General features: G+C 68.8%; 49 protein-coding genes, 3 tRNA genes and 2 pseudogenes (1 of these 54 cut by a window edge). 26 read left to right on the forward strand and 28 right to left on the reverse strand.

Features of this window, described 5'->3' with window-relative positions; genetic code table 11:
* Window positions 1-148: 148 nt before the first annotated feature.
* The 3 genes from FZ033_RS02880 to FZ033_RS02890 all read right to left on the reverse strand — a co-directional run bounded on the left by FZ033_RS02880 (window position 149) and on the right by FZ033_RS02890 (window position 1254).
* Window positions 149-760: a hypothetical protein gene (locus tag FZ033_RS02880; RefSeq protein ID WP_149574677.1), complete on the reverse strand. Its 612-nt coding sequence runs from the start codon at window positions 758-760 to the stop codon at window positions 149-151.
* A gap of 95 nt (window positions 761-855) precedes the next feature.
* Window positions 856-929, reverse strand: a tRNA-Gly gene (locus tag FZ033_RS02885).
* Window positions 930-1169: 240 nt separating this feature from the next.
* Window positions 1170-1254: transfer RNA gene (locus FZ033_RS02890), tRNA-Tyr, on the reverse strand.
* A gap of 294 nt (window positions 1255-1548) precedes the next feature.
* Here FZ033_RS02890 and rlmB point away from each other — a divergent pair.
* The 3 genes from rlmB to FZ033_RS02905 all read left to right on the forward strand — a co-directional run bounded on the left by rlmB (window position 1549) and on the right by FZ033_RS02905 (window position 4806).
* A complete protein-coding gene (gene rlmB, locus FZ033_RS02895; protein ID WP_188079277.1) occupies window positions 1549-2415 on the forward strand; it encodes a 23S rRNA (guanosine(2251)-2'-O)-methyltransferase RlmB in 867 nt (288 codons plus the stop codon).
* A 488-nt stretch (window positions 2416-2903) separates the two neighbouring features.
* The gene (locus FZ033_RS02900) at window positions 2904-4595 is read left to right on the forward strand and encodes an MFS transporter (protein WP_149574678.1); all 1692 of its coding nucleotides are present in this window, start codon (window positions 2904-2906) and stop codon (window positions 4593-4595) included.
* A 136-nt stretch (window positions 4596-4731) separates the two neighbouring features.
* A tRNA-Thr gene (locus tag FZ033_RS02905) sits at window positions 4732-4806 on the forward strand.
* A 348-nt stretch (window positions 4807-5154) separates the two neighbouring features.
* Here the strand turns inward: FZ033_RS02905 and FZ033_RS02910 are convergent.
* A complete protein-coding gene (locus tag FZ033_RS02910) occupies window positions 5155-5874 on the reverse strand; it encodes an IclR family transcriptional regulator (protein WP_149574679.1) in 720 nt (239 codons plus the stop codon).
* Between the two features lie 117 nt (window positions 5875-5991).
* Between FZ033_RS02910 and FZ033_RS02915 the strand changes: the two genes are divergently transcribed.
* The 7 genes from FZ033_RS02915 (at window position 5992) to FZ033_RS02945 (ending at window position 14496) form a co-directional block, all read left to right on the forward strand.
* Window positions 5992-7470, forward strand: a complete 1479-nt coding sequence (locus FZ033_RS02915) for an aldehyde dehydrogenase (RefSeq protein ID WP_149574680.1) — start codon at window positions 5992-5994, stop codon at window positions 7468-7470.
* 9 nt (window positions 7471-7479) lie between these two features.
* Entirely contained in the window at window positions 7480-8322 is an 843-nt protein-coding gene (locus FZ033_RS02920) for a citryl-CoA lyase (protein ID WP_149574681.1), read from the forward strand.
* Window positions 8319-9539 carry a CaiB/BaiF CoA transferase family protein gene (locus tag FZ033_RS02925; protein ID WP_149574682.1) on the forward strand — a complete coding sequence of 407 codons (1221 nt, stop codon included), beginning with the start codon at window positions 8319-8321 and terminating at the stop codon, window positions 9537-9539. Before FZ033_RS02920 ends, FZ033_RS02925 begins: the two co-directional genes overlap by 4 nt.
* 38 nt (window positions 9540-9577) lie before the next feature.
* Window positions 9578-11059: an FAD-dependent oxidoreductase gene (locus FZ033_RS02930; protein ID WP_149574683.1), complete on the forward strand. Its 1482-nt coding sequence runs from the start codon at window positions 9578-9580 to the stop codon at window positions 11057-11059.
* 25 nt (window positions 11060-11084) lie between these two features.
* The gene (locus tag FZ033_RS02935) at window positions 11085-12299 is read left to right on the forward strand and encodes an ABC transporter substrate-binding protein (RefSeq protein WP_149574684.1); all 1215 of its coding nucleotides are present in this window, start codon (window positions 11085-11087) and stop codon (window positions 12297-12299) included.
* 425 nt (window positions 12300-12724) lie between these two features.
* Window positions 12725-13144, forward strand: coding sequence for a CopG family transcriptional regulator (locus FZ033_RS02940; RefSeq protein ID WP_149574685.1), 420 nt, complete (start codon window positions 12725-12727; stop codon window positions 13142-13144).
* Between the two features lie 89 nt (window positions 13145-13233).
* The gene (locus FZ033_RS02945) at window positions 13234-14496 is read left to right on the forward strand and encodes an extracellular catalytic domain type 1 short-chain-length polyhydroxyalkanoate depolymerase (protein ID WP_149574686.1); all 1263 of its coding nucleotides are present in this window, start codon (window positions 13234-13236) and stop codon (window positions 14494-14496) included.
* Between the two features lie 80 nt (window positions 14497-14576).
* Here the strand turns inward: FZ033_RS02945 and FZ033_RS02950 are convergent, their stop codons facing one another.
* Entirely contained in the window at window positions 14577-15470 is an 894-nt protein-coding gene (locus tag FZ033_RS02950) for an aldose 1-epimerase family protein (protein WP_188079278.1), read from the reverse strand.
* Window positions 15471-15736: 266 nt separating this feature from the next.
* Between FZ033_RS02950 and FZ033_RS02955 the strand changes: the two genes are divergently transcribed.
* The gene (locus FZ033_RS02955) at window positions 15737-16075 is read left to right on the forward strand and encodes a Rieske 2Fe-2S domain-containing protein (protein WP_149574687.1); all 339 of its coding nucleotides are present in this window, start codon (window positions 15737-15739) and stop codon (window positions 16073-16075) included.
* A 48-nt stretch (window positions 16076-16123) separates the two neighbouring features.
* On the opposite strand, the gene FZ033_RS02960 is transcribed toward FZ033_RS02955, so the two are convergent.
* From FZ033_RS02960 to FZ033_RS02980, 5 genes are all read right to left on the reverse strand, one after another.
* Window positions 16124-16978, reverse strand: coding sequence for an ABC transporter ATP-binding protein (locus tag FZ033_RS02960; RefSeq protein ID WP_149574688.1), 855 nt, complete (start codon window positions 16976-16978; stop codon window positions 16124-16126).
* Complete coding sequence (locus FZ033_RS02965) at window positions 16975-17850, reverse strand: ABC transporter permease (RefSeq protein ID WP_149574689.1); 876 nt, start codon at window positions 17848-17850, stop codon at window positions 16975-16977. The genes FZ033_RS02960 and FZ033_RS02965 overlap by 4 nt, the downstream gene beginning before the upstream one ends.
* On the reverse strand, window positions 17840-18703 hold the full coding sequence (locus tag FZ033_RS02970) for an ABC transporter permease (protein ID WP_149574690.1): 864 nt from the start codon (window positions 18701-18703) through the stop codon (window positions 17840-17842). Before FZ033_RS02970 ends, FZ033_RS02965 begins: the two co-directional genes overlap by 11 nt.
* Window positions 18704-18779: 76 nt before the next feature.
* On the reverse strand, window positions 18780-19895 hold the full coding sequence (locus FZ033_RS02975; protein WP_149574691.1) for an ABC transporter substrate-binding protein: 1116 nt from the start codon (window positions 19893-19895) through the stop codon (window positions 18780-18782).
* A 70-nt stretch (window positions 19896-19965) separates the two neighbouring features.
* Window positions 19966-20922, reverse strand: coding sequence for a TauD/TfdA dioxygenase family protein (locus FZ033_RS02980; RefSeq protein WP_149574692.1), 957 nt, complete (start codon window positions 20920-20922; stop codon window positions 19966-19968).
* Window positions 20923-21150: 228 nt separating this feature from the next.
* Here FZ033_RS02980 and FZ033_RS02985 point away from each other — a divergent pair, with 228 nt between their 5' ends.
* Window positions 21151-22758: an FAD-dependent oxidoreductase gene (locus FZ033_RS02985; protein WP_149574693.1), complete on the forward strand. Its 1608-nt coding sequence runs from the start codon at window positions 21151-21153 to the stop codon at window positions 22756-22758.
* Window positions 22755-23081 carry a 4Fe-4S dicluster domain-containing protein gene (locus tag FZ033_RS02990; protein WP_149574694.1) on the forward strand — a complete coding sequence of 109 codons (327 nt, stop codon included), beginning with the start codon at window positions 22755-22757 and terminating at the stop codon, window positions 23079-23081. The genes FZ033_RS02985 and FZ033_RS02990 overlap by 4 nt, the downstream gene beginning before the upstream one ends.
* 323 nt (window positions 23082-23404) lie before the next feature.
* On the opposite strand, the gene FZ033_RS02995 is transcribed toward FZ033_RS02990, so the two are convergent.
* On the reverse strand, window positions 23405-26650 hold the full coding sequence (locus tag FZ033_RS02995) for a multicopper oxidase domain-containing protein (protein WP_149574695.1): 3246 nt from the start codon (window positions 26648-26650) through the stop codon (window positions 23405-23407).
* A 248-nt stretch (window positions 26651-26898) separates the two neighbouring features.
* Here FZ033_RS02995 and trxA point away from each other — a divergent pair, with 248 nt between their 5' ends.
* Together trxA and FZ033_RS03005 are read left to right on the forward strand one after the other, a co-directional pair.
* Window positions 26899-27411 (forward strand): thioredoxin, encoded by a 513-nt coding sequence (gene trxA, locus FZ033_RS03000; protein WP_269149849.1) that lies wholly within the window; start codon window positions 26899-26901, stop codon window positions 27409-27411.
* Between the two features lie 159 nt (window positions 27412-27570).
* On the forward strand, window positions 27571-28596 hold the full coding sequence (locus tag FZ033_RS03005) for a GGDEF domain-containing protein (RefSeq protein ID WP_149574696.1): 1026 nt from the start codon (window positions 27571-27573) through the stop codon (window positions 28594-28596).
* Between the two features lie 139 nt (window positions 28597-28735).
* Here FZ033_RS03005 and FZ033_RS03010 read toward each other — a convergent pair whose 3' ends face one another.
* The 6 genes and pseudogenes from FZ033_RS03010 to FZ033_RS03035 form a co-directional block, all read right to left on the reverse strand.
* Entirely contained in the window at window positions 28736-28987 is a 252-nt protein-coding gene (locus FZ033_RS03010) for a hypothetical protein (protein WP_149574697.1), read from the reverse strand.
* 14 nt (window positions 28988-29001) lie between these two features.
* Complete coding sequence (locus FZ033_RS03015) at window positions 29002-29379, reverse strand: hypothetical protein (RefSeq protein WP_149574698.1); 378 nt, start codon at window positions 29377-29379, stop codon at window positions 29002-29004.
* Between the two features lie 80 nt (window positions 29380-29459).
* Window positions 29460-29744 (reverse strand): annotated as a pseudogene (locus FZ033_RS03020) (efflux RND transporter permease subunit); the annotation flags it as partial.
* Window positions 29727-30239 (reverse strand): annotated as a pseudogene (locus FZ033_RS03025) (TolC family protein); the annotation flags it as partial. The pseudogenes FZ033_RS03020 and FZ033_RS03025, both read right to left, overlap by 18 nt.
* A gap of 62 nt (window positions 30240-30301) precedes the next feature.
* Complete coding sequence (locus FZ033_RS03030) at window positions 30302-30730, reverse strand: hypothetical protein (RefSeq protein ID WP_149574699.1); 429 nt, start codon at window positions 30728-30730, stop codon at window positions 30302-30304.
* A gap of 105 nt (window positions 30731-30835) precedes the next feature.
* A complete protein-coding gene (locus tag FZ033_RS03035; RefSeq protein WP_149575043.1) occupies window positions 30836-31309 on the reverse strand; it encodes a MerR family transcriptional regulator in 474 nt (157 codons plus the stop codon).
* A 79-nt stretch (window positions 31310-31388) separates the two neighbouring features.
* Here FZ033_RS03035 and FZ033_RS03040 point away from each other — a divergent pair, with 79 nt between their 5' ends.
* A complete protein-coding gene (locus tag FZ033_RS03040; protein WP_149574700.1) occupies window positions 31389-33635 on the forward strand; it encodes a heavy metal translocating P-type ATPase in 2247 nt (748 codons plus the stop codon).
* A gap of 15 nt (window positions 33636-33650) precedes the next feature.
* Here the strand turns inward: FZ033_RS03040 and FZ033_RS03045 are convergent, their stop codons facing one another.
* Entirely contained in the window at window positions 33651-34559 is a 909-nt protein-coding gene (locus tag FZ033_RS03045; RefSeq protein WP_149574701.1) for a LysR family transcriptional regulator, read from the reverse strand.
* Window positions 34560-34686: 127 nt separating this feature from the next.
* Here FZ033_RS03045 and FZ033_RS03050 point away from each other — a divergent pair, with 127 nt between their 5' ends.
* Both FZ033_RS03050 and FZ033_RS03055 read left to right on the forward strand, forming a co-directional pair.
* Window positions 34687-35682, forward strand: coding sequence for an aldo/keto reductase (locus tag FZ033_RS03050; RefSeq protein WP_149574702.1), 996 nt, complete (start codon window positions 34687-34689; stop codon window positions 35680-35682).
* Between the two features lie 370 nt (window positions 35683-36052).
* Window positions 36053-36793, forward strand: a complete 741-nt coding sequence (locus FZ033_RS03055) for an SDR family oxidoreductase (RefSeq protein ID WP_149574703.1) — start codon at window positions 36053-36055, stop codon at window positions 36791-36793.
* Between the two features lie 45 nt (window positions 36794-36838).
* Here the strand turns inward: FZ033_RS03055 and FZ033_RS03060 are convergent, their stop codons facing one another.
* Entirely contained in the window at window positions 36839-37306 is a 468-nt protein-coding gene (locus FZ033_RS03060) for a MarR family winged helix-turn-helix transcriptional regulator (RefSeq protein WP_149574704.1), read from the reverse strand.
* A gap of 55 nt (window positions 37307-37361) precedes the next feature.
* On the opposite strand from FZ033_RS03060, the gene hmgA reads away from it, so the two are divergent.
* The 5 genes from hmgA to glyS all read left to right on the forward strand — a co-directional run bounded on the left by hmgA (window position 37362) and on the right by glyS (window position 44182).
* On the forward strand, window positions 37362-38729 hold the full coding sequence (hmgA, locus tag FZ033_RS03065; RefSeq protein WP_149574705.1) for a homogentisate 1,2-dioxygenase: 1368 nt from the start codon (window positions 37362-37364) through the stop codon (window positions 38727-38729).
* 90 nt (window positions 38730-38819) lie between these two features.
* Window positions 38820-40136, forward strand: coding sequence for a fumarylacetoacetase (gene fahA, locus FZ033_RS03070; protein ID WP_149574706.1), 1317 nt, complete (start codon window positions 38820-38822; stop codon window positions 40134-40136).
* A 5-nt stretch (window positions 40137-40141) separates the two neighbouring features.
* Window positions 40142-40780: a maleylacetoacetate isomerase gene (gene maiA / locus FZ033_RS03075; RefSeq protein ID WP_149574707.1), complete on the forward strand. Its 639-nt coding sequence runs from the start codon at window positions 40142-40144 to the stop codon at window positions 40778-40780.
* Between the two features lie 233 nt (window positions 40781-41013).
* Window positions 41014-41940, forward strand: coding sequence for a glycine--tRNA ligase subunit alpha (locus tag FZ033_RS03080; protein ID WP_188079311.1), 927 nt, complete (start codon window positions 41014-41016; stop codon window positions 41938-41940).
* Between the two features lie 67 nt (window positions 41941-42007).
* The gene (glyS, locus tag FZ033_RS03085; RefSeq protein ID WP_149574709.1) at window positions 42008-44182 is read left to right on the forward strand and encodes a glycine--tRNA ligase subunit beta; all 2175 of its coding nucleotides are present in this window, start codon (window positions 42008-42010) and stop codon (window positions 44180-44182) included.
* Window positions 44183-44259: 77 nt separating this feature from the next.
* Here glyS and FZ033_RS03090 read toward each other — a convergent pair whose 3' ends face one another.
* The 6 genes from FZ033_RS03090 to FZ033_RS03115 all read right to left on the reverse strand — a co-directional run bounded on the left by FZ033_RS03090 (window position 44260) and on the right by FZ033_RS03115 (window position 49666).
* Window positions 44260-45351 (reverse strand): TRAP transporter substrate-binding protein, encoded by a 1092-nt coding sequence (locus FZ033_RS03090; protein WP_149574710.1) that lies wholly within the window; start codon window positions 45349-45351, stop codon window positions 44260-44262.
* A gap of 203 nt (window positions 45352-45554) precedes the next feature.
* A complete protein-coding gene (locus FZ033_RS03095; protein ID WP_188079279.1) occupies window positions 45555-46715 on the reverse strand; it encodes an Mrp/NBP35 family ATP-binding protein in 1161 nt (386 codons plus the stop codon).
* A gap of 338 nt (window positions 46716-47053) precedes the next feature.
* Window positions 47054-47731, reverse strand: coding sequence for a uracil-DNA glycosylase family protein (locus FZ033_RS03100; protein ID WP_149574712.1), 678 nt, complete (start codon window positions 47729-47731; stop codon window positions 47054-47056).
* Entirely contained in the window at window positions 47709-48452 is a 744-nt protein-coding gene (locus FZ033_RS03105) for an MBL fold metallo-hydrolase (RefSeq protein WP_188079280.1), read from the reverse strand. Before FZ033_RS03105 ends, FZ033_RS03100 begins: the two co-directional genes overlap by 23 nt.
* Window positions 48453-48456: 4 nt before the next feature.
* On the reverse strand, window positions 48457-49068 hold the full coding sequence (locus tag FZ033_RS03110; protein ID WP_188079312.1) for a glutathione S-transferase family protein: 612 nt from the start codon (window positions 49066-49068) through the stop codon (window positions 48457-48459).
* A 127-nt stretch (window positions 49069-49195) separates the two neighbouring features.
* Window positions 49196-49666 carry a thermonuclease family protein gene (locus tag FZ033_RS03115; protein ID WP_188079281.1) on the reverse strand — a complete coding sequence of 157 codons (471 nt, stop codon included), beginning with the start codon at window positions 49664-49666 and terminating at the stop codon, window positions 49196-49198.
* A gap of 176 nt (window positions 49667-49842) precedes the next feature.
* On the opposite strand from FZ033_RS03115, the gene FZ033_RS03120 reads away from it, so the two are divergent.
* Complete coding sequence (locus tag FZ033_RS03120; RefSeq protein WP_149574715.1) at window positions 49843-50883, forward strand: sensor histidine kinase; 1041 nt, start codon at window positions 49843-49845, stop codon at window positions 50881-50883.
* Window positions 50884-50886: 3 nt separating this feature from the next.
* Here FZ033_RS03120 and cobT read toward each other — a convergent pair whose 3' ends face one another.
* Together cobT and FZ033_RS03130 are read right to left on the reverse strand one after the other, a co-directional pair.
* On the reverse strand, window positions 50887-51909 hold the full coding sequence (cobT, locus tag FZ033_RS03125) for a nicotinate-nucleotide--dimethylbenzimidazole phosphoribosyltransferase (RefSeq protein WP_149574716.1): 1023 nt from the start codon (window positions 51907-51909) through the stop codon (window positions 50887-50889).
* Between the two features lie 253 nt (window positions 51910-52162).
* Window positions 52163-52960, reverse strand: a complete 798-nt coding sequence (locus FZ033_RS03130; protein WP_149574717.1) for a hypothetical protein — start codon at window positions 52958-52960, stop codon at window positions 52163-52165.
* 204 nt (window positions 52961-53164) lie between these two features.
* Here FZ033_RS03130 and FZ033_RS03135 point away from each other — a divergent pair, with 204 nt between their 5' ends.
* Both FZ033_RS03135 and FZ033_RS03140 read left to right on the forward strand, forming a co-directional pair.
* On the forward strand, window positions 53165-53761 hold the full coding sequence (locus FZ033_RS03135; RefSeq protein WP_012115295.1) for a superoxide dismutase: 597 nt from the start codon (window positions 53165-53167) through the stop codon (window positions 53759-53761).
* Between the two features lie 361 nt (window positions 53762-54122).
* The gene (locus tag FZ033_RS03140; protein WP_149574718.1) at window positions 54123-55751 is read left to right on the forward strand and encodes an ArnT family glycosyltransferase; all 1629 of its coding nucleotides are present in this window, start codon (window positions 54123-54125) and stop codon (window positions 55749-55751) included.
* A gap of 136 nt (window positions 55752-55887) precedes the next feature.
* Here the strand turns inward: FZ033_RS03140 and FZ033_RS03145 are convergent, their stop codons facing one another.
* Window positions 55888-56647 carry the 3' portion of an esterase-like activity of phytase family protein gene (locus tag FZ033_RS03145; protein WP_149574719.1) on the reverse strand. 647 nt of this gene lie beyond the right edge of the window, so 760 of the gene's 1407 nt are visible here — the last part of the coding sequence; the start codon falls outside the window, past its right edge — the gene reads right to left on this strand; its stop codon occupies window positions 55888-55890.

Below are 56647 nucleotides of genomic sequence, written 5' to 3' on the forward strand. Positions count from 1 at the left end.
GTCTTGCCATGATCCACGTGACCGATCGTGCCGATGTTGCAGTGCGGCTTCGAGCGGTTGAACTTCTCTTTGGCCATCGTTCTCTCTCAGTCGGTCAAGCGCCCCGCACGGGCCGCGAAAAAAGCCGCCGTGGGATAGGGGGTTTCTCCTACTTCTGCAAGAGCCACCCGCGATAGGCCTCGGCGAACTTGCGCACGAGGCCGGCCCCCGGATCGTTACCGGACGACGCCTCCACCGCCGAGGCGACCGGGCTCGAAAGCCCGCCCAGCAAGGGAATGGCCACGTTAAGGTCCGGGGAATCGAGCAGGGTCACGCCATGCTGGTCCACCAGCAGCACCCGCCCGGACAGGGTCGCCACCTGATCGGTGAAGATGCGCCGCGCCACCGAGGGCACGTCGAAGCGCCGGAGGTCCACCACCATCTTCACCGGCTTCTGCCCGGTGAAGATGGATGCCGTCGCCGACGGCATCTCCTGTTGGAACAGGCTCGACGCGCGCGCGAGCGCGAAGGTGGCCATGGCCGGCTCCTCGCGGATGGGGCGCGTCTTGATCCGGTTGATGGTGTCCTGGTCGAGGGCGTGGGCGGCCAGATAGGCCTCCTCCTCCGCCGGCCAGGAGCCGAACGCCTGCGCGCCCTTCACCTCGACGCCGGCGAGGCGGAACTGGCCCAGGTCGGCCAGCGAAATGGAGGGCGCGGGCAACGACGCGCACGCCGCGAGGATGACGAGCAGGATCGGCCAGATCAGGACTTGCAGGCGCACGGACTTCCCCCGGAGGTAGGCGGGCGGGAAGCTGCCTCAAAGGAAGCGCAAGCGGAAGTGGAAACTTGCCGCAGGGATATATGCCGGAGGTGGATTGGAGCGGGTGAAGGGAATCGAACCCTCGTATTCAGCTTGGAAGGCTGCTGCTCTACCATTGAGCTACACCCGCGCGCCGCGACGCTTAACACAGCCTTCCGGCGGGCGGAAGACGGGGCCGATTAGGCTGGGGACAAGTCCGGGAGGTGATGGCCGCCGGATCACGCCGAAGGGATTTGCTCCCCACAAGCCGGGCGCAGGCACGGGGCCACGGTGGCCGTGCACACGTTCAAGGCTGAGAGTTCTGAAGCCAGAGACGACCATAAGCCGGAGACCGGGCTTTCGCCCGTCCCGTCTCGGCCCGCACGACGGGTGGTGGAGGGGGTTGGATTTGAACCAACGTAGGCAGAGCCAACGGATTTACAGTCCGTCCCCTTTAACCACTCGGGCACCCCTCCATCGACGCCCGTCGCACCGGTTCTCCCCAGCTTGAGGCCGGGAGGGCTTCTTGCCAAGCTGGTGATTCAAGGAATTCCCAGCAGCGCGAAGCCGGCGACGAGCAAGCTCAAATCGCCGTCCGAGGATCGGGGTTATCTGAAAGCTGTGCGCTGAAGTCAACCGGAAATGATGCCCGTCGGCGCCGCCTGTGGATGGCGCGCCGCCGGTGCCCGGCAACGGGAGCCTTGCCGCGCGGCCCTCTTCCCCGCCCGAGGCCCCTTGCGCCCGGCGGCGCGGTCTGACAAAGCCTCCCCATGTCCGACCGTCCGCCCCGCGAACCCCGCCGCCCCGGCTCCCGCCCGCCCTTCACGAGCCGCCCCGGCGCGCCCGGCGCCCCGCGCTGGGCCAAAGGTGGAAGCGGTGGCGGCAACAAGGGCGGCGGCAAGCCTCCGTCCTGGGCCGGCGCCGACGATGTGGCCCTGCTCTATGGCTGGCACACGGTGGCGGAGGCCATCGGCAATCCCAAGCGGCACTTCCGGCGCCTGCGCGCCACCGAGAATGCGATCCACCGCCTCGCCGAGGAAGGCCTCACCCCGCCCATCGCGCCCGAGATCGTGCGGCCGGGCGACATCGACAAGCTGCTCGGCGCCGACGCGGTGCACCAGGGCCTGCTCGCCGAGGTGGACCACCTGCCCTCCCCGCGCCTGAAGGACATCGCCAAGACCGACCTGGTGCTGGTGCTGGACCAAATTACCGACCCGCACAACGTGGGCGCCATCGTGCGCTCGGCGGCGGCGTTCGCGGTCAGCGCCATCGTGACCACCGCCCGCCACAGCCCGGCCGCCACCGGCGTCCTGGCCAAGAGCGCGTCGGGCGGGCTGGAGCATGTGCCCTTCTGCCTCGTCACCAATCTCTCACGCGCGCTCACGGAGCTGAAGGACAACGGCATGCTGGTGGTGGGCCTCGACAGCGAGGGCCCCGCCGACCTGGAAGACACGCCCATGCGGGCGCCCCTCGCCTTGGTGCTGGGCGCCGAGGGCAAGGGCCTGCGCCAGCTCACCCGCGAGACTTGCGACGTGCTCGCGCGCATCGACTTGCCGGGGGCCATCAAGAGCCTCAACGTGTCCAACGCCGCCGCCCTCTCCCTGGGCATGGCGCGGCGGGTAATGAAACGCGCCTGAAGTCCCACCCGCAGGGGCCGGGAAAAGCAAGGAGCGCGTTTTTGCATTGCCGCGAAAAGACTTCGCGTCTGCACCTAAGACCATTGACCAATCGTAACTGTGCCACACCTTCGTCATGGTATTGCCATGGCGCATGACGCGCCGTGAGCACGCACCGGACAACCTGCACCGCAAGCTGACCGGACCTCGCGTTCTCTTTGTTCAAGTAAGCCTGCCGGAACACATCCGCACGTCAGAGGCGGAAACGGCGGGTCCACCGAGGAACGCCAAAGGACCCCGCCGCATCTCGTGGCTGAAACGCGGCACTTGGATTCCAAGTGTCGCGATCATTTCATCCACCAGGTGAATGCCCTGTGGGCCGACCGTGTCGGACCACAGGTGCGCGCGGACGCCTTGCGTTGTGCCGGCGCGGCCCGCCTTCCGACAGATCGTGTTCAGTTCGACATCCGCCACGGGCGGAGCCCTGATGCGACGGGAGGGACTTTTCCATGAGCGTGACGACTGCAGGGGCGGCCGCCAAGCCGCGTCCCATGACCCGGGAGGAGAAGAAGGTCATCTTCGCCTCGTCCCTCGGCACCGTATTCGAGTGGTACGACTTCTATCTGTACGGCTCGCTGGCGGCCATCATCGGCGCCCAGTTCTTCAATGTTGCGGGCGCCGACGGCAAGCCCATGTTCGACCAGTCGACGCGCGATATCTTCGCGTTGCTGGCCTTTGCCGCCGGCTTCCTGGTACGGCCGTTCGGCGCCATCGTGTTCGGGCGCATCGGCGACCTCGTCGGCCGCAAATACACGTTCCTTGTCACCATCCTCATCATGGGCCTGTCGACCTTCATCGTCGGCATCCTGCCCTCCTCCACCCAGATCGGCATTCTCGCCCCGATCGTCCTCATCGGCCTGCGCCTGCTCCAGGGCCTGGCGCTGGGCGGCGAGTACGGCGGCGCAGCGACCTACGTGGCGGAGCACGCGCCCCACGGGCGGCGCGGCTTCTACACCTCGTGGATCCAGACCACCGCGACGCTGGGACTGTTCCTGTCGCTGATCATCATCCTGGTCACCCGCACCCTGGTTGGCGAGCCGGCCTTCGCGGCCTGGGGCTGGCGCATTCCGTTCCTGGTGTCCATCGCTTTGCTCGGCATCTCGGTATGGATCCGGCTCCAGCTCTCCGAATCGCCGACCTTCAAGAAGATGAAGGAGGAGGGCACCACCTCCAAGGCGCCACTTTCGGAAGCCTTCGGCGCGTGGGGTAACCTGAAGGTTGTCCTGATCGCCCTGTTCGGCTTGGTCGCGGGCCAGGGCGTGGTCTCGTACACGGGCCAGTTCTATGCCCTGTTCTTCCTCCAATCGATCCTGAAGGTGGACGGCTACACCTCCAACCTGCTGATCGCCTGGTCGCTGCTGTTCGGCACCGGCTTCTTCGTGTTCTTCGGCTGGCTGTCCGACAAGATCGGTCGCAAGCCCATCATCCTCGCCGGCTGCCTGATCGCCGCCGCGAGCTACTTCCCGCTGTTCAACATGATCACCTCCTACGCCAACCCGGCGCTGGAGAAGGCGATCCAGAACGTGCGGGTGACGGTGGTGTCCGACCCGGCCAATTGCGGCAGCCTGTTCAACCCGGTGGGCACCCGCATCTATACCGCGCCGTGCGACATGGCCCGCGACTTCCTCGCGAAGTCTTCGGTGAAGTACGGCACCGAGCCCGGTCCCGCCGGCGCGCCCGTGCAGTTGAAGGTGAACGACGTGGTGGTGCCCTACGGCCCGGACTTCAACAAGTCCGCCGCCGCAGCGCTGCAGGCGGCGGGCTATCCCACCGCGGCCACGAACAAGGACATCGTCAAGATGGCCCATCCGTTCGACATCTTCCAGCCGCGCACGGCAGCGGTGATCGGGCTGCTGTTCATCCTGGTGCTGTTCGTGACCATGGTGTACGGACCCATCGCGGCGGCGCTGGTGGAGCTGTTCCCGGCCCGCATTCGCTACACCTCCATGTCGCTGCCCTACCATATCGGCAACGGCTGGTTCGGCGGCCTGCTGCCGGCCACCGCCTTCGCCATGGTGGCGGCCACCGGCGACATCTACTACGGCCTCTGGTACCCGATCGTGATCGCCCTGATGACCTTCGTCATCGGCCTCCTGTTCGTGCCCGAGACCAAGGACCGCAACATCGACCACTGGCACTGACGCCGGCGCGCGGCTCCCCCGCGCCGCGTCCGGCCCGGCAGGACGGCCCCGCCCCAAAGGCGGGGCCGTTCCTTTTGGGGGCCTGTCTGGGGGTGCTTGTCGCATGGCAACGGCGCTGCTAGATCAGAACGGCGGCGCCGGATTAGCACAGCGGTAGTGCAGCGGTTTTGTAAACCGAAGGTCGGGGGTTCGATCCCCTCATCCGGCACCATTTGCCCATCGGCCGGCGTCGATCACCGTCGCTGAATTCCAGCGCGCAAGGGGGCGAGGCCGGCGGCATCGATTGCGGTCGGCCTTGGTCTGTGGGCATCGAGGCACCTTGCCGGCATCTGACCGTGCTGACGTGCTCCCTCTTTTCATGACCATCATGAGCCAGGTCCGGCTGGGCTTGAGTTGCGACCCGAATTGGGCCCGCGGGAGCTGGAAAACTCCAGGTCAGGCCTGACCAGAAAACGGCGAGCACGTCACCCATCCCAGAGATGCCGGCGCCAGCGATACCGGCTTGAGCCGGGTTAGAGCACGCGCCGATCAGATGGATTCAATCTGATCGGATCCCGCTCTAGCGCCACTGACCACCGAGGATGGCGGTGAGTTCCTGGCCGGCGGCGAGAAGCACGGGGGACATGATGGCGATCTGGGACGGGGTGAAGCGGGTGCGCGGGCCCGAGAGGGTGAGCGCGCCCGCCAACGCGACCCCGCCCGAGAAGACCGGTACGGATACCGCGGCCGTTTCTGTGTCGCGCTCCCCATGAGAGACCACGGGAAGGCGCTCCAGCTGAGCCTGCCGCTCGGCGGCGTCCTGCCGGCGCGAGAAGGCGGTCAGCACGTGGCCGGCGGCACCCTTGTCGAGGGCGAGCACGTCCCCCTCGCGGATATGGTCGCGGATGGGCTGGTTTGAGTCCTCGCGGAACAGGCACACCCGCACCGGCCCGTCGCGGTGGAAGAAGGCGGCGCTCTCCCCCGTCTCGCGCACCAGCTCGCGCAGGATGGGGCGCACATGCCGGTCGAGACGGAAGCTGCGCTGGTAGAGGCTGCCGAGGCGCATCACCTCGAAGCCGAGGGCATAGGTCTTGTCGGGCATGCGCACGAGACATCCAGCGCGCTCCAGCGATACGGCGAGGCGCAGGATCGTGCTCTTGTAGAAGCCGGTACGCTCGGCCAGCTCGTGCAGGCTGAGGGCCGAATCCCCGTCGCGGAACGCCCCGAGGATGCGAAAGGCGCGGTCCACCGCCTCCACCCCGCCCGCCGACTTCGCTTCCGTGTCCGCTTCAGAAGACATCCCGTTCCCCGTGACTGCCGACGCATGCCTGCGGACGGGTTGACACACCCATCTCGCATGGATAATTCTATTAGAAAGAAACTAGTTCTGTCTAGCAGAATTTTTAGGGAGGCACGAGTGGAGCGCTACCAGCTGTTCATCGATGGCGTTTGGTGCGATCCGGCGTCGGGCGCGTGGTTCGAGACCAGTGAGCCGTTCTCCGGCGATGCCTGGGCGCTGATCCCGCGCGGCACCGCCGCGGACGCGGACCGGGCGGTGGAGGCGGCGCATCGCGCCTTCGTGTCGCCGGAGTGGTCCTCCCTCACCGCCACCCAGCGCGGCGCGCTGCTGCGCAAGCTGGCGGGGCTGATCGAGGACAATGTGGACCTGCTCGGCCGCGTGGAGCAGCGCGACAACGGCAAGCTCATGGCCGAGGTGGCGGGCCAGGTGCGCAACGTGGCGCAATGGTTCCACTATTATGCCGGCCTTGCCGACAAGGTCGGCGGCGACGTGGTGCCCATCAACAAGGCCGACGTCTTCAACTACACCAGGCTCGAACCGCTGGGCGTGGTGGTGGCCATCACGCCGTGGAACTCGCCGCTCGCCCTCACCACCTGGAAGATGGCGCCGGCGCTGGCGGCCGGGAACACCATCGTCATCAAGCCGTCCGAATACACCTCCGCCTCGCTCCTGGAGCTGGCAAAGCTGGCGGAGAAGGCTGGTTTCCCGAAGGGCGTGGTCAATGTGGTGACGGGCTTCGGCCCCGAGGTGGGCGAGCCGCTGGTGCGCCATCCGCTCACCGCCAAGATCGCCTTCACCGGCGGCGACATCGGCGGGCAGAAGGTGAACGAGGCCGCCGCCCCCGGCCTCAAGAAGGTGACGCTGGAGCTTGGCGGCAAGTCGCCGAACATCGTGTTCGACGACGCCGATCTGGAGCAGGCGGTGAAGGGGGCGGTGGCCGGCGTGTTCGGCGCCTCGGGCCAGACCTGCATGGCGGGCTCGCGGCTGCTTCTGCAGGAGAGCATCCACGACGCCTTCCTCGCCCGCCTCATCGAGGTGGTGGGGGCCGCGAAGATCGGCGATCCCTCGCTCATGGAGACCCAGGTCGGCCCCATCGCCACCCGCGCGCAGTTCGAGAAGATCCTGCGCATGATCGAGATGGGCCAGGAGGACGGTGCCACCCTCGCCCTCGGCGGTCATGCGCTCACCGGGCCGGACTATGGGCAAGGCCAGTTCATCGCCCCCACCATCTTCACCGGCGTCCAGAACCACATGCGCATCGCCCAGCAGGAAGTGTTCGGCCCGGTGGTGTGCGTGCTGAAGTTCAAGGACGAGGAGGAGGCCCTCGCCATCGCCAATGACGTGCCCTTCGGCCTCGCCGCGGGCGTGTGGACGAAGGACCTGCACCGGACGCTGTGGTGCGTCGACCGGCTGAAGGCGGGCACCGTGTGGGTGAACAACTATCGCTCCACCAGCTTCGCCACGCCCTTCGGCGGCTACAAGCGCTCCGGCCTCGGCCGGGAGGGCGGCGTCGAGGCGATCAAGGAATACCTGCAGACCAAGAGCGTGTGGATCACCACCAGGCCCAACCGCTCCAATCCCTTCATCCTGGGCTGAGAGGGCGCCGTGGCACTGTCTCCAGACCCCGCACAGTGGTGGCGCACCGCCATCATCGACATCGCGCCCGGCTCCATCCGCGTGCGCGGCTACGCCATCGAGGAGCTGATCGGCGCCGTCTCCTTCCCCGAGATGGTCTGGCTGATGCTGCGCGGCGACCTGCCGTCGCCGGACCAGGGCGCGCTCCTCGGCGCGGTGCTGGTGGCGGCCGTTGACCACGGCCCGCAAGCACCATCCATCGCCATTGCGCGCATGGCCATGACCTGCGGCGTCGGCGTGAACAACGCCATGGCTTCGGCGGTCAACGCCCTGGGCGACGTGCACGGCGGCGCGGGCCAGCAAGGCATGGCGCTCTACGCCGCCGTCGCCGGCCGCGCGGGGAGCGGCATCGCCCTCGGGGCCGCCGCTGGCGCCGAAATCGGCGCGCGCCTGCTGCGGCGCGAGCACGTGCCCGGCTTCGGCCACCGCTTCCACCCGGTGGACCCGCGCGCCGGCCGGCTGCTCGCCCTCGTGGATGAGGCGGCCCGGCGCGGAGCCGTGGAAGGCCGCTTCGCCGCCATCGGTCGCGCGGTGGAGGAGGCGCTCGCCGCCACCAAGGGCAAGCGCCTGCCCATGAACATCGACGGTGCCACGGCGGTGGTGCTGTGCGAACTCGGCTTCGCGCCGGACGAAGGGCGGGGACTCTTCATCCTGTCCCGCTCGGTCGGGATCCTCGCCCACGCCATGGAGCAGAAGGCGCAGGGCGGCCGCATCAAGGGGCCCATGCCGCCGCAGGTTCCCTACACCTACGACGGGGCGACGCCGCGCACGCTGCCGCCCAAAGCCGCCAAGGCCGGAGAGACGACGCCATGATCCACGACAAGCGCCTGCCCCTCGCCGGTCTGCGCGTGCTCGACTTTGGCCACACCGTGATGGGCCCGTCCTGCGCCATGATCCTCGCCGATCTCGGCGCCGAGGTGCTGAAGATCGAGCCCGCCCCCGGCGGCGACCCGACCCGCCAGCTCCAAGGCTTCGGCATGGGCTACTTCGGCTACTTCAACCGCAACAAGCGCTCGCTGGCCGTGGACCTGAAGAGCGACGCCGGCCGCGAGATCGCCCTGCGCCTCGTGAAGGAGGCGGACGTGCTGGTGGAGAATTTCGCCCCGGGCACCATGGGCCGCCTCGGCATCGATGCCGCCACCGCAACCGCGCTCAACCCGCGCCTCGTCTATGCCAGCCTCAAGGGCTTTCTCGACGGCCCCTACGCCCAGCGCCTCGCCCTCGACGAGGTGGTGCAGATGATGTCCGGCCTCGCCTACATGACCGGGCCGACCGGCCGCCCGCTGCGCGCCGGCACCTCGGTGGTGGACATTGCCGGGGGCATGTTCGCCGTCATCGCCATCCTCGCCGCCCTGCGCGAGCGGGAGGCGACCGGCGAGGGGCAGGTGGTGGAGGCGGCCCTGTTCGAAACCACCGTCTTCCTCATGGGCCAGCACCTCGCCTACGCCGCGCAGACCAACGAGCCGATCCCGCCCATGCCCGAGCGCGTCTCCGCCTGGGCGGTCTACGAGCCCTTCGCCCTGAAGGACGGGCGCCAGTTCTTCGTGGGCATCACCACCGACGGGCACTGGCAGCGCTTCTGCGCCATGGTCGGCTGGCAGGACCTGCTGGCCGACGCGAGCCTTGCCACCAACAATGGCCGCGTGGCCGCGCGCGGCCGCATCCTGCCGTGCTTCGCCTGCCTGTTCGGCGGCCTATCGCAGGAGGAGGCGGTGGCGCTGTGCGAGAAGGCGCGCATTCCCTTCGCGCCCATCGCGCGGCCCGAGGACCTGTTCCACGATCCCCACCTCGCCGCCACCGGCGGCCTCATGGCGACGCGCCTGCCCAACGGCGTTGAGACCCGCCTGCCCCGCCTGCCCATCCACATGGGCGAAGCCGACCTCTCGCTCCGCAGCGACCCGCCCGAGGTGGGTGCCGACACCGCCGACGTGCTCGAAGCCCTCGGCTATCGGCCCGATGCCATCGCCGCGCTGGCGCGCGCGGGGGTGGTGGCGATGGGCGGCGCCGGGTGCGCCCGCGCAACAAGCTGAAGCAAACCAAAGACAACTGAAAACTCCGGGAGGAGAGAATGCCAGTGACTTCGAAGACCCCGGACCTGCTGGTGGTGGGCTGCGGCATCGCCGGGCTCAGCGCCGCCGTGTCGGCCCTGGAGGGCGGGCTTTCCGTGACGCTGCTCGAGCGCGCGCCAGAGGACGAGTTCGGCGGCAACACGCGCTGGACCGAAGCCTACATGCGCATGAAGAACGACAGCGAGATCGCCGACGATTTCGAGGAGCATTTCGCCGCCAATGCCGGCCCCAACCTCGACCCCAACATCCTCACCGAGGCCGCGCGCGCCTATGGGGACTGGCCGGCGGTGGTGAAGGCCCATGCCTTCCCTGATCCCGAGCTTGTCTCCACCTTCGCGGCCGAGGTGCCGCCGACCATCGCCTGGCTCAAGGGGTTCGGGTTGAAGTTCGGCCCGCAGCCCATCTACCTGCTGACCCAGAACACCACGCGCATCGCCGCCCAGGGCGGTGGCCTTGCCCTCATCGAGCGGCTGATGGCGGAGGCGAAGCGGTTCGGCGCCGAGGTGCGCTTCCGCACCACCGCGACGGCGCTGCTGCGGGACGGGGACGGACGCGTGGCCGGCGTCGCCGTCACCGGGCCGGACGGACGCCGGGAGGATATCCGCGCCGGTGCCACCGTGTTCGCCTCGGGCGGTTTCCAGGGCAATCCGGAAATGATGACGCGCTACATCGGGCAGAAGGCACGCAACATCCGCCCCGTGGCGCGCGGCGGCTACTACAATCGCGGCGAGGGCATCCGCATGATGCTGGAAGCCGGTGCCGCTGCCGCCGGCGAGTTCGGCTCCTACCATGCCGAGCCGGTGGATCCGCGCTCGCGCCAGGCCGAGGCGGTGGTGTTCATCTATCCCTACGGCGTGCTGGTGAACCGCGACGGACGGCGGTTCCTCGACGAAGCGCCCGGCACGGTGGACGCCCACTACGACAATATCGGCCGCGCCATCGCCGACCAGCCGGACGGCATCTCGTGGGTCATCTTCGACGCCAAGGTGGAGGACATCCCGCGCTGGCGCACCTCCATCCGCTCGGACGTTCCGGCGGTGGAGGCCGATACGCTGGACGCCCTCGTGGGCAAGCTCGGCCTGCCGGCCGAAACGCTAGAGACCATCGCCGGTTTCAACGCGGCCTGCCCCGACGAGGATGGCGCCTTCACCCCCTTCGCCATCGATCACCGGGGCACGCGGGGCGTCGAGCCGCGCAAGTCGCACTGGTGCCGGCGCATCGAAAAGGCGCCGTTCCGCGCCTACCCGATCATCTCCAGCAACTGCTTCACCTTCGGCGGGGTGAAGGTGAACCCTTCCGCCCAGGTGCTGGACGCCGACGGCAAGGTCATTGCCGGCCTCTATGCGGCGGGCGAGACGGTCGGCCTCTATCACCAGGTCTATACGGGCTCGACCTCCGTGCTGCGCGGCGCCGTGTTCGGCCGCCTCGCCGGCCTCAATGCGGCCGAGAGCCTCGCGCCGCGCCTGAAGGCGGCGCGCTGAACAAGACAAAACCAGGGAGGACAAGATGAAGAAGACGTTTCTGGCAGCCGCCTGCGCGGCGGCCATAGCCTTGCCGTGCGCCGACGCCCGGGCCCAGTCCTATTCGGGGGGCGTGGTGAAGATCGGCATCCTGACCGACCTGTCCGGTCAGCTCTCCGATTCCACCGGCGCGGGCTCCATCCTGGCGGCGGAGATGGCGATCGCCGATTTCGGGCCCATCGACGGCGCCAAGGTGGAACTCGTCTCCGCGGACCACCAGAACAAGGCCGACATCGGCGCCGCCACCACGCGCAAATGGTACGAGGTGGACGGCGTCGATGCCGTCATGGACGTGCCCAACTCGGCCGTGGCGCTGGCGGTTCAGCAGATCACGCGGGAGAAGGATCGCATCGCCATCTTCTCCTCGCCCGCCTCTTCCGATCTCACCGGCAAGGCCTGCTCGCCCAACGGCATCCACTGGACCTATGACACCTACGCCCTCGCCCACGTCACCGGCGACGCGGTGGTGGCCTCCGGCCTCAGGAACTGGTTCTTCCTCACCTCCGATTACGCCTTCGGCCACGCGCTGGAGCGCGACACCGGCGCGGTGGTGCAGCAGGCCGGCGGCAAGGTCTCTGGATCGGTGCGAATGCCGGCCAACGCACCGGACTTCTCATCCTTCCTGCTGCAGGCCCAGAGCTCGAAGGCTGACGTGGTGGCCCTCGCCACCGCCGGTCTCGACACCCAGAACGCCATCAAGCAGGCGGCGGAGTTCGGCCTCGTCGAGTCCGGCAAGACCATCGCCGCGCTGCTGCTCGCGGAGACGGAGGTGCACGCCCTGGGCCTGAAGGCGACCCAGGGCATCCGCCTCACCGCACCGTTTTACTGGGACCTGACCGACGAGACCCGCGCCTTCGCGAAGCGCTTCTTCGAGAAGCGCAGGGCCATGCCCACCTTCTACCAGGCCGGCGTCTACGGCGCCGTCACCCACTATCTCAAGGCGGTGAAGGCGGCGCGGACCGACAGCGCCGGCCCGGTGATGGCGAAGATGAAGGACACCCCCATCAACGACTTCATGACCAAAGACGGCAAGGTGCGCGAAGATGGCCGCGTCATCCGCGACATGTACCTGTTCCAGGTGAAGACCCCGGCCGAATCGAAGCTGCCGTGGGACTATTACAAGCTCGCCGCCACAGTGCCCGGGGACAAGGCCTTCCGCCCCCTCTCCGAGAGCGACTGCCCGCTGGTCAAGAAGATGTAGCCTCCGCCATGGCGCCGGGTCGCCCGGTGTCGCTTCGCCGCTGATGGGAGCGCCCGCGTACCGGGCGCCTCCGGCCTTCCTGGGGCCTGTTTCGCGAAATCCCGTTCGCGAAACAGGCCCCAGCTTGTGGTCTTGACGCCATTTCCGACGCAAAGCCGTTTCGCACGTTTGCTGGAATTGCTGCCGATGCGATCCATCCGGTTGCGAATTTCCGCGAGCGGGATTGGGCCGCTCCGCAGCCGAGCCGGCCCTATTGGACCTCCGCCATTCCTGTCCCGCTCTTCGCCGGCCGTGCCCCTGTGGGACCGGACGCCGCCTTCGGTCGCGATAAATGGCGCAATGCAGCAAATCGCACCCTGCGGCCCTTGTGCCGCCACGAAGTCATGACCACCTACCATCCATGTGGATGGTGGGAGGATGGTGAAATGACCAACAAGGTGCACGAACTGCGTCCAAGGCCGGCGGAGAGCGAGAAGATCACCATCAATCTCGGCTATGTGGACCTGGGTCAGGTCGACCTGCTGGTGCGCGAAGGGTTCTATTCCAACCGGACCGATTTCATCCGCACCGCCATCCGCAACCAGATCGACCGCCACGACGAAGCCCTCAAGAAATCACTGGCGCGTCATCAAATGGACCTCGGCCTGCGGCGCTATAGCCGCGCCGATCTCGAAGCCGCGCAGCAAGCCGGTGAGATGCTCCATATCCAGGTCCTCGGGATGGCCGTCATCGCGGAGGACGTCTCCGCGGAGCTTGCACGCTCGACCATCGCGTCCCTTCAGGTGCTCGGCGCCTTGCAGGCCGGCGCGGCGGTCAAGGCGGCGCTGGCCGATCGTATCCTCTGACCTTTCGAACCCACCTGTGCTGGACGCCACCGGCCCACCCTTGCGCGCCCCCGCGCTTTGCCGAATTGAACCGACAGGAGTCTCGCCACATGGCCAGACGATCCAAGATCGACGTTTTGGAAGCCACCCGCCTCACCCGCCAGGGCCGGCTTGAAGAAGCCATGGCCGTTCTGCGCGGAGACGTCGACACCCCCCACACCGCCGATACGCCGTCCGACGCGGATGGCACCACGACGTTCGTCGATTTGGTGCCCCCCTCGGCGGAAACCGGAAGCGCCTGGACGACCCCGTCCGCCGCCGCGCCAGCTTCCCCGGCCCATCGCGGCGACACCGGCTTTGCCGCCGTTCCGTGGCTCGACGGGCTGCTTGATCTCGTGCTGAACCGGACCGCGACGACCGGGCTCGATGCCCCGACCGGGCGCAATACAACGGCCGAGTCCGCGCCCCAGAACGCCCGTTTCGGCACCCGTTTCGAGGAACGCAGCTTTGCCAACGAGGCGGGGCGGCGGACCTACAAGCTTTATGTGCCCAGCCACTTTGACGGGCAGCCGCTGCCCCTCCTGGTGATGCTGCACGGCTGTACCCAGTCCCCCGACGATTTCGCGACCGGGACGCGGATGAACGAGCTGGCGGAAGAGCACGGCTTTCTCGTCGCCTATCCGGCCCAGAGCCACGACGCCAATGCTTCCGGATGCTGGAACTGGTTCAATGTGGGCGATCAGCGGCGCGACCGGGGCGAACCGTCCCTGATCGCCGGCATCACCCGCCAGATCATGGGCGATTTCCCCGTCGATCCCGAGCAGGTGTTTGCCGCCGGCCTGTCCGCCGGGGGCGCGACGGCGGCGATCATGGGCGCAACCTATCCCGATCTTTATCGCGCCATCGGCGTGCATTCGGGCCTCGCCTGCGGCGCGGCCCGCGACATGTCCTCCGCCTTTTCGGCCATGCGCCAGGGCGGCCATCCCAGCGTGGGAACGGTGGTGCATCGCACCGACGGAAAGATCGTGCCCACCATCGTGTTTCACGGCGACGGCGACAGGACGGTCCATCCCCTGAACGGCGCGCAGGTGGTGGCGCAGGTGGCCGCGCAATTGGAGGCGCAGGCGGAAGCCGAGGCGAAGCTGGCGGTGACCATCACCTCCGGCCAGTCGCCGGGCGGCATCGGCTACACGCGGGAAGTCCAGAGCGACGACACCGGGCGCAGCGTGCTGGAGCATTGGGTGCTCCACGGCGCCGGCCATGCCTGGTCCGGCGGCAGCCCGTCGGGATCCTACACCGAGCCGCGGGGCCCGGACGCCAGCCGCGAAATGGTGCGCTTCTTCCTCCAGCACACGGCCCCGCAGGGCGGGTGAGCACGCGGACCGGGCGACGATCGGGATCGCGCAAAGCCCGGGAGAAGACGGCGCATGTGGTCTGATCGGGGGGCGGCGCTTTAGCCGCCGATGTCGGGCAGCCAGCTTATGGACATGGCGAACGACTGCGCCCCGCCCGGCTGAATGTGCGCGAGGCCGGGCTTCTCCGCGAAAGGCCGGACATCCGCCTCCGGCGTCGCAAAGCCGTGCCAGGGCTCGATGCACAGGAAGGGCGCGCCCGGCTTCGACCACAGGCCAAGCTGCGGCATGCCCGGAAAGCCGATCTCAAGGCCCGGCGCGCCCGGCACGCCGAAGCGGATGCGCTGCGAGCGGACGGTCGTGAAGATCAGCGCGTCGCGCTCGAACAGGGCATCGTCGGGCGCGATGATCCCGCTCGCTGCCGGATTGGGCTCGGTAGCCGCCGAGAGCAGGCCCCCCACTGGCCGATGCACCGGCTCGCTCTCCGGCGTCTCGAAGAGCAAGCGATGGTCGGCCCGGCTGCCGCCATAGGGCAGCGGCCACAGGAAAGCCGGATGGAAGCCGAAGCTCGCCGGCAGGCTTTCCGGTCCCGGATTGCGCACCGTCCCCGTGATGGTGAGGGTGGCGCCGTCGAGCACATAGGCCACGTCCAGCTCGAACGCGAAGGGATATTGGGCCCGGGTCTCGGCGCTCGGCAGCAGCCGGAACACGGCGCGGCCGGGCTCTTCCTCCACCACATCGAACGCGCTGCGCCGGGCAAAGCCGTGCTGCTTCATGCCGTATCGCTGCCCGTCGTGGAGCAACTCGTCGTCCGGCAGCCGGCCGACGATGGGAAACAGCAGCGGCACCCGTCCCGCCCAGAAGGCCGGATCGCCATGCCACAGCAGGTCGCGGCCCTCCTGGTCGCGCAGCCGCACCAGCTCGGCGCCGAGAGGGGCGATCTCCGCCGACAGCGCGCTCGAACTCAAGCTCACCGACTTGCCTGCCATGGTCATTCGCCCTCCGGATCATGCGCCTACCGCCATCCCTAGCATCGCAGGGGTACGGAAGGCATCCCGGTGGCGGGTCTGGCCTGTGGCTTGCTGGACAGCGCCCGGGCCGGTCTGGAGCGGGAGCCTGAGCCGGTTTCGCTGCAGGACACCGGTTGCCCTGTCCGGTTCGCGACATTTCGCGCGCATTACACGCCTGCGGGGCGGCGCTCGCGCTGGTCCGCAACTTGCGTGTGCCCGTCCAGACGTTGGCTTTTGCGAAGGCGACCCCCATGGCGTTCACCTCTGTCTGTCCCACGAGTGCGGTGAGTGAGGGGGCCATGGGCCTCTTCCAGGTCGGTCGCAAGAGCGTACTGCTGGTGTGGCCCACGGGCGGCGAGCTGAAGGCCTATCGCGGGCGCTGCCCCCACGCCGACATGCCGCTGACCGACGCCACCTTCAACGGCAAGACCGTCACCTGCCCCATCCACGTATGGGGGTTCGACGGCACCAGCGGCAAGTGCGTGACCCACCTCGTGCGCAATGCGCTGCACCCCTATGAGGTGCGGGTGGAGGGCGACGAGATCCTGGTGGACGTGGGGCCGGTGAAGCCGGCGCGCGCGCCGGCCTGATCCCGCCGGCGGGGTGCTTTCCCCGCCGATCCGATCCGGCGGCGGGCCTCACGCCGCGGTTTCAGCTCCCGCAGCTGCGCCTCGCTCCCCGGTTTCTCTTCGCTCCGCCGGGGCATGCACCACCCCCAGAAGCTCCAGCACCTGGTCGCGCAGGGCCACGAACTGCGGGCTGGAGCGGTCACGCCGGGCCACCTCGGGCACATTGAGCACCGCCGCGATGCGCCCCGGCCGGGGATGCAGCACCACGATGCGATGGCCCAGATACACCGCCTCGTCCACATCGTGGGTGACGAGGATGGCGGTGGCCCCCTCGTTCGCCACGATTCGCTTCAACTCCTCCTGCAATCTCAGCCGCGTCAGCGCATCGAGCGCGCCCAGGGGCTCGTCCAGCAACAGGAAACGCGGCCGGTTAGCCAGCGCCCGGGCGATGGCGACGCGCTGCGCCATGCCGCCGGACAGCTGGGCCGGATAGGCCTTGGCGAAGGCTTCCAGCCCCACCAGTTCCAGATGCTCGGCCACGGCGCGCCGTCGCGCCGGCTTGTCGAGGCCGGAATGCAGCAGCGCCGCGCCCACATTGGCCTCCACCGTGAGCCACGGCAGCAGCCGGTGCTCCTGGAACACGATGGCGCGGTCGGCGCCTGGCCCGTTCACCGGCCGGTCGTCGAGGCGGATCTCGCCGGAATAGTCCCGGTCGAGGCCGAGGATCAGGCGCAGCAGGGTGGACTTGCCGCAGCCGGAGGCGCCCACCACGCTGACGAAGGCGCCGGCCTCCACGGTGAGATTGATGCCGGACAGCGCCTCGATGGGCCGGCCCTGCACCAGGAAGGTCTTGCTGACATTGCGGATGTCGAGGGCGGGATGGCGCGCCGCCGGCAGCGGGACGGAAGAAAGGGGCGCGGTCATCGCCCCTGCCACCGTACAAGGAGGGCTTCGGCGCGCTCGGCCAGCGTGTTGTAGGCGAGCCCCACCAGGCCGAACAACAGGATGGCGAGGAACAGAAGATCGATCTCGAACAATTGGCTGCCCTCGTTGAGCCGCCCGCCAAGGCCGGGGGCGATGTTGAGGAAGAGTTCGGAGCCCACGGTGGCAAGCCACGCATAGATGAGCGCGCCGTGCAGGCCGGTGAAGATCATGGGCAGCGCGCTCGGCACCGCCACGAGGCGAAAATAGGTCCAGCGGCTGAACAGCAGCACGTCCGACAATTCGCGATAGGTGGCGGGAACGAGGCTGATGCCCCGCCAGGTGCTCACCACCACCGGCTGGAACGCCGCCACCGCGATGAAGGCGATCTTGCCGGTGTCGGCGCCGCCGAACCACATGGACAGCAGAGGCACCCAGGCGAACAGCGCCGTCTGCCGCTGGGCCAGCACGGTCGGGCCGATGATCTTGCCAAGCCGGCCCGACAGGCCCAGCAGGCCGCCGATGGCAAGGCCGGCGGCAACCCCGATGGACAGCCCGGCGAGGTTGCGCCGCAACGTCTCCTTGAGATCGAACAGGATGGTGCCTTGGGTCACCTCCACGACGAGGCGATGGACCACGTCGAGGGGGGACGGCAGGTATTTGCGTTCCACCCAGCCGAAATGATGGGCGGCGAACCACAGCAGCAGCAGCGCGCCGAACGAGGCCCAGGGCCGCCAGTCGAGCCGCCTCAGGTCGAGGCTCCGGCCCAGCGCCCGGCCCCTGCCGCGCAGGGCCGTCGCGAGCCGCGAGGGGGCCGCGGGCGCGGCGTCGCCAAGGGCGCTTCGGGCGGCACCGGAGAGGGCGTCAATGGACATCGGCGGTCCCCTTCTTCCACGGCTGCGCCCGGCGCTCCACCGCCCGCAGCAGCAGGTCCATGGCAAGGCCGGCGATGGCCACCACGATCATGGCGACGATGACGAGATCGAGCTGGAACAGCTGGCGGCCCCACGTCATCAGGTAGCCGAGGCCCTCGAAGGAGGCGAACAGCTCGGCCAGCACCAAAGTCTGCCAGGCGTTGGCGAGGCCCTCGCGCAGCCCGGCGAAGATGGAGGGCACCGCCCCCGGCAGCACGATGAGGCGCAGGGTGTCGCGCGTATCGAACTGCAGCGCCTGCCCCAGCTCGCGGAAGGCGGGCGAGACCGCCTCGATGCCGCGCTCCGTGCCGAGGATGACGGGGATGGCCGCCGACCAGGCGATGACCACATATTTCAGCGGCTCGTCGATGCCCATGAACAAGGTGAGCAGCGGCATCCAGGCCAGAACGTTCACCCGCGCCACCGCCTGCACCGGCGGATAGAAGAAGGCGCGGAAGGTGGGCGACAGGCCGGCCGCCGCACCGAAGGCGAGCCCGCCCACCGCCCCGATGCCGAAGCCGATCAGCACCCGCTCGGTGGAGACCTTCAGATGGGTGGCGAGCGTGCCGTCGCTGGCGAGACCGAGGAAGGTCTCGAGGATCGCCTGGGGCGCCGGCAGGATCTGTTCCGGCAGCAGGCCGGCCCGCGCCGCCGCCCACCACAGGACCACCAGAAAAATGGGAAAGCCGAGCCCGAGCACGGCGGCCGGGATCGCGCGCGGCGGGCGGCGGCGGCCGGTTGACGGCCGCGCGGCCTCAGGGCGGGCCGACCCGTCGCGGGCGGACCTTGTGTCGAGGGTCTGTGTGAGGCTCATGTCGCTCCACCGGTGATGGCGTGGACGGGGCCGGGGCGCGACCTGCGTCCCCCCGGCCCCCGGATGAAACCAATATTCAGTTGGAGGCTTTCTGGTCGATCCGGCCGCGGGTCACGATCTTGCCCTTGGCGTCGTGGGTCGACCAGAAGTCCTCCAGGGCCAGATCCTTCAGGGCCTTGTCGAGATAGGTGCGGTCGAACCAGTGATCGATGTCCGGATCGCCCTTCAGCAGGCCGTAGTCCTTGGCGGCGGCGGCCTGTTCCTTGTAGCGGGCGACCACATAGTCATCGATCAGCGGATTGACGATGTGGGAGAGCCGCACGCCGTCGAAATTCGTCACGAAGGTTTGCTTGGGCAGGCCGGAGAGCGCCCAGGCCTCGAACGCCTCCTCGCGGTTTTCATCCAGCGAGATGAACCGGGCCGCCTTGATGAAGGTGGTGACCACGCGCTGGGTCAGCTCGGGATGCGCGGCGGCGAAGGTCTCGGTGACGAAGTAGGACGAGTTGCGCCCCAAGGTCGGATCGTCGTTCTTGGTGGTGTAGACGATCTTGACCACGCCCCGCGCCGCCAGCGGCAGATATTCCTGCCCACCGAACACCGCATCCACATTGCCGGAGCTCAAGGCCGCCACCGCGGCGTTGGCATCGAGATTGATGAAGCGCACGTCCTTCTCGGAGAGGCCATGCAGCGCCAGGATGCGGTCGGTGGCGTTCTGCAAATTGGTGCCCTTGAACAAAGCGACCTTGCGGCCCTTCACGTCCTCCACCTTGGCGATGTCGCTGTTGGCCGGCACCGCGAGGAAGATGGGATTGTTGCGCTGGGTGGCGAAGATGAACTTGTGCTTCAGCCCCCGCGCGCGACCGACGATGGCCGGCAGGTCGCCCAGCAGGAAGAAATCGAGCTGGCCGGAGGCCACCGATTCATTCAGCGCCGGCCCGGCGCCGCGGAAGAACGTCCATTCGATTTTCACGTCCTTGTCGTTGGCGAACTCCTTCTCGATCAGTTCGCGCGCCCGGGCATAGGTGGTGGGATCGCCGTGGGAGAAGGCCCGCTGCTCGGCGCCGACGCCGGGATGGCCGAAGCGGATCACGGTCTCGGCGGAAGCCGCTCCCGCGCACAGGGCGAGAAGCGCGGCGGCACCTGCCAGCGGGCGCAGAAGTGGACGCAGAAGACGAAGAATGGGGGACGACATGGGAACCTCGTCGGGATGCGGGCGCGGGGCGGCCGGGCGGATATCCCGGCCGCGTCGGGCGGGTGCGGGCTCAGGCGGCGCGGCCGACCTCGGCCTTGTCGTGGCGCGAGCGCAGGACGCTCGAACGGCCGTCCACGCTCACCGGCACCTCGCCGTCCACGGTCACGCGGCGCACGATGCGGTGCTGGTCGCCATAGTCGTTGACCGCGTAGTGCTGGGTGGCGCGGTTGTCCCAGATCGCAACGTCGCCGTGCCGCCAGCGCCAGCGCACGGTATTTTCCGGCGCGGTGATGTGGCTCTGGAACAGGTCGTAGAGCTTCTGGCTGTCGCCCTTGTTGAGGCCGATGAAGCGCTGCACGAAATTGCCGAGCACGAGGGTGCGCTCGCCGGTTTCGGGATGCACGCGCACCACGGGATGCTCGGTCTCGAACACGGTGCGGGTGAAGTTGCGGTCGAACTGCCGGCGGTCGTCGGCGGTGGCGTGGGGGCGCACGGCGGCATAGTCGTAGGCGTTGGAATGCAGCGCCCACAGGCTGTCGGCGAGCTGGCGCAGCGGCTCGGGCAGATGATCATAGGCGGCGGCGGTGTTGGACCACACCGTGTCGCCGCCGGCGGCGGGAATCAGCACGCCGCGCAGCACCGAGATCTTGGGATAGGCATCCACGAAGGTGACATCCGTGTGCCACTGGTCGGCACGGCCGGCGCCCTGCCCGCTGTCGCGCTCGCCGCTGCGGCGGGTGTCCAGCTCCAGCACCGAACTGGTGCCGGAAAGCGCGCCGATGGTGGGATGGGGAACCAGCCCGCCGAACCGTGCGCCGAACGCCTCCTGCGCGGCGTCGTCCAGATGCTCCTGGTCGCGGAAGAACAGCACCTTGTGCTTCAGCAGCAGGCGCTGGATCTCGTCGAACAGCGGCTGCGGCAGGTCGCCGGCGAGCCGCACGTTGCGGATCTCGACCCCGATGCGGCCGGAGAGCGGAACCACGTCGCTCTCGGGAAGGGTGGGCAGGCTGGTAACCGATGCGCTCATGGCAACCTCCTCGCGATGACCTGATGGCCTTTCCCAGGATCGGGGCAGGTTCCCGGATCGAGGGGGCTTTGGCGCCGTGCATTCGACGGGCGCCACAGCCGCGGCGGGAATATTTAGATTGATATTTTCAAGTTAGTCTATAAATTAAATAAACATTCAAATCCGGTTGTTTCACACCCTCGTTTCCACCCCTTCGTTCCACCCCCTCTTTGCCAAGCGAGTTGCGGCATGGGCACAGCCTCTTCCCCGTCGTCGGAAAGCCATCTGGATTGCGATGTCCTCGTGCTCGGCGGCGGGCCGGCGGGCACCTGGGCAGCCCTTGAAGCGGCGAAATCCGGGGCCCGCGTCATCCTCGCGGACAAGGGCTTCTGCGGCACCTCGGGGGCGACCGCGCCCTCCGGCACCTCGGTGTGGTACGTGCCGCCGGATCCGGAGCGCCGGCACGCCGCCATCGTCAGCCGCGAGGCGCTGGGCGGCCATCTCGCCGACCGGGCGTGGTCGGCCCGGGTGCTGGATGCCACCTACGACGCCCTCAACCACCTGGGCGAGCGCGGCTATCCCTTCCCGCTGGAAGAGGCCGGCGCGCCCATCCGCGTGTCCCTGCAGGGGCCGGAATACATGCGGCTCATGCGCAAGCTGGCGAAGAGCGCTGGCGTGCGCATCCTCGATCACAGCCCGGCTCTGGAACTGCTGGTGGATGGCGGCGGGGCGGTGGCGGGGGCGCGGGGCATCCGCCGCCAGCAGGGCGACGGCTGGCGGGTGCATGCCGGCGCGGTGGTGATCGCCACCGGCGGCTGCGCCTTCCTCTCCCGCGCGCTGGGGTGCACCGCCCTCACCGGCGACGGCCACCTCATGGCGGCGGAAGCGGGGGCGGACTTCTCGGGCATGGAATTCTCCAATGCCTATGCCATCGCCGCGGCCTTCTCGTCGGTCACCAAGACGCTGTTCTACAAGTGGGCCACCTTCACCGACGCGGGCGGCGACGAGATTCCCGGCGCCGCGTCCAACGGCGGGCGCTCAGTGATCGCGCGGCACCTGCAGACCGGGCCGGTGTTCGCCCGGCTCGACCGCGCCGATGATGCCATGCGGCAGAGCATGCGCTCGGCCCAGCCCAATTTCTTCCTGCCCTTCGATCGCATGGGCATCGATCCCTTCACCCAGCGCTTCCCAGTCACCCTCCATCTGGAGGGCACGGTGCGCGGCACCGGCGGATTGCGGATCGTGGACGAGACCTGCGCCACCGGCGTCCCCGGCCTCTATGCCGCCGGCGACGCCGCGACGCGCGAACTGATCTGCGGCGGCTTCACCGGCGGCGGCAGCCACAATGCCGCCTGGGCCATCTCCTCCGGCCGCTGGGCGGGACGTGCGGCCGCAGACCATGGCCGCCGCGCGCACACGAGCGCTGCGCGGCAGGGCGCCGGCACCGTGGGGCTGCGGGATGCCGGCGCCCGCCCCTTCGACCCCGCCGAGGCGGCCCGCACCGTGCTCGCCGAGGTCCACCCCTTCGAGCGCAATTATTTCCGCACCGAGGCCGGGCTCGGCGCCGCCCTCGACCGGCTCGACCGGCAGTGGGAGGGCCTGCGCGCCGCCGCTGCCGCCGACCGCGACGGCGTGCTGCGCACCCGCGAGGCCGCGGCCATGACCGCCGTGGCCCGCTGGATGTACCGAAGCGCCCTCGCCCGCACCGAGAGCCGGGGCATGCACCGCCGCATGGAGCATGCCGGGGCGGACCCGGCGCAGCGGCATTACCTCACATCGGGCGGGCTCGACGCCGTGTTCGTCTCGCGCCGCCCGGCCCCGGCGCTGGCCACCAATGCCGCGGAGATCGCCGCATGATCGAGATCGTCAGCCCGTCCCGCTGCACCGCCTGCAACATCTGCGTCAGCGCCTGCCCCACCAATGTGTTCGACAAGACGCCCGGCGCCCCGCCGGTGATCGCCCGGCCGGACGATTGCCAGACCTGCTTCATGTGCGAGCTGTATTGCCCGGAGGACGCGCTCTACGTGTCGCCCAAGACCGGCGGCTGGCAGGGCATCAGCGAGGACGACCTTGTCGCCTCGGGCGCGCTCGGCAGCTATCGCGCCGCCATCGGCTGGACCCCCGGCACCGCCGAGCTGCGGCGCGTGGACACCATGCACCGCGTGCTCAAGGGCGGGTGACGGGGGCACCGCCCCACTGCTGCCATCGCTCCCTCTCAGGCAAGGCGCGCGCTGCTGTCACTCCTTCTCCCGTAAGGGTAGCGCTGCTTCTCCGCTCTCCCACGTGCGGGTCAAGTCCCGCCCCGCCCCCTCTCCCGCTTGCGGGGGAGGGTTGGGGAGGGGGCACGGCGGCGGGAGTTGGGAACGGTGGAGCCGCCCCGAACTGCCGCTTCATGCCCATTCAGCGTGCCAGCGGTGAGAGCGCTGCCCCCACCCTGCCCTCCCCCGCAAGCGGGAGAGGGTTGCCACCGTGCCCGGGAGCAGCAGGAGCCTTTCGCCAATCCTCAATCCCCGCCGAGAGTGATCCGGCCCGTGCTCGCCACCTCGGCCTCGCCCACCCGGCGGGCTTCCAGTTGCTTGGCCGACGGCTCCGGCCGCACCATGTGGAAGCGGACCACCTTGGCCGGGCGTCCCCCCTCAGCCGGCGCGCTGACCAACAGATCGGCGCCTTCCGTGGTGCTGGTGGTGGCGACGCTCAGGCCGCGCCCGCCCACCCCGAACGGCTGGAGCGACGCCATCTCGCCGAAGGCGACCTGAGGATGCGCGGCGGCGCTGTGGAGGTACATGACCGGCCCGCCATCCAGCGCCGAGCCGCTGGAGAACACCTTCACCGCCCCGCCGTCGAGCTGGCCCACCACGATCCGCTCGGCACCGCCCAGAACCCCAGCCAGCCAGCCGGTGGCCAGCGAGACGCCGCCCTTGTAATCGTCGCCGAAGGGCGAAAACTCGGCGGTGGTCACCGGCTCGAACCGGTCCACATTGCCCCGGCAGATGTCGCCGAAGGGCGCGAGGGCGGCCGGGATTGGCGTCGCCGACGCGGGCGGTGACAGGGCCACCGGCGTCGCCGCACCGATGGGCGACAGCAGCGGGAAGGCGAACACCTTCACCCGCGCCGGCGCGCCGGGACCGGGCGCGGTCACGATGCTCTGCCGGCCGGTGGCAAAATCCACGAAGCCGGTGCCGAGGGTGACGCCGGAGCGGTCGTCGCCATAGGGGCTGAAGGAGGAGAACAGCGCCGGCGCCCAGCCCAGCGGCAGCAGGGTGGAGCGGAACACCTTCACCTCGCTGCGCGCGCCGGGACCCGAGCCGGCGATGATGTTGTCGGCTGCCGTCCCGTCGATCTGGGCGACAGCGACACTGACGCCCCCGGTGGCACCCGCATCGAACGCGCGGAAGCGGGCCAGCTCCTTGGTGAAGGGCGCCGCGCCCGGCCCTGCCCCACCCTTGCCCGCCCCACCGGAGAACACGGCCACCTCCGGTGCGCGACCGGCACCCGCGCCCACCACGAGGTCGTAGACGCCGTCGCCATCCACGTCGCCCATGGCGACGCTCACCGTGCCCTCGAAGCCTTGGAAGGGCGTGACGGTCGCGACAAGGCGGTCGCCATTGTTGTCGAGCACGCGGACGCTCGCCGCCCGCCCCGGCCCGCCGGGAATGGCGACCGCGTAGGTGGAGACGGCGGGGATGATGTTCACCAGCGCCATCAGGCCGTTGTCCTCATGGTTGAGGCGGTGGCAGTGCATGACGAACAGGCCGGCATAGTCCAGGAACCGCGTGCGGATGGAGAGGGTGCCGGGCTGGATCACGCTCTCCTGCGGGCCGAGGTTCGGCGCCGGCACATTGACGTTGTCGAGGCCCTGCATCAGCGGGCCGAGGGTCAAATCCACGGTGGGGTCGGACATGGCGACGAGCTGGAAATCGTTCACATGGACGTGGATGGGATGCTCGTCGTTGTTGACGTTGCTGAAGGCCCACTCCTCCACCGAGCCGAGGCGCGGCTGGATCAGCGGGACGTTCGGGAATGCGCCGCTGTCGAAGGCATAGATGAAGGTCTTAGGGTCGTCCTTGCTGGCAAGATCATTGAGGAAGCCGCCATTGATGAGGATGCGGCGGGTCAGATCCGGCGTCAGCTTGGAGAGGTCGTCGAACGGCGCGCCGGCCACCAGCTGCTCGCCCTCCCGGAACGCCGTGGTGGTGCCCTTCGTGGCGTCCTTCGTGGCGTTCTGGCCCCCGTCCGGCACCGCCCGCGCCAGCACCTGGGTGGGGAAGAAGAAGAAGCCGTCGAAATAGCTCACTGCCGAGGGCGCCACGCTGAGGGTGCCGAGCACGGCGGGCGGATTGTCGGTGCCGTTGGCGGTGTAGAGGATGCCGGGCGCATTCTGCGTCCGCGCGCCACCGCCCAGCGGCGGCATCTCCAGCACCAGGTCTCCGGTCTCCGGCATGGTCACGGCGATGGCGAAGCGCGACGCTGGCGGGATGAGCAGGCGCGTGCCGTCCTCGTCATCGGGAAACCGCACCACCGGGCTCGGGTTGCCGTCCTGCCCCACGATGGCGATCTTCGGGTGGCGCCCCGTCGCCGTCTCGGTGAGGCGCAGGTTCATGTAGGCGATGTCGCTGATGTTGGAGAGCACCCAGATCTCGGTCTGCCCCGCCTTGGTGCGGAGCGTCGGCTGGAACTGCCCGTTCACGGTGAACTGCACGTCGCGCAGGTGGTCGGGCTGGGCCGGGTCGGCGGGCACGTTGCCGGCGCTGCCGGCGGCGGCGGTGAAGCTTTGCAGGCTGTTCGGAATGAACTGGAAGCGCCCGCGCATGTTGTTGATGGACAAGGGCCCGGCGTACCACACGGTGGCGAACTGCGTGCCGGGCTTGGCCTTGGTGAAGTTCACCGGCGCCAGCACGGGGCGATAGGTGCCGGCGGCAAGCGCGCCGGGCGCGGGCGGCTCCAGCGTGCTGACGAATTGCGGCCAGTTGGCATTGTTGAACTGCGGCGTAGGCCCCTGCCGGTCGAACACGAAATTATATTGCAGCGCCATGTTGCGGATGGGGATGGCCTGCCGCGTCACCACCGGCAAATTGCCGTCCGCCCGCCCGATGGTGAGCAGGCCCGCCAGGCCGAAATAGACATGGGCGGCGGTGAGCGTGTGCAGGTGCGGGTGATACCAGTAGGCGCCCTGCGGATGGTCGGCGGGGATGCGGTAGACATAGGTGTTCGCGGTGCCCGCCGGCATGTGCAGCAGCACATTGTCCGAATTGCCCCTGGGGCTCACGTGCAGGCCGTGGGTGTGCAGGTTGATGGGCGATTCCGAAAGCGGCGCGGGATGGAGCGGCACGGCGGCGCCCCGCGCGGCATAGTTGGGATCGTAGAAATCGCGGACGGTGAGGTCCTTCAGTCCATTCTCCAGATGGATCACCAGGGTCTCGCCCGGGGCCACCTGCAATGTGGGCGCGGGATAGACATCGCTCGCCGAGGCGGTGCCGTCGGAGGCCGTGCCCTGCACCAGGGTGTAGCCGAACAAAAGCGCGTTCTTCACCGGAACGGCTGAGGTATCGAGGCGGGCGGCGCCCTGATGCGCGGTGAGCCGCACTTCGAGCACGCCGTCCTTGCTGGCGAGGGTCACCGGCTCGCGGAAGGCGGGGGCGGCGCGGCCCTGCGCCTCGGCCGGCGTTTGCGCCTGCGCGGTGGCGCCGATGACGCAAAAGGCGAGGAGAAGCCAGCGCGAATGCCGGCGTGTGCCGTTGACCGTTCCCATGAGATTCCCCCCGACCGATTTGTATTTTGTGCGACCATAGCAGCACTTGCGGCCGCAGGTGCAATGATCCGCCAAGCGATTACGGGCGATGGGGGCGATCTGCGCTTCACGGTGCCGTGCAGGACGCCGATCACGTCACGCGGGCCACGTCACGCGGGTCACCTTGGCGCGGGTCACTTGGCGCGCGCGGTCCCGTTCTTGCAACCCGCACGGCATGGATCTCACACGAGACAGTCCGAGCTGTAACCATGACACATCCCATGCCCCACCCCGGCCGCGCCGGCCGCACCATCGCCTGCCCCACCTGCGACGCACTCACCCCCCTTTCCTCCGGTGAGGATGCCAAGGCCGCATGCTGCGCCGCCTGCGGGGGAAAGCTCTTCACCGGCCGCCCCATGGCACTGACCGCCGCGCGCTTCGATGCCCATACCGGGCAGAGCGACGTGCCGCTGGTGATCGACTTCTGGGCCGACTGGTGCGGGCCGTGCAAGACCATGGCCCCGGTGTTCGAGGCGCTGGCCGCCGAGTTCGAGCCCCACATCCGCTTCGCCAAGGTGGACACCGACGCCGAGCGAGAGCTGGCCACTTATTTCCGGATCAGCTCCATCCCCACCCTCAGCTTCATCCATGACCACCGCGAGGTCGCCCGCGTGGCCGGCGCCATGTTCGCCGGCGACCTGCGCCGCTGGCTCTACGACGCCCTGTCCCAGACTGAGGACAAGGAGACGGCAGCGCCGGAGCCTGAACCGGAAACGCCCTGAACCTCGGGGCAGGAGGACAGGCAGGCGCGCGCAGGCGCGTGGGTGCCGCGTCGTCAGCGGCACTGTCGGCGACGCGACGGCGGCCCGGCGGCTCCCGTCGGCCCTCGTGTTGCCATTTCCGGCGTTGCCAATATCCTGCCGCTCCGCCCGAGTTGTGACATGGTTGAACCCGACATCCTCTTCACCCGCATCCTTGAGTTCATGCAGGGCGGGGCTCTCGCCCTCGACCGGCGGGGCCACGTGCGGGCCTTCAATCCGGCGGCGGAGCGCATGCTCGGCCTGTCGCCGGCGCGGGCCGGCGAAAGCCCCTTCGCAACCGTGCTGTTCGACGATCCGGCCAATGACGATTTCGCCCAGGCGTTGCTGGACGCCGTCTACGACGCCGACACCTGCCACAGCCGCGACATCGCCTATTATCGCGACGGCCAGCGCGCCTGGTTCAACATGATCACCTCCACCCTGTGGTCGCAGCCCACGCACGACGACCCGGCCCGCAAGGTGGGGGTGGTGGCGCTGTTCATCGACATCACCGAACGCAAGATCGCCACCGCCGAGCTGCGCCGCGCCAATGAGGAGCTGGAACGGCGGGTGCAGGAGCGCACCCAACAGCTGGCCGAGGCCAATCTCAAGCTCCAGCGCGAAATTGCCGAGCGCGTGCGGGCGCAGGAGCAGATCGCCCACCTCGCCGAGCACGACGTGCTCACCACACTGCCGAACCGGCGGCGCTTCGAGCGGCGCCTCGCCGCCGCCGTCGAGGCGGGCGGGCCGTTCGCCGTGCTCTATCTCGATCTCGACGGGTTCAAGGCCATCAACGACACCCACGGCCACGACACCGGCGACGGCCTGCTGCAGGGTGTGGCCAACCGGCTGAAGGCCTGCCTGCGCGAGGGCGACACGCTGGCGCGGCTCGGGGGCGACGAGTTCGCGGTCATCCTGAAATCCGTTCGCACGGAAGCGGAGGCGGAACCGGTGGTGGCGCGGATCATCGACCATGTGGGCGCCCCCTATGGGGCCGATGGCGATCCCGAGCTGAAGATCAGCGTCAGCGTCGGCATAGCGCTCTATCCGCAGACCGGGCGCACCCCGCGCGCCCTGCTCCAGGCCGCAGACCGGGCCATGTACGAAGCCAAGCGCGGCAGCCGGCAGCCGGTGCGCCCGCCGGCGCCGGACAGCAAGGAGGTCTAGGCGGGCTTTCCACGGCGGAAAGACCGGCGGTCGGCAGGGACCGGCCGCCGCTACGCCATCCCGCCCGGGCGGGATGGCGGCACTCCCCCGCCCAAGGCTCAACCCCGCGCTCCTGCGCCGTCCGGCGGAGCGGCTGAGGTCACTTGCCGGTGCCGGTCTCCGGTGCTGGCTTGGGCTGGACCGGGGCCGTCGGGGCATTGCCCGTCGGCTTGCTGCGTCCGTCTGTTGCGGGATGGGTGAGCCCGAGCTGCACATCGCGGAACTGGTGACGTTGCTTCTCCCGATAGCCCTTCGGCACCGGATCGAGCGCCAGCGCCGGCGATGCCGCCAGTGCGATGAGCGCCAGCGCGCACCAGGGCGCGACGCGACGCCGGAACGTGGTGTTGGTCATGGTGGGCTCCTGCCTCAGGGGGTGGTGAATTTCGCCTGGCCCGACTTGCCCGCCGCCGTCTTGATGAGCAGCGTGGCGGCCGTGCCCTTGGCGATGGCGGCCGGGGCCTTGCCGGCCAGCGTCTGGCCGGCGGGGGCGAGCGGAACGGTCTTCCTGTCGTTGCCGGACACCAGCAGCACCGAGCCGGTGAAGCCGCCCGTGTCCACGGGCTTTCCGGCCTCGTCGAAGACATGGACGTTGAGCGTCTCGCCGGAGACGACCAGCTCGGCGTGGACCCCGGCGAGGTCTTCCATGGGGCCGCCGTTGGGACCCTTCTGGGCGCCGTGGGCATGCTGCGCGAGGGCGGGGCCGGCGACGACGAGGCTCGCGGCGACGAGGAGAGGTTTCAGCACGTTCTGTTCTCCGGTCTTGGGGGCTAGGAAGCAGGGCCGTCCGCCACCGCGACGGGCAGCGCGGCGGGCCTGGTCTCGCGCCGGAACAGCGAGCGGGTGTATTGCAGGCCCGGCAGGCCGCCCATGGCGGTCTCGATGGGAAAGGTGATGCGCTGCTCGGTCTCCAGCGGTGAGAGGCCGGGCGCGGAAGTGTTGATCTGCGCCTGCACGTTGGTGATGTCGGGCACCGCATCGATGGGCAGGCGGGTGAAGTTCCACGCCCCGACGGCACCGACGGCGAGGCAGGCCATCACCACCAGCCAGCGCTGGCGGATGGAGAAGGCGAGGATGGCGACGGCGTCGCCGGCCTGGACACGGTTCTGCAGCAGGGGCGCCAACCGCTGGATGGCTGTCACCTGGGTTTCCAGAACCTGCGCGCGCTGCTGCGCCCCGAGCACGGCGGCGAAGGCGGACGCGGTTTCCGCCAGCACCTGGAGGCGGATCGCCTCCCGCTCCCAGCGGGCGACGCCGACCCCGGCGCCGGCGGCGGCCATGCGGGCCTCGCGCTTACCGCCCAGCTCCACCAATTGGCTGATCTGGAGGGGCTGCTCGGCGAGATCGAGCCCCTGGTAGGAGCCCGAGCCCGCCGCATTGTCCACCTCGAGGGAGAGGTTGGGGTTGGGCAGCGCGCCGGCCTGGGTGTTGCGCCCCGCCGCCATGCCGATGTCGCGCTCCGCCGCGGTGAGGCGCGGATTGGCGACAAGGGCGCTGGCGAGGGCGCTTGTGAGGGTCAGCGGACGGGCGGTTTCGGCGCGCGTCTGCGACGCGTGAAGCAGCGCGAGCGCTCCCCCAAGCGCAAGCGCGAGGGCACGAGGCGACATGATCTGATCCAAAGTCTGATAGCGGATCGCCGACGCGAGGCGTCAGCGCGCGAGCAGAAGGTTCAGATCAGGCGGGCGGGCAGGACCACGGGGGTGGAGCGCAGCCGCTGGGCCGTGCCTGCGGCCGGGGCATCGGGCACCGCCATGGCGCAGCCGTGGCAGTCATGGTCCGAGGCAGGCTGGGGCTGGGCCGGGTCATGCGCGGCGCCGAACACCTTGGCATCCGCGGCGGCGAGGGAGGGGTCGGCAATGGATGCCTCGACGGGCGACAGGTCGATGCTTGACACATCGGCGCTCGCCAGCGCGACGGAGGTCCCGGCCAGCTCTTCCAGGGCGCCGTCCACGTCGTAGACGTGATGCTCTTCCATCGCGCTTGCGAACGACCCGGCCACGAGGCTCGCCACCAGGCACGCCACCACGACGACCGAAACGGCGCGGCGGAACACCGGACCGGTGATCGACAGGAGGACTTTTGCCAGTGCGCGAAGCATGGGCCATGAGAGAGCCCAATGAGAGACCCCAAGAGCCGCGATGTGTCAAGTCTTTCACAACCGCTGCGTCATCGCGCCGGAAAAGCTTGGGAGAGCGCCTGAAACTCAGCTGTTCTCAATATTTTCACGGTGGCCGTTATGAAATTGACAGTGTCCGTGATCGGAAAGCGTCTCGATCACCCTGCACTGTGCCACGTGGCCATGGGCGCAGCCGTCCACCATGCGCTGAAGTTCTGCTTCCAGCGCCCTGAGAGCGGCGATGCGGCTGCGCACCTCGATCAGCCGCGCGCTGGCGATCTCGTCCGCCGCCGCGCACGACTGCTCGGGCCGGTCCTGCAGCGTCAGCAGGGTGCGGATGGCCTCGATGTCGAAGCCCAGCTCGCGCGCGTGGCGGATGAAGGCCAGCCGCTGCAGGTGGGTGGCGCTGTAGAGCCGGCGGTTGCCCTCGGTGCGCGGCAGCGCCGGCATCAGGCCGATCTCCTCATAGAAGCGGATGGTGGGCACCTTCACCCCGCTTAAGCGCGCCGCCGCGCCGATGGGCAGCAGATCGGGAAAATTTTCGGACGATGAGTGCGACATGGGACGCGACATTGGGGCTTGCTCCTCTAGTGACTAGAGCATCTAGGATCCGCAGCGTGACGCAAAGAAAGGCCGCATCATGACCGCCCCTCTCGTTCAAAGCCGGTTCCGGGTAACCGGGATGGACTGCGCCTCCTGCGCCGCGAAGATCGAGGGCACCACGCTGCGCATCGCCGGCGTCGCGGAAGCGGAGGTCTCGGTGGCGGCCGGCACGCTGGTGATCCGCCACGCCCCGGATGCCGACCTTGCCCCCCTCGCCGGACGCCTTTCCCCCATGGGCTACGCCCTCACCCCGCTCGCATCCGGCGGCGGGCAGCGCAAGGCGCACGACCATGGCGACCATGCGGGACATGACCACGCGGGGCACGATCATTCCGGCCACGACCATGCGGGCCACGATCACGCAGATCACGACCACGCCGAAGCCGGCGGCCATGATCATGGCGCTGCCCCCGCCGCCGACGGCAGCTGGTGGTCCACCGGCAAGGCGCGCCTCACCCTTTTGAGCGGCCTCGCCTTGGTGGCGGCCTTCGGCGTCGGCACCTTCGTCCCGGCGGTGCAATCCTGGCTCTATCTTGCCGCCATGCTGGTGGGCCTCGTGCCCATCGCCCGCCGCGCCATCGCGGCGGCGGCCAATGGCATGCCCTTCACCATCGAGATGCTGATGACCATCGCGGCGGCGGGCGCCGTCATCATCGGCGCGGCCGAGGAAGCGGCGGCGGTGGTGTTCCTGTTCCTGGTGGGCGAACTGCTGGAAGGCGTCGCCGCCGGCCGGGCGCGCGCCAGCATCCGCGCGCTCTCGGCACTGGTGCCCAAGACCGCATTGGTGGAGCGCGGCGGCGCCACCATCGAGGTGCCCGCCGCCAGCCTCGTCGTGGGCGAGGTGATCCTGGTGCGGCCCGGCGACCGGATTTCCGCGGACGGCCTCATCGTCGCCGGCGAGAGCGGCATCGACGAAAGCCCGGTGACCGGCGAGAGCGTGCCGGTGCGCAAGGGGCCCGACGCCACCGTCTTCGCCGGCACCGTGAACGGGGAGGCGGCGCTGCGGGTGCGCGTCACCGCCACCGCCGAGGACAACACCATCGCCCGGGTGGTGAAGCTGGTGGAGGAGGCGCAGGAAAAGCGCGCGCCCACCGAGCGGCTCATCGATCGCTTCTCGCGCTATTACACCCCCGGCGTGGTGGTGGTGGCGGCGCTGGTGGCGGTCATCCCGCCGCTGCTGCTCGGCGGGGCGTGGGATGCCTGGATCTACAAGGGTCTTGCCATCCTCCTCATCGGCTGCCCCTGCGCGCTGGTGATCTCGACGCCCGCCGCCATCGCCGCCGGCCTCTCCGCCGGGGCGCGGCGCGGGCTGCTGCTGAAGGGCGGCGCCGTGCTGGAAACGGCGGGCAAGGTCACCACCGTCTGCTTCGACAAGACCGGCACCCTCACGCAGGGCCGCCCGCAGGTGACGGACGTGATCGCCTTCGCCCAGCCGGAAGCCGAGGTGCTGCGCCTCGCGGCGGCGCTGGAGACGGGTTCGAGCCACCCTCTCGCCAAGGCCATCCTTGACCGGGCGGCGGCGGACGCCATCGCCATTCCCCCGGCCGAAGCGGCGCAGGCGCTGGGCGGCAAGGGCGTGTCGGCGCAGGTGGAGGGGCGCGAGGTGTTCCTCGGCTCGCCCCAGGCCGCCGCCGCGCGCGCGCCTTTGACACAGGCGCAGGCCGACCAGATCGCGGCGCTGAACGACGCCGGCAAGACCGTCTCCCTGCTGGTGGCCGACGGCGCCATCGCCGGGGCCATCGCCATGCGCGACGAGCCCCGCCCCGACGCCCCCGCGGGCCTTGCCGCGCTAAAGCGGGAGGGCATCCGCACGCTGATGCTCACCGGCGACAACAGGCGCACAGCGGAGGCTATCGGCCAGCAGCTGGGCATCGAGGTGCGCGCCGAGCTGCTGCCGCAGGACAAGCTGCGGATCGTCGGCGAGCTGCAGCAAGAGGGCGCGGTGGTGGCCAAGGTGGGCGACGGCATCAACGACGCCCCGGCGCTGGCCGCCGCCGACATCGGCATCGCCATGGGCGGCGGCACCGACGTGGCGCTGGAAACGGCGGACGCCGCAGCCCTCCATGGCCGGGTGAAGGACGTTGCCTCCATGATCGCCCTGTCCCGGCGCACCATGGGCAACATCCACCAGAACATCGCCATTTCCCTTGGGCTGAAGGCGGTGTTCCTCGTCACCACCATCGCCGGCATCACCGGGCTGTGGCCGGCGATTTTGGCGGACACCGGCGCCACCGTGCTGGTGACCCTGAACGCCCTGCGGCTGCTGCGCGTGCGGCTGGAGTGACGACGCCAGCCGGGCCTATCGGGCGCCGTCCGCCGGGCGGTGGCGCAGCGCCTCCACCAGCACCGCGAACGCCGCGGAGGGCTGGCGGCGGCTGGGAAAGTAAAGGTGGTAGCCCGCAAACCTCGGGCACCAGTCCTCAAGCACCCGCACCAGCCGCCCATCCGCGATCTCGGCCGCGACCTGGTCCTCCATCACGAAGCCCAGCCCGAAGCCTGCCGTGGCGGCGCGGACGATCATGGCGATATTATCGAAGGCGAGCTGGCCCTCGACCCGCACGCGGACTTCGCGTCCGTCCCGCTCCAGCTCCCAGGCATAGAGGGCGCCGGAGCTGAGGAGGCGCAGGTTGATGCAATTGTGCTCGGCGAGGTCCTGCGGCGTCCGAGGCATGGGGTGCGCCGCGAAATAGGCCGGCGCGCCGACCACGGCCATGCGCAGGTCCGGCCCGATGCGTACCGCCACCATGTCCTTGGCCAGCGCCTCCCCCAGCCGCACGCCGGCATCGAAGCGGCCGGCGACGATATCGGTGAAGCTGGAATCGATGCTCAGCTCCACGTGAATGTCCGGATGGTCCGGCAGCAGGCGTTCCAGCGCCGGCCAGATCAGGGTGCGGGCGGCATGCTCGGCGGTGGTGATGCGGATGGTGCCCGCCGGCCTCGAACGCAGCTCGGCCAGCGCGGTCAGCTCCGAGCCGATGCTCTCCAGCGCCGGCCGGAGCGTGCCGAGCAGCCGCTCGCCCGCCTGCGTGGGCGCGACATTGCGCGTGGTCCGGGTCAGCAGTCGCACGCCCACCCGCGCCTCGAGCCGGCGGATGGTGTGGCTCAGCGCCGACTGGGAGGTGCCCAGCCGGGCGGCGGCGCGGGTGAAGCTGCGCTCCTCGGCCACTGCGAGGAAGGCATTGAGATCGACCAGATCCTCGCGCTGCATTCATGAATCCAGAACATGAGTTCATGCAGATCTTAGCGGCTAATCCATGGATGGCCCACGCCCTATTTTCATGGACGCACCGGGCACCCGTTCCCGAACCCATTGGACGAGCCCACTGGAGACGACAATGAAAACACGCACGCTGGGCAACAGTGGGCTTGAGGTTTCGGCCTTGGGCTTCGGCTGCATGGGCCTCAACTTCAGCTATGGCCACGCCCTGGACACCAAGGACGCCATCGCCCTCATCCGCCAGGCGGTGGAGCGCGGGGTGACCTTCTTCGACACCGCCGAGGTCTATGGTCCCTTCACCAATGAGGAGATCGTCGGCGCGGCGCTGGCGCCGGTGCGCGAGCGGGTGGTGATCGCCACCAAGTTCGGCTTCGCCATCGACCCGCAAACCGGCAAGCAGACCGGCATGGACAGCCGCCCCGAGCACATCCGCGCGGTCTGCGAGGCCTCGCTTAAGCGGCTGGGCGTGGAGGTCATCGACCTGTTCTACCAGCATCGCGTGGACCCCAACGTGCCCATCGAGGACGTGGCCGGCGCAGTCAAGGACCTGATCGCGCAAGGCAAGGTGAAGCATTTCGGCCTGTCCGAGCCCGGCGCGCAGACGGTGCGCCGCGCCCATGCGGTGCAGCCCGTCACGGCGCTGCAGAACGAATATTCCCTGTGGACGCGCGGGCCGGAGAGCAACGGCATCCTTCAGGCGTGCGCGGAGCTGGGCATCGGCCTCGTCGCCTACAGCCCCCTCGGCAAGGGCTTCCTCACCGGGGCCATGGGCCGGGACACCAAGCTCGCGGAGGGGGATTTCCGTAGCATCCTGCCGCGCTTCACGCCGCAGGCCATGGCGAAGAACCAGGCGCTGGTGGACCTGCTGAAGCGCATCGCCGCCGGAAAGCAGGCGACGCCGGCGCAGGTCGCGCTGGCCTGGCTTCTGGCGCAGAAGCCCTGGATCGTGCCCATCCCCGGCACCACCAAGCTCAACCGGCTGGAGGAGAACCTCGGCGCTGCCGACATCACCCTTTCGCCCGCCGACCTCGCCGACATTGAACAGGCGGCGGCCGGGATCCATGTGGAGGGGGAGCGTTATCCCGAGCAGCTCATGGCCACCATCGGCCGCTGAGAGAGTGCCTCAAAGCGTGACCGGTCGGGCTCTCGCTGACCATTGAGGTGCTTAGCAGCGTCATGGCCGGGCTTGTGCCCGAAGTCGGCCGATGCCGACTTCCGCCTCCGAGAAGCGGAACCCGCAAACATGCGGGTTCCGGCCATCCACGCGGAGAAGCTGGGAATGACTTTCGTAGGCTTTCCCGAGCGGTTCGGCGTGGATGCCTGGAACTCGGGTATTCCCGAGTTCCAGCTCGTGAGAACCGAAGTCGGCAACGGCCGACTTCGGGCACAAGCCCGGGCATGACGGTGGGGTTGCTGCACTGACTGCCCTGAATTTTCAAACGGGCTCCGAGCTGCCTGATACCAACGAAAACCGGAGAACGAGCATGTCCGACAACATCGCAGGCAAGGTCGTCGTCATCACTGGCGCCAGCAGCGGCCTCGGCGCGGCGACCGCCCGGCATCTGGCGGCAGCGGGCGCGAAACTCGTGCTCGGCGCCCGCCGGCTCGACCGCCTTCAGGCGCTGGCCACCGAACTCGATCTCGGCCCGGACGCCGCCGTCGAGACCGATGTCACCGACCCGGCGCAGGTGAAGCGCCTGGTGGACGGGGCGGTGGCGGCGCACGGGCGCATCGACGTGCTGCTCAACAATGCCGGCCTGATGCCGCAATCGCCCCTCGAACGCGGCCGGGTGGACGAGTGGGACCGGATGATCGACGTGAACATCAAGGGCGTGCTCTACGGCATCGCCGCCGCGCTGCCCCACATGAAGGCGCAGAAGAGCGGCCACATCATCAACGTCTCCTCGGTGGCGGGCCACAAGGTGCGTCCGGGCAGCTCCGTCTATGCCGCCACCAAGGCCGCCGTGCGCATGCTCTCCGAAGGGCTGCGGCAGGAGGTGAAGCCCTACAACATCCGCACCACCATCATCTCCCCCGGCGCGGTGGAGAGCGAACTGCCGCAGAGCGTCTCCGAGCCCGACGTGGCCAAGGCCATCGCCGACTTCTACGCGGCCTATGCCATCCCCGCCGAGAGCTTCGCCCGGGTGGTGGCCTTCGCCATCAGCCAGCCCGAGGAGGTGGACATCAACGAGATCCTGTTCCGCCCCACCGCGCAGGAGCTGTGAAGCCGAGGGGCCGGCACGGGAGGCGGGCCTCAGCCCCCTCCCCCCTCAGTCCTGCGGCCGCCTGCCCTCCAGCCCCAGCACCGCTTCCAGCCGGTCCAGCACATGGCGCACCGCCTGGGTGACGTCCGGCCCGAGGGCCGCGCACAGGCGGGCCTCGAAGGCGCTCATGTCGGGCACGATGGCGCGGTAGGTGGTGACGCCCAGCGGGGTGAGGCTCAGGAATTCCTCCCGCCGGTCCACCGGGTTTTCCGCCCGCGACAGCCAGCGCCGTTCCTCCAGCCCCTGCACCGCCCGGCTCACCTTGGTCTTGTGGAGCCGGGCATGGCGGCCCACCTCCCGCGCCGTGCTGCGGGGTGATTGGGCGAGCGTCGCCAGCACCCGCCATTCGGGGATGGTGAGGCCGAACTTGCGGCCGTAGACCTCCCGCAACTGCTCCGAAACCGCGGCGGCAACGCGGTTGAGCCGGTAGGGGAGGAAACGTTCGAGGTCGAGGGTGCTGTCGAGCGTGGTCATGGCTTGTTAGTTACATTTTCAACTGTCATGGTCGCAACCAAATTCGGAGGACGCCATGAACAGTCTGCCCCAACCCCGCCTCACTGGCGCGCCGGTGCGCCAGAGCGCGCTCGTGCCCGGCTACATGTCCGGCTTCGGCAATTCGTTCGAAACCGAGGCGCTGGAGGGCACCTTGCCCATCGGCCGCAATTCGCCGCAGAAGATCAACTACGGGCTTTATGCCGAGCAGCTTTCCGGCTCTCCCTTCACCGCGCCGCAGGCGGTGAACGAGCGGTCCTGGCTCTACCGCATCCGCCCCACGGTGAAGCATTCGGGCCACTACCGGCGGGTGGACAGGGGCCTCATCCGCACCGCCCCCATGGCCCGCGACGAGAGCGAGCTGACGCTGGGCCAGTACCGCTGGAGCGCCATTCCGCTGCCGCAGGACAAGCGCACCTTCCTCACCGGCCTTGCCACCCTCACCACCGCAGGGGACGCCGACGGCCAGAGCGGCATGGCGGCCCACATGGCCTTCGTCACGGCGTCCATGGAGAACGAATACTTTTTCAACGCGGACGGGGAATTGCTGGTGGTGGCGCAGCAGGGCGCCTTGCGGTTCCGCACCGAGTTCGGCGTCATCGACATCGCGCCCGGCGAGATCTGCCTGATCCCGCGCGGCGTCATCTTCAAGGTGGAGCTGATCGACGGGCCGGCCCGCGCCTATGTCTGCGAGAATTACGGCGCCACCTTCACCCTGCCGGATCGTGGCCCCATCGGCGCCAACTGCCTTGCCAACCCGCGCGATTTCCTCACCCCGGTGGCCGCCTACGAGGACAGGGAGGAGCCCTCGCAGCTGTTCGTGAAGTGGGGCGGCGAATTGTTCGTCACCGACATCGGCCAGTCGCCCCTCGACGTGGTGGCCTGGCACGGCAATTACGCGCCCTACAAGTATGACCTCACCACCTTCTCCCCGGTGGGAGCGCTGATGTTCGACCATCCGGACCCGTCCATCTTCACCGTGCTCACCTCGCCCTCGGGCACGCCGGGCACGGCGAACATCGACTTCGTCATCTTCCCGGAGCGATGGATGGTGGCGGAGAATACGTTCCGGCCGCCGTGGTATCACCGCAACATCATGTCCGAATTCATGGGGCTCATCTACGGCGTCTACGACGCCAAGCCGGAAGGCTTCGAGCCCGGCGGCTTCTCCCTGCACAACCTGATGCTGCCCCACGGCCCGGACGAGCAGGCCTTCGAGCATGCCTCGACCGGCGAGCTGAAGCCGGTGAAGCTGGAGAACACGCTGGCCTTCATGTTCGAGACCCGCGTGGCCCAGCGCGTCACCGCCTATGCAGCCGGCGTGCCGCAGCTGCAGGCCGATTATGTGGACTGCTGGGCGGGCCTGAAGAAGCGCTTCGACCCGACCCGCAAGGATGCGTGGTGAGGCTTGGCCTTCCGCATCTGACCTTGCGCCGGCGCCGGTGATGCATCCCGGCGCGGCCTCCCTCCTTGCTCCACTGCCCGGACCTCTCCCATGATCGACGCGACCCACGATCCCGCCCGCACCAGCTGGGTGGCCTCGGCCAACGGCCACACCGATTTCCCCATCCAGAACCTGCCCTTCGGCATCTTCAGCCCGCCCGGCGGGCAGCCGCGCGGGGGCGTCGCCATCGGCGACGAGATCCTGGACCTCAAAGCGGCGCTGGAGCTGGGCCTGTTCGAGGGGACCGCCAAGGACGCGGCGCAGGCTGCGGCAGGCGCCACCCTCAACGCCCTGTTCGCCCTCGGCACCGCGCCGCGCGCCGCGCTGCGCGCCCGTCTCGTTCGGCTTCTGGATGCCAATGGTGCAGAGCGGGCTACCGTGGAGCCCCACGCCGGCCGGCTGCTGCATCGCGCGGCGGACTGCACGCTGCACCTGCCCGCCGCCATCGGCGATTACACGGATTTCTACGCCGGCATCTCCCACGCCACCAATGTGGGCAAGCTGTTCCGGCCGGATAACCCGCTGCTGCCCAACTATAAATACGTGCCCATCGGCTATCACGGGCGGGCCTCCTCCATCCGCCACTCGGGCTTCGACGTGCGCCGTCCCAACGGCCAGCGCAAGCGCCCGGACGAGGCGGAGCCGACCTTCGGGCCGAGCCGCAACCTCGACTATGAGCTGGAGCTGGGCATCTTCGTCGGGCCGGGCAACGCCCTGGGCGAGCCGGTCTCCATCCATGGGGCGAGCGAGCACATCGCCGGCTTCTGCCTGCTCAACGACTGGTCGGCCCGCGACATCCAGGGCTGGGAATACCAGCCGCTGGGCCCGTTCCTCGCCAAGAACTTCATCACCACCGTGTCGCCCTGGGTGGTGACGCCGGAGGCGCTGGCGCCCTTCCGCATCCCCCAGCCCGCCCGGCCGGAAGGCGACCCCACCCCCCTGCCCTATCTGCTCGACGCCGCCGACCAGGCGCAGGGCGCCCTCGACATCACCCTGGAAGTACTCATCGAGACGCCGGGGCTGAAGGAGAAGGGCCTGCCGTCCCATCGCCTGTCGCGCGGCTCCTCAAGCGACCTCTACTGGACCGCCGCCCAGTTCGTGGCGCACCACACCTCCGGCGGCTGCAACCTTGCGCCCGGCGACCTCATGGGCACCGGCACCATCTCCGGCCCCACGCCGGACAGTTACGGCAGCCTTTTGGAACTGTCCCAGGGCGGCAAGGCGCCCCTTACCCTCGCCTCCGGCGAAACCCGGCGCTTTCTGGAGGATGGCGACACGGTGATCATCACCGGGCGTGCCACGCGCGAGGGCTTCGTCTCCATCGGCTTCGGCGCCTGCCGGGGCACCATCCTGCCGGCGCACGGGTGAGCGCCGTGCGGCTCTACACCTACTGGCGCTCCACCTCGGCCTACCGGGTGCGCATCGCCCTCGCCCTGAAGGGCATCGCGGCGGAACAGGTGCCGGTGCATCTGGTGCGCAATGGCGGCGAGCAGCATGCCCCGGCCTATGCCGCCCTCAACCCGCAGGAGCGCCTGCCGACCCTGGTGCTGGACGACGGCACGGTGCTCACCCAGTCCCCCTCCATCCTCGAATATCTGGAGGAGGCCTATCCGGAACCGGTGCTGCTGCCGGCGACGGCGGTGGCGCGGGCGAAGGTGCGCGCGGTGGCGGCGCTCATCGGCTGCGACATCCATCCCCTCAACAATGTGTCGCCCCTCACCATGCTGCGCCGCGAGCTGAAGCAGGACGAGACGGCCGTCTCCGCCTGGATCGCCCGCTGGATCACGGATGGCTTCCACGCCGTGGAGCAGCTGATCGGCGAGGAGGGCTATTGCTTCGGCCATGAGCCCGGCCTTGCCGACCTCTACCTGATCCCGCAGCTCTATTCCGCCCGCCGCTTCAACGTTCCGCTGGAGGCCTATCCCCGCATCCTGCGGGTAGAGGCGCTGGCGGCGACCCATCCCGCCTTCATCGCCGCCCACCCCGCCCGGCAGGCGGATGCGGAGGGGTAGGCGCCCGCATTCGCCCGCGCCGGGCACCGCCTCTACCTGACCGAAGCGAACCGGAACGCACGGCCATCCCGGGCCGGAAACCCCGAGCGCCGGGGTTATCCCCGCCGGCGAGTTGCCATCGCGGCAGCGCCTCTCTAGTGTCCCGCGCGCCTGCGGCGCTGCCGCCCGGCCGGCCCACCACCGGGACGACCGGGCCGCACAGCCGCCGGAAATGGCCTTGCGAGCACATGATGATTGATCCCGCCCTTCCCGCCCACATGCGGCCCGACCGTTCCTTCCAGGCCCTGCTGCTGACCCTCCAGCGCTTCTGGGCGGACCAGGGCTGCGTGGTCCTCCAGCCCTACGACATGGAAGTGGGCGCCGGCACCTTCCACCCGGCCACCACCCTGCGGGCGCTGGGGCCGAAGCACTGGAAGGCGGCCTATGTGCAGCCCTCCCGCCGCCCCAAGGACGGCCGCTATGGCGAGAACCCCAACCGCCTGCAGCATTATTACCAGTTCCAGGTGATCCTGAAGCCGTCCCCGGACAACCTTCAGGAGCTGTACCTGAAGTCGCTTCAGGCCATCGGCGTGGATCTGGGCCTGCACGACGTGCGCTTCGTGGAGGACGACTGGGAGAGCCCGACGCTGGGCGCCTGGGGCCTCGGCTGGGAATGCTGGTGCGACGGCATGGAGGTGTCGCAGTTCACCTACTTCCAGCAGGTGGCCGGCATCGAGTGCGCGCCCGTCTCCGGCGAGCTGACCTACGGGCTTGAGCGCCTCGCCATGTATGTGCAGGGGGTCGAGAACGTCTACGACCTCAATTTCAACGGCCGCGAGGGCGACGAGAAGATCAGCTACGGCGACGTGTTCCATCAGGCCGAGCAGGAATATTCGCGGCACAATTTCGAGGCCGCCGACACCGAGATGCTGCTGGAGCAGTTCCGCATGGCCGAGAAGGCCTGCCACAAGTACCTCGCCTTCGGCGACAAGGGCGAGAAGCACGAGATGGCGCTGCCGGCCTATGACCAGTGCATCAAGGCCTCCCACGTCTTCAACCTGCTCGACGCGCGCGGCGTGATCTCGGTGACCGAGCGGCAGAGCTACATCCTGCGGGTGCGCGAGCTGGCCAAGGCCTGCGGCGCCGCCTGGCTCAAGACGGTGGCCGGCGGGGCGGCCTGACGGCCCCTCCCCCGCTTCCGGCCCCCTTCATCGCCCCGCGCGACCAAGATTGATCAAGATTGATCCCATGCCCGACCTTCTCATTGAACTCTTCTCCGAGGAAATCCCCGCCCGCATGCAGGCCCAGGCGGCCGAGCAGCTCAGGAAGCTCGTCACCGACGCGCTGGTGGAACGGGGCCTGCTCTATGAGGGCGCGAAGGCCTTCGTGACCCCGCGCCGGCTGGCGCTAGCGGTGCACGGCCTGCCCGGCCGGCAGGCGGACCAGCGCGAGGAGAAGAAGGGCCCGCGCGTGGGCGCGCCGGAAGGCGCCATCGCCGGCTTCCTGAAATCGGCGGGACTCGCCTCCATCGATCAGGCCAGCGTGCAGAGCGACCCCAAGAAGGGCGATTTCTATGTGGCCGTGGTGGAGAAGGCCGGCCGCCCCACCCCCGAGGTGATCGCGGAGATCATCCCCGCCATCATCCGCAGCTTCCCCTGGCCGAAATCCATGCGCTGGGGCTCGGGAAGCCTGCGCTGGGTGCGGCCGCTGCATTCCATCGTCGCCACCTTCGGGGCGGAGGGGGACGAGCCGGAGGTGGTGCGCTTCGAGGTGGACGGCATCGTCTCCTCCAACGTCACCTACGGCCACCGCTTCCTCGCCCCCGCACCGATCACGGTGAAGCGGCTGGACGACTGGATGGCCAAGCTCGAGGCCGCGAAAGTCGTTGTCGATCGCGACCGCCGCAAGGACATCATCCTCAACGATGCCAAGGACCTGGCGCTGGCCAACGGGCTGGAGCTGGTGGAGGACGAGGGGCTGCTGGACGAGGTGGCGGGGCTGGTGGAATGGCCCGTGGTGCTCATGGGATCGTTCGAGGAGCGCTTCCTCGATATCCCGGATGAAGTCATCCGCGCCACCATCCGCGCCAACCAGAAGTGCTTCGTGCTGAAGAACCCGAAGACCGGGCGCCTCGCCAACCGCTTCCTGCTCATCTCGAATCTCGTGGCGAGCGACGGCGGCGCGGCCATCGTCGCCGGCAACGAGCGCGTCATCCGCGCGCGGCTGTCGGATGCCAAATTCTTCTGGGATACGGACCGGGTGAACGGGCTGGAAAGCCGGATGCCCCGGTTCCAGTCCATCACCTTCCACGAGAAGCTGGGCTCGCAGGCCGAGCGCATCGAGCGGATCCGCCGCCTCGCGGTGGAGATCGCGCCGAAGGTGGGCGCCGTGCCGGCGCTGGCCGAGGACGCGGCGCTGTTCTGCAAGGCGGACCTGCTCACCGAGGTGGTGGGCGAGTTCCCCGAGCTTCAGGGCCTCATGGGCCGCTATTACGCGCAGGACGAGGGGCTGGCCCCGGAAGTCGCCGCCGCCTGCGAGGAGCACTACAAGCCGCAGGGCCCCGGCGACCGGGTGCCCACGGCGCCTGTCTCCATCGCCGTCGCGCTGGCGGACAAGATCGACACTTTGGAAGCGTTTTGGGCGATCGATGAGAAGCCGACTGGCTCGAAGGATCCCTACGCACTGCGCCGCTCGGCACTTGGCGTGATCAGGACTATTCTTGAGAACGGCTTGCGCTTGCACTTGGTTGATCTGTTTGATGCAGCCTGTGATTATCGGCTGTCCCAGATCGCCTCGCGGCCGTCCGAGGAAACGGGCTCCGGTGAGCTCCGCTTGACTGTAAGGATCGTTGGAAAAATCAGCGCTGAGTTCGCGGGGCGGCACGTGGCGTCGCACGCCATCGACCTCCTCTCCTTCTTCGCCGATCGCCTGAAAGTCCACCTGCGCGAGCATGGTGCCCGCCACGACCTCGTGGATGCGGTCTTCGCCCTCGAGGGGCAGGACGACCTGTTCCTGCTGGTGGAGCGCATGACTGCGCTGGCCCGCTTCCTCGATACCGAGGACGGCAAGACGCTGCTGGCCGGCTATCGCCGCGCGGTGAACATCCTGCGCATCGAGGAGAAGAAGGACGGCCGCGCCTTCACCGGCCCCACCAATTCCACCCTCTTCAAGGAGCCGGCGGAAGACCACCTCGCCGACGCCATCGAGCAGGTGAAGTCGCGCGTCGCCGCCGCCGTGGCAAAGGAAGACTTCGAGACCGCCATGACCGCCCTCGCGGACCTGCGCGCCCCCGTGGACGCCTTCTTCGACGCGGTCACGGTGAATGATCCAGACCCGGCCCTGCGCGAGAACCGCCTGAAGCTGCTGGATGAAATCCGCGCCGCCACCCGCGGCATCGCCGATTTCGACCGCATCGGCGGCTGACGCTCCGGCCCGAGCCGCTCAACAAAAAGCCCCGGAGCAGCGCTCCGGGGCTTTTCTCGTCAGCGAAGGCGGATGGCTCAGCCGCGGGTGCGGGCGCGCACCATGAAGTCGTCATAGGTGAACTCGACGATCTGCCACCACAGATAGGCGTTGTTGCGGAACGCCTTCATGTCCTCATAGACCTTCTTGAAGTCTTCGTTCTTGGCAGCGATGTCGTCATAAAGCTGGTGCGACGCCTTGTAGGCGGCGTCCATCACATCGCTGGGGTAGCGGCGCAGCTGGGTGCCGGCCTTCACCAGGCTCTGCACCGCGATGGGGTTCTTGGCATCGTAGCTTGCGAGCATGCTCTCGTTGGCCTGCGCCATGGCGGCGGTGAGCGCGGCGCGGTAATTCTTCGGCAGCTCGGCCAATTTCTCCTGATTGACGAAGAAGTTCAGCGCCGCCGAGCCCTCCCACCAGCCGGGGAAATAATAATACTGCGCCACCTTGTAGAGGCCGAGGCGCTCGTCGTCATAGGGGCCGACCCATTCGGCGGCGTCGATGGTACCCTTTTCAAGCGCCGGATAGATATCGCCGCCGGCGAGCTGCTGCGGCACCACGCCAAGCTTGGCCAAGACCTGCCCGCCGATGCCGGCGATGCGCATCTTGAGGCCCTGCAGATCGGCCACAGTCTTGATTTCCTTGCGGAACCAGCCGCCCATCTGGCCGCCGGTGTTGCCGCCGGGGAACATCACCACGCCGTACTTCTTGTAGAAGTCGTTCATCAGGGGCAGGCCGTTCCCGAACAGGAACCAGGCGTTGATCTGGCGGGCGTTGAGGCCGAACGGCACGGCGGTGCCGAAGCCGAAGGTGGGGTCCTTGCCCACATAATAATAAGACGCCGAGTGGCTCATCTCGACGGTCTTGTTCTGGGTGGCATCCAGCGCCTGCAGGCCGGGGACGATCTCGCCCGCCGCGAATATCTGGATCTGGAACTTGCCGTCGGTGATGTCGGACACCTGCTTCGCCATCAGCTCGGAGGCGCCGTAGATGGTGTCCAGCGACTTGGGGAAGGAGGAGGCGCAGCGCCATTTCACTTCCGGCGCCGACTGGGCGATGGCCGGCATGGCGACAGCGGCAGACGCGGCAACGCCCGCACCCGCGGCAGTCAGGAAATCACGGCGTTTCATGGATGGCTCCCTAGACTTCTTGGCGGCTCAGCCTCTCGCAAGGGCTGGCATACCGTTGTTCTAGAGCACCCCGTCGCCCGCTGGCAACGCACGCCGGCGGGATCACGGCCCGCCTTATCCTAAAGTCAAGGAAGCTTGGCCGCGTGTCCCCCTCGGGAGGACGCGCCACGGCCGGGCAATGCCCGGCCGTGGCGCCCGTCGCCTCACTCGATGACGATGCGCGGGGCCTGCTTGCTGGACGAGGTGACGCGATCCAGCGCCGCCTTCACCCCCTGCGCCACATGGCGATAGGCGGTGGCCTGCGGGCTCTGGGGATCGGACACCACGATGGGCAGGCCCGCGTCCGACATCTCGCGGATGCGCATGTGCAGCGGGATCTCCCCCAGGAAGGGCACGCCCATCTTGTCCGCCTCGGCATGGGCGCCCCCATGGCCGAAGATGTCGGACCGCCCGCCGCAATGGGGGCAGATGAAGTGGGACATGTTCTCCACCACGCCGAGGATGGGAATGTTCACCTTCTCGAACATGGCCACCCCGCGCCGCGCATCGATGAGGGCGAGGTCCTGCGGGGTGGAGACGATGACGGCGCCGGCAAGGTTCACCTGCTGGGCCATGGTGAGCTGGGCATCGCCGGTGCCGGGGGGCATGTCCACCACCAGCACGTCGAGGGGGCCCCACTTCACTTCCTTCAGCATCTGCGAGATGGCGGACATGACCATGGGCCCGCGCCAGATCATCGGCGTGTCTTCCTCCACCAGGAAGCCGATGGACATGAGCTGGAGACCGAAATTCTCCAGCGGGATCATGGTGCGGCCGTCTTCCGTGGTCTCCGGCTTCTGGGCGACGCCGGAAAGGCGCGGCACCGAGGGGCCGTAGATGTCGGCGTCGAGCAGGCCCACCTTGAGGCCCATGTCGCGCAGGGCGAGGGCGAGGTTGATGGAGGTGGTGGACTTGCCCACGCCGCCCTTGCCCGAGGCCACGGCGATGATGGAGGCGACGCCCGGCACCGAGATGCCGCGCGGGGCCGGCGCGCCATGGCCATGGCCATGTCCGTGTCCGTGCCCGTGCCCGTGGGCGGCCTGGGGCGCGGGGGCCGGCGGGGCCATCTTGCGCTCGGCGGTGAGGGTCACCAGCGCCGAGACGACGCCGGGAACCGCCTTCACCGCATCCTCGGCGGCGGCGCGCACGCCTTCCCAGGCACGGGCCTGGGCCGGGTCCACATTGATGGAAAGATAGACCTTGCCGGAGGTGACCACCACGCCGGAGAGGGCGGGCGACACCGAGAGGGCGACGCCCTCCGGGGTGCGCACCGTGGCGAGGGTGGAGCGGACCAGGTCTTCGCTGAGTTCGGCTGTGTTGCTCATGGTCTCAACTCTGTTGCCGGTCTCCCGCGCCGTCGAACGTTCCGGGGCAGGCGCGCGGAGCCAGTTTGGAATGAATGGAAGTTTCCAATTGATTCGCATGACAAGCTTCAACTTCAAAGCTCGAGATATGGGCGTTGATTAAAGGCTGGGCAAGGGTGGGCTGTCGCGGACAGGCCTCCAAAGACCGTCACGGCCGGGCTTGACCCGGCCATCCACGCGGTGGGGGCGGGAACAGCTTTCGCAGGTCGGCACAAGCGGCACGGCGTGGATGCCCGGCACGAGGCCGGGCATGACCGCGTGAAGGAGCTGGCCCGCTTCCCCTCTCTCCCCCGAAGGATTCATCCGCCCCCACCCCGCCTCAGCGCGCGGGCGATGTCGGCTTGAAGTTGCGGCAGCAGGTCGGCTTCGAAGAAGGGGTTGCGCTTGAGCCAGCCGGTGTTGCGCCAGGAGGGATGCGGCAGCGTATAGACCGCCACCGGGTCCGCCAGCGCCATGCCGGCGGCGCGCACCTCCCGCCAGTGGTGCACGGTCTGGGTCAGGTTCGCCTTCAGGTGGGCGCCAAGGCCGAGCCGCGCCAGATGATAGGCCTGCGCCGGGCGGCCCACCGCCAGGATCAGCCGGAACGCCGGCAGGGTCGCGAACAAGGTGTCGTGCCAGGTGGTCGCGCATTCGCGCCGGGGCGGCAGGTCGCCGCCGGCGGCGTCCTGCCCCGGAAAGCAGAAGCCCATGGGGGCGATGGCGATGCGGGTGGCATCATAGAATTCGTCGTCGCTCACCCCCATCCATTGGCGCAGCCGATCGCCGGAGGCGTCGGTGAAGGGCCGCCCGCTGGCATGCACCTTGGTGCCCGGCGCCTGGCTCGCCACCAGGATGACCGCCGTGGCCGACACCCGCAGCACCGGACGCGGGGCATGGGGGAGCGGGGCGCCGCGCGGCGCCTCCACGCACACCCGGCAGGCGCGGATGCGCGCCACCAGGGCGTCGAGGGCGGGTTCAGATGTCGAGTTCGAGCCCATCCTCAGCCACGATGAAATGGGTGGTGTCCACCTCCCCCCGGCGCGCCCACATCTCGTCGCCCATATGGGTGAGCAGGATGCGCCGGGCGCCCAGGTCGGCGTGCCGGTCGGCGATGGTGCGGTAGGCAAGGTGGCCGTAGGGCTGTCCCTCGAAGGCGAAGCTCTCGCAGATGAACAGATCCGCCCCGTGGGCGATGGGCAGCAGCGCGTCGGTCCACTGGGTGTCGCCGGAGAAGGCGAGGGTGTGGGTGCCGTCCTCCAGCCGCAGGGCTGTGGAGGGCGCGCCGGAGGGGTGGACCACCGCGGCGGTGGTCAGGGTGAGGGGGCCGTGGCGGGAGGCGGAGCCGGGCTCCACCTCGGTCACGCTCCAGGCGAATCGCCAGTCGATCTCCCCCATGCCGGGGAACAGCACTTCCATGGCCGCCGTCAGCCGCGCCCGGGTTCCGGGCGGGCCGACGATGGCCAGCGACCGCTCCCGAAGATGGACGTACTGCCCATCCAATAGGAGGAATGGAATACCACCGAAGTGATCTCCATGAAGGTGGCTGATGAACACCGTGTCGATGTCCGCCGAACTGATGTTGAACCTGTTGAAGTTCACGAGGGCGCTGGCGCCGAAGTCGAGGGTGGCCGTGTGCGCCTGTGAGGTCAGCAGGAAGCAGCTGTTGCCCCGCCCGCCGGAGCCGAACGCGTCGCCGCAGCCGACCACCTTTAGCTTCATGATTTCAAGCCTTTGCGCTCGGACGGGCCGAGACGGACGCATGCCAACGGGCAAGATTTTCGTGGGTGGGAGAAAGCGCCACGCGGATCACCCGCATGAAATCCACAGCCACCAGAAGCGTAATGTCCGCCACGGTGAAGCGATCGCCCGCAACGAACTCCCGGCAGGCCAGGGCTTCGTTGAAAAAGTCGAGTGCGGCCAATACCTTGGGCTTGTTCGCCTCGCCCCATTCCGGCACCTGCGGCACCTCCATGGCGGCCATGCCGGGATTGAGGTGCCGGAGCACCATCATGATGGGATAAAGCAGGTCCAGCTCCACCCGGCGCTGCCACATTTCCACCAGCCCCTGCTCCGTCGGCGTGTGGCCGAACAGGTTGGGCTCGGGCTGCAGCGCCTCGAAAAAGCGACAGATTGCAATGGTTTCGCAGATGACGGTGCCGTCATCCAGCGCCAATACGGGCACCCGCTGGCGGGGGTTGAGGCGGGTGAAGTCGTCCGACTTCTGCTCCAGCTTGGCGAGGTCCAGCTGCACGGTCGGAACCGAAATACCCTTTTCCGCTAGGAAGATGCGGACGCGGCGCGGATTCGGCGCGCGACTCGAATCGTAAAGCTTCATGCCCTTGGTGCCTCCAGCCTCGCCTTGTTTTAACAAGCGAAAGACCATGCCTGTCCCGGCCATGCAAGGCCCCGCGGCGGGGTGGCGAAAGGCGAAGGCATGCGGTTGCGGCAGCCCTCCACACCGCTCAGGACCGGTGGGGATGGGCCGCGCGCCAGTCCACCGGCGGCTGGAAGCTGCCGCCCCAGATGCCCCGCCCCGCCGCCCGCGCCTCAGCCTCCGCCCCGGCATAGGCGCGGCCGAGATAGGCCACAGCAAAGCCTTGCTGCGCCATATGTTCCGACAGATCCACACCGCCGGCCCGGCACAGCGCCAGCGGCCGGCCATACTTGTCGCGCCGGGATGCGGCGCAGGTCACCGGCCCCGCGCGCAGTGCCTCCTGGAGCACCCGGCGGGCCGCCTCGCCGCAGGCCCAGGGCTTCCCCGCCCGCATGCACTCCTGCCTCAGCTCCGGGGCATCGATACCGGTCAGCCGCACGCGGGTGCCCGCGAGGTCCAGGGTGTCGCCATCCACAGCAAATGCATGTCCCTCCAACGTTTCCTCCCGGTTGAGCAGGCCCGCCAGAAGCGCGAGCGCGCCAAGGATCAGCGTCGCCATCACAAGGTCCTTGATGCGCATGAGGCGGCCCTGAAAGGTTAAGGGGCCGGACTTTCGGCGAAGGCCCGTTAACCCCCCGTTAACCGCGACGGCCCCAGGTGTTGGGAGCAATGATCCGTCTGGCCCGGCGCAGGTCTCTCCCCGGAGGCGCGCCGTCCGCGAAGGGCTCCTGCCGCATGTCCGGCCCCTTTTGCCCCCCGCTCGACGCCGCCGCCAGCTCCCCGCCGGAGCCCGCGGCGCAGGCGGCCGGACTCCCCCTCCCGCGTCCCCTGCCTCTGCCCCGCCCTGCCCGCAGCCTTGCCGGCCCATGGCTGGTCGCCGGTCTCGGCAGCTTCGGGATGGCGCTGGCGGGCGGCGCGTTGGCTGGAAGTCCCGGAGCCGTGGCCGGCGGCACGGCGGCACTGGTCGCCGCGAGCCTGCTCGTCCTGCGGTCCCAGCGGCTGGAGGCAGCCCTGCGCAAGGCCGAGGCTAAGGCCGAGGCGGCGGAGGTGGCGGCACGACAGGCGACGGCGGAAAACCTCGCCAAATCAAGGTTCCTGGCCGAGATGAGCCACGAGCTGCGCACCCCGCTCAACACGGTGATGGGCTTTTCCGAGATGATGGCGGACGAGGTGCTGGGCCCCCACCGGGTGCAGGCCTATGGCAGCTATGCGCGGGACATTCATGCGTCCGGCCAGCATCTTCTGGCCCTCGCCGACGACCTCCTCGACCTCGCCCGCATCGAGAGCGGCCACCGCACCCTCATGGAAACGCCGGTACGGCTCGATGCCCTGGCGGAGGACTGCGTTGCCATGATGCGGCCCCTGGCCGCCGGCGCCCGCGTGACCCTGACCGCCGAAGTGACGGGAACGCCGCGCCTGTGGGGCGATGAGCGGGCGCTGCGCCAGATCGCCCTCAACCTCTTGGCCAATGCCGTGAAATTCACGCCGCACCACGGCTCGGTGCATCTGCTGGCAGGCATCGGGGGGGATGGCGTGCCGTTCGTCGCGGTGGAGGACACCGGGCCGGGTATCGCCGAGCGCGAACTCCCGCTGGGGGCGGCCCATCCCCGAGAAAGCCGTGTCGACCTCGCCACCGGACGCGGCGCCGGGCTGGGACTTGCCATCGTGCGTGGCCTTGCGGGCCTGCACGGCGGCGCGCTGGCGCTGGAGCGCCGGCCGGGCGGCGGCACGCGGGCCGAAGTGACCTTCCCGCCCGCGCGCGCCCTTCAATCCTGAGCTTCAGCCCTCGGAAACCCCGGCCTCGGCAAAGGTGGCCATGCCGCGATGGCACGCCACCGCTGCCTTCACCACGCCGATGGCGAGCGCCGCGCCCGAGCCTTCCCCCAGCCGCATGTCGAGGTCGAGGATGGGCCGCAGGCCAAGCCGGTCGAGCAGCGCGCGGTGCGCCTTCTCCGCCGAGACGTGGCCGGCGAGGCAATGGTCGAGGGAGGATGGATCGAGGGCGTGGAGCACTGCGGCGGCGGCGGTGACCACGAAGCCGTCCAGCACCACCGGCACCTTCTCGTGCCGCGCCGCGATGATGGCGCCGGCGATGGCTGCGATTTCGCGCCCGCCAAGGCGGCGCAACACCTCCAGCGGATCCGACAGATGATCCTTGTGGAACGCCACCGCATCGCGCACCGCCGCGATCTTGCGCTCCAGCACCTCGCCCGTGGAGCCGGTGCCGGCGCCCACCCACTCCTCCGCCGTGCCGCCGTAGAGGCCGTGGCACAAGGCGGCGGCGATGGTGGTGTTGCCGATTCCCATCTCGCCGAGGCACAAAAGATCCGACCCGCCGGCGATGGCCTCCATGCCGAAGGCCATGGTGGCGGCGCAGGCCTTCTCGTCAAGCGCTGCGCCCTGCGTGATGTCCGGGGTGGGATAGTCGAGGGCGAGGTCGAACACTCGCAGTCCGGCGTCGAACGTGGCGCAGATCTGGTTCACGGCCGCCTTGCCGGCGGTGAAGGTGGCCATCATCTGCTTGGTCACCGCGCCGGGATAGGGCGAGACCCCGCGATCGGCGATGCCGTGGGTGGCGGCGAACACCGCCACCATGGGCCGGTTGACCGTGGGCATGGAATTGCCCTGCCAGGCGGCAAGGTGGGCGGCGATGGCCTCCAGCCGGCCCAGCGCGCCGAACGGCTTCACCAGCTGTTCCTGCCGCGCCAGCGCCGCCTCCCGTGCCCCCTCGGACGGGCCGGGCATGGTGGCGATGAGCTGGCGGATATCGTCGAAGGGCAGGCCGGATTCGCTCGGATACATGGGCAGGCTACCTGAAGCGGCGCACGGGGCGGTGAGCCCGGCGCGGGAACGGAAAGCCGCTCCATAGAGCCAAAGCGCGTGCGCGCGAAGGGGGAAGAAGGGCGAACCGCCGCATGCGAGGCCCCGCCTCAACGCCCCGGAAGACGGAGCTTCAGTCAGGCGGAGGGGCCTCACCGGAACGAGCAGCGGGCCGCACCGTCAGGGGGCTGGCCCGGCCGCGCGCAGTCGTGCCGACCTCGGGTTGCCGTGCGGCTCAGCGCTCGCCCTGGGACTGCGCCACGTGGTCGCGCAGCTCTTGGAGCGAGGCGAAGCGCACCACGCCGTCGGGCAGGTCGGCCTGGATCGAGCCGTCCGAATAAAGGGTATAGGCCATGCCGCCGACGATGCCGGACTTCAGGATGCGCGGCTCCTCCGGCTCGCGCCGGGGCGGCGGAGCGGGGGGCACCGCCGGGGCCGGCTGCGGCTCGGGCCCCGGGCGGGCCGGGCGCGGGGGCGGCTCGTAGCCAGTGCGCGGACGCGGCGGGGCGGGAGGAGGCGTCGCCCCGGATGGGGGCTGGGGCTGCTGCGGCTCGGCCCGGCGCTGCAACCGCTGGCGGCGCGCCTCCAGCATGGGATCGACGGTTTCGGCCTCCGGCTCGGCCGGCGGCGGAAGCGGAGCGTTACGCGAGGGCGGCGCGATCCGCTCGCGGGTCTCGACCGGCGGAAGCGCGGCGGGGGCGGGCTCAGCGGCGATGGCCTCCGGCTCCGGCGGCACGAGATCATCTGCGCCGAGGCGGGCCTGGGCGCCACGGCCGCCGACGCGCGCCGGATAGCTGCCTTCGGCGGGGGCCTCGGCGCCGGTATAGCTCCGCTCGACCTGCTGGGAGAGACGCTCAAGCTGGCGCAGAACCAGCCCCATGGCGGTAATGACGAACCCACCCGAGGCCGCCACGGCCCCGGTGGTGATCAGGGTATTGCCGAAGGTGGACACGAAAATGGAGACACCGAGCGCGATGACCGCAACCCCGGCCAGAGCGATCAGAACGCCGAGAAGGACCAGGAACCACCACATCTGCCACCCCACTCCCGCTTGCCGGCTCAAGGCCGCTATACACCAAAGGTGGTACCTCGCCGGGAAAATCGGCCGCATCAAGGTTGTTTGAAGGCAGGGGCCGCCCTATCTAGGTGCTCGCTCGGACATGTCGTATACCCGGTATGGCGCCGGGGCAGCGATTTCGCCCCGAGCACGACGCCGGATAAATTGCGGAGACGTTTCATGTCCTTCACGCTGCCCGAACTGCCCTACGCCTATGACGCCCTCGCCCCCTACATGTCGCGCGAGACGCTGGAATACCACCACGACAAGCACCACCTCGCCTACGTGAACAATGGCAACAATCTCCTAAAGGGAACTGAATTTGAAGGAAAATCCCTGGAGGAGATCGTCAAGGGCTCGTTCGGCAAGAACGCCCCGCTCTTCAACAATGCCGGCCAGCACTACAACCACCTGCATTTCTGGAACTGGATGAAGCCGAACGGCGGCGGCGCCATCCCCGGCGAGATCGAGAAGAAGATCATCGAGGACATCGGCTCGGTCGAGAAGTTCAAGGAAGACTTCATTGCCGCCGGCGTCGGCCAGTTCGGCTCGGGTTGGGCCTGGCTTGCCCTCAAGGACGGCAAGCTCGTGGTGCTCAAGTCCCCCAACGGCGAGAACCCGCTGGTGCAGGGCGCGACCCCCATCCTCGGCGTCGACGTGTGGGAGCACTCCTACTACATCGACTACCGCAACCGCCGCCCCGACTACCTCAAGGCGTTCGTGGACCATCTCGTGAACTGGGACTACGTCGCGGAACTGTACAGCAAGGCTGTCTGATCCGAAGGGGTTCTGTGCCTCTCGCCTCCCGGCGCCCGCCGGGAGGCCCTTTCGCCGCCGAAGCAAAAACGCTGAGCAAATTCTTCTCTCTATGGTGAACGATTCAGCGCCGCCAAGATGATCCGGACACCTCTCCTTGCGTCGCGGGGACAATCCGCCGCAATTTCACACCGGATTTGCCTTAAAATTTTGCATTGCACAGCATAATTTTGTTGCGATTGGACGCTACTCCATCTTAGCTGTCACGCGCTCCACCGGCTGCGGTAGAATGGTAATATCTACCTCAGGGGCAAAGAAGCTTCGGGCTTCAACCGGTGGGTGTGCACGGGAATAGTTGGTCGTCCGTCGGGGTTCTCCTTTCATGTCGTTCCTAGAGATCGATCGTCGGCCAGGCGCGGTTGCGGATGCCTGCGCCGTCATCCTGCTTGCGGCCGTAACTGTCATCGCCGCCCTCACCTTCTCCGATTACGGACTCGGCTGGGATGACTTCACCCATTCCCAGTACGGCGACCTGCTGTACAATTACTTCTCGTCGGGTTTGACGCAGCGGAAGGTCTTTTCCTTCGTCAACCTGTATTATTACGGCGGCGGCTTCGACCTGCTCGCCGCCTCCCTCGCCAAGGCCATGCCCTTCGTGGACGTGTTCGACATCCGCCGCCTGCTGGGCGCGCTGGTGGGCGTGGGCGGCTTCTTCATCGTCTGGCGCATCGGGCGGCGCCTCGCCGGCCCCTGGGGCGGCTTCGCCGCCATGGCCTTGCTCATGATCTGCCCGCTGTTCTACGGGCACATCTTCATGAACGTGAAGGACGCGCCCTTCGCCGTGGCGGTCGCGGGCGTTCTCTATGCCACTGTGCGGGCCTTCGACGAATTCCCCAATCCCTCCCCGCGCACGGTGACCCTGTTCGGCCTGTCCCTCGGCCTTGCCATCGGCACCCGGGTGATGGGACTGATGTGCGGCGTCTTCATCTTCGCCGCCATCGGCTTCCTGTTCGTCACGGAAGCCCGGCACCTCGGCCTGAAGGCGGCGCTGAAGCGCTGCCTGGGCTTCACCGGCCTCCTCGCCCTCGGCCTGCCGCTGGCTTATTTCGTGCTGGGCATCCTGTGGCCCTGGGGCGTGGCGGAGCCGCTCAACCCCCTGGTGGCGCTGAAATACTATTCCAACTTCTGGGAAGTGCCCTGGCGCGAGATGTTCGAGGGGCGGCCGATCCTCGTGCCGGACATGCCGCGCTCCTATGTGCCCACCCTGTTCTCGGTGCAGATGCCGGAACTGTTCCTCGGCCTCGCCCTTGCCGGCGCGGCGGGAGCCGTGGTGTCCGCCCTGTTCGGACGTGACACGCCGGCCAAGCGCGCCCGGCTGGTGCTGATCGTCACCGCCGCCTTCTTCCCCGTGCTGCTCACGGTGACGGCCCGGCCGGTGGTCTATAACGGCATCCGCCACTTCGTGTTCGTGACGCCGGCCCTGGCCCTGCTCGGCGGCGTCGCCGCCTCCTGGCTGTGGGAGAAGGCGCAGCGCCTGCCGCGCCTCGCCCAGGGCGCCGTGGCGGCCGCCTTCCTGGTGGGCCTTGCCATGCCGGCGGCAGCCTTCCGCAACCTTCACCCTTATGAATACACCTATTACAACCATCTGGCGGGTGGCATTCAGGGCGCTGACAGCAAGTTCATGCTCGACTACTGGGGCCTCGCCTTCAAGCAGGCGACGGAAGAGCTGGACGAATATGTGGAGCAGCACCGCCGGTCCCTGCCTCAGGGACGCAAGCTGCGGGTGGCGGTCTGCGGGCCCTACTTCGCCGCCGCCGCCGAGCTCGGCCCCCGCTACGAAACCACCTACGACAGCAGCAACGCGGACTTCTACCTGCGCCTCGGCGAGTTCTACTGCGCCGACGTGAAGGCGCCGACCCTGGTCAAGATCGAGCGGGAAGGCGTCACCTACGCCACCGTCTACGACGTGCGCGGCCGGCCCTTCCCCAGCGTGTTCGCCGCCGGGCAGTAGGCTCCGCCAATTCCCCAGAATGATGAAGGCCGGGCACCTGCGTGCCCGGCCTTTTCGTTTGCGCAGTCGTCCGTCTTGTCCGCGCGGGCTTGAGCGTAACCCACTCGGCATCGGTCGAAGACCGAAGCCGAAGGTATCAGTTGCCCTTCAGCAGCTCGGGCACGGAGAGGAGGACGAACTCGTTGTCGTCGTTCTTCTGCGGGCTGCGGCCGGCGGAGTACGGCAGGTTGTTGTCGTTGCCCACCACGATCTCGGTGGGGCTCACCATCACCACGTTCTCGATGGTGAAGAAGGGCATGTCGAGCACGCCCTCGGTGCCGCCCTGCCGCGCCTTGCCATTGAGATCCTTGATGGCGAGCAGGTCGATATAGCCCACCTTGCGCACCAGCTGGCCGGCCGTCTCGGGCGAGAACTCCACCTTGTAGACGCGCTTGAACTTGGCCGGCTTGTCGAAGCAGGTCGGCTCCACCTTGCCCTCGGCGCAGGCCTTGAAACGCGAACCCTCCAGGCTGTCGCGCTCGATGATGAGGCCGTGGGTGTCGTCGATCATGTTGAAGTCGCCGATGGCGTTGCCGGCCACCGCCAGCGGATACTTCCAGGACCGGCCGGTCCAGTCGCGCTTGGCGATGTCGAACTCGACGATGCGCAGCACTTCGCTCTCGCCCACCTTCTCCTTGCCGCCGGTGGCCGCATCGAACAGCGGGCCTTCGAGCAGCGCGTAAAGCTTGGTCTTGTCCGGGGACAGGGCCATGCCCTCGAAGCCCTTGGAGCGATAGACGCTGAACGCCACCTTGCCGTCCGGCGCCGAGGGGGTGCTGACCGCCGGATGGTCGGGGGAACGCGCCGGCTTGCCATCCACCTTGGTCTCGAACACGGCCTTCACCTTGCCGGTGAGG

The organism is Xanthobacter oligotrophicus (genome assembly GCF_008364685.1).
In the GTDB taxonomy this organism is placed as follows: Bacteria; Pseudomonadota; Alphaproteobacteria; order Rhizobiales; family Xanthobacteraceae; genus Xanthobacter; species Xanthobacter oligotrophicus.

Bases quoted from the DNA above. Each gene is read 5' to 3' on its own strand.
- rlmB (WP_188079277.1), top strand. From the start codon at position 1,549: ATGTCCGACCGTCCGCCCCGCGAACCCCGCCGCCCCGGCTCCCGCCCG.
- FZ033_RS02900 (WP_149574678.1), top strand. From the start codon at position 2,904: ATGAGCGTGACGACTGCAGGGGCGGCCGCCAAGCCGCGTCCCATGACC.
- FZ033_RS02910 (WP_149574679.1), bottom strand. From the start codon at position 5,874: ATGTCTTCTGAAGCGGACACGGAAGCGAAGTCGGCGGGCGGGGTGGAG.
- FZ033_RS02925 (WP_149574682.1), top strand. From the start codon at position 8,319: ATGATCCACGACAAGCGCCTGCCCCTCGCCGGTCTGCGCGTGCTCGAC.
- FZ033_RS02930 (WP_149574683.1), top strand. From the start codon at position 9,578: ATGCCAGTGACTTCGAAGACCCCGGACCTGCTGGTGGTGGGCTGCGGC.
- FZ033_RS02935 (WP_149574684.1), top strand. From the start codon at position 11,085: ATGAAGAAGACGTTTCTGGCAGCCGCCTGCGCGGCGGCCATAGCCTTG.
- FZ033_RS02940 (WP_149574685.1), top strand. From the start codon at position 12,725: ATGACCAACAAGGTGCACGAACTGCGTCCAAGGCCGGCGGAGAGCGAG.
- FZ033_RS02945 (WP_149574686.1), top strand. From the start codon at position 13,234: ATGGCCAGACGATCCAAGATCGACGTTTTGGAAGCCACCCGCCTCACC.
- FZ033_RS02950 (WP_188079278.1), bottom strand. From the start codon at position 15,470: ATGACCATGGCAGGCAAGTCGGTGAGCTTGAGTTCGAGCGCGCTGTCG.
- FZ033_RS02955 (WP_149574687.1), top strand. From the start codon at position 15,737: ATGGCGTTCACCTCTGTCTGTCCCACGAGTGCGGTGAGTGAGGGGGCC.
- FZ033_RS02960 (WP_149574688.1), bottom strand. From the start codon at position 16,978: ATGACCGCGCCCCTTTCTTCCGTCCCGCTGCCGGCGGCGCGCCATCCC.
- FZ033_RS02965 (WP_149574689.1), bottom strand. From the start codon at position 17,850: ATGTCCATTGACGCCCTCTCCGGTGCCGCCCGAAGCGCCCTTGGCGAC.
- FZ033_RS02970 (WP_149574690.1), bottom strand. From the start codon at position 18,703: ATGAGCCTCACACAGACCCTCGACACAAGGTCCGCCCGCGACGGGTCG.
- FZ033_RS02975 (WP_149574691.1), bottom strand. From the start codon at position 19,895: ATGTCGTCCCCCATTCTTCGTCTTCTGCGTCCACTTCTGCGCCCGCTG.
- FZ033_RS02980 (WP_149574692.1), bottom strand. From the start codon at position 20,922: ATGAGCGCATCGGTTACCAGCCTGCCCACCCTTCCCGAGAGCGACGTG.
- FZ033_RS02985 (WP_149574693.1), top strand. From the start codon at position 21,151: ATGGGCACAGCCTCTTCCCCGTCGTCGGAAAGCCATCTGGATTGCGAT.
- FZ033_RS02990 (WP_149574694.1), top strand. From the start codon at position 22,755: ATGATCGAGATCGTCAGCCCGTCCCGCTGCACCGCCTGCAACATCTGC.
- FZ033_RS02995 (WP_149574695.1), bottom strand. From the start codon at position 26,650: ATGGGAACGGTCAACGGCACACGCCGGCATTCGCGCTGGCTTCTCCTC.
- trxA (WP_269149849.1), top strand. From the start codon at position 26,899: ATGACACATCCCATGCCCCACCCCGGCCGCGCCGGCCGCACCATCGCC.
- FZ033_RS03005 (WP_149574696.1), top strand. From the start codon at position 27,571: ATGGTTGAACCCGACATCCTCTTCACCCGCATCCTTGAGTTCATGCAG.
- FZ033_RS03010 (WP_149574697.1), bottom strand. From the start codon at position 28,987: ATGACCAACACCACGTTCCGGCGTCGCGTCGCGCCCTGGTGCGCGCTG.
- FZ033_RS03030 (WP_149574699.1), bottom strand. From the start codon at position 30,730: ATGCTTCGCGCACTGGCAAAAGTCCTCCTGTCGATCACCGGTCCGGTG.
- FZ033_RS03035 (WP_149575043.1), bottom strand. From the start codon at position 31,309: ATGTCGCACTCATCGTCCGAAAATTTTCCCGATCTGCTGCCCATCGGC.
- FZ033_RS03040 (WP_149574700.1), top strand. From the start codon at position 31,389: ATGACCGCCCCTCTCGTTCAAAGCCGGTTCCGGGTAACCGGGATGGAC.
- FZ033_RS03045 (WP_149574701.1), bottom strand. From the start codon at position 34,559: ATGCAGCGCGAGGATCTGGTCGATCTCAATGCCTTCCTCGCAGTGGCC.
- FZ033_RS03050 (WP_149574702.1), top strand. From the start codon at position 34,687: ATGAAAACACGCACGCTGGGCAACAGTGGGCTTGAGGTTTCGGCCTTG.
- FZ033_RS03055 (WP_149574703.1), top strand. From the start codon at position 36,053: ATGTCCGACAACATCGCAGGCAAGGTCGTCGTCATCACTGGCGCCAGC.
- FZ033_RS03060 (WP_149574704.1), bottom strand. From the start codon at position 37,306: ATGACCACGCTCGACAGCACCCTCGACCTCGAACGTTTCCTCCCCTAC.
- hmgA (WP_149574705.1), top strand. From the start codon at position 37,362: ATGAACAGTCTGCCCCAACCCCGCCTCACTGGCGCGCCGGTGCGCCAG.
- fahA (WP_149574706.1), top strand. From the start codon at position 38,820: ATGATCGACGCGACCCACGATCCCGCCCGCACCAGCTGGGTGGCCTCG.
- glyS (WP_149574709.1), top strand. From the start codon at position 42,008: ATGCCCGACCTTCTCATTGAACTCTTCTCCGAGGAAATCCCCGCCCGC.
- FZ033_RS03090 (WP_149574710.1), bottom strand. From the start codon at position 45,351: ATGAAACGCCGTGATTTCCTGACTGCCGCGGGTGCGGGCGTTGCCGCG.
- FZ033_RS03095 (WP_188079279.1), bottom strand. From the start codon at position 46,715: ATGAGCAACACAGCCGAACTCAGCGAAGACCTGGTCCGCTCCACCCTC.
- FZ033_RS03100 (WP_149574712.1), bottom strand. From the start codon at position 47,731: ATGGGCTCGAACTCGACATCTGAACCCGCCCTCGACGCCCTGGTGGCG.
- FZ033_RS03105 (WP_188079280.1), bottom strand. From the start codon at position 48,452: ATGAAGCTAAAGGTGGTCGGCTGCGGCGACGCGTTCGGCTCCGGCGGG.
- FZ033_RS03110 (WP_188079312.1), bottom strand. From the start codon at position 49,068: ATGAAGCTTTACGATTCGAGTCGCGCGCCGAATCCGCGCCGCGTCCGC.
- FZ033_RS03115 (WP_188079281.1), bottom strand. From the start codon at position 49,666: ATGGCGACGCTGATCCTTGGCGCGCTCGCGCTTCTGGCGGGCCTGCTC.
- FZ033_RS03120 (WP_149574715.1), top strand. From the start codon at position 49,843: ATGTCCGGCCCCTTTTGCCCCCCGCTCGACGCCGCCGCCAGCTCCCCG.
- cobT (WP_149574716.1), bottom strand. From the start codon at position 51,909: ATGTATCCGAGCGAATCCGGCCTGCCCTTCGACGATATCCGCCAGCTC.
- FZ033_RS03130 (WP_149574717.1), bottom strand. From the start codon at position 52,960: ATGTGGTGGTTCCTGGTCCTTCTCGGCGTTCTGATCGCTCTGGCCGGG.
- FZ033_RS03135 (WP_012115295.1), top strand. From the start codon at position 53,165: ATGTCCTTCACGCTGCCCGAACTGCCCTACGCCTATGACGCCCTCGCC.
- FZ033_RS03140 (WP_149574718.1), top strand. From the start codon at position 54,123: ATGTCGTTCCTAGAGATCGATCGTCGGCCAGGCGCGGTTGCGGATGCC.